The sequence below is a fragment of the Streptomyces sp. NPDC087787 genome, assembly GCF_044743035.1.
Classification (GTDB): Bacteria; Actinomycetota; Actinomycetes; order Streptomycetales; family Streptomycetaceae; genus Streptomyces.
In genome coordinates this window covers 348,127-404,664 of record NZ_JBIUVQ010000003.1, presented here as the reverse complement: position 1 = coordinate 404,664, position 56,538 = coordinate 348,127, and the positions used below count along the sequence as shown (strand labels likewise).

The 56,538-nt window shown below is 73.0% G+C and carries 50 protein-coding genes (2 of these 50 cut by a window edge); 24 read left to right on the top strand and 26 right to left on the bottom strand.

What is annotated here, in order from left to right; genetic code table 11:
• On the top strand, positions 1–204 hold the final stretch of the coding sequence (locus ACIOWN_RS07780; RefSeq protein ID WP_362349845.1) for a LysR substrate-binding domain-containing protein. 687 nt of this gene lie to the left of the window's left edge; 204 of the gene's 891 nt are visible here — the last part of the coding sequence; the start codon falls outside the window, past its left edge; its stop codon occupies positions 202–204.
• Positions 205–309: 105 nt separating this feature from the next.
• Here the strand turns inward: ACIOWN_RS07780 and ACIOWN_RS07775 are convergent, their stop codons facing one another.
• On the bottom strand, positions 310–786 hold the full coding sequence (locus tag ACIOWN_RS07775) for an Lrp/AsnC family transcriptional regulator (RefSeq protein ID WP_362349843.1): 477 nt from the start codon (positions 784–786) through the stop codon (positions 310–312).
• A 285-nt stretch (positions 787–1,071) separates the two neighbouring features.
• Here ACIOWN_RS07775 and ACIOWN_RS07770 point away from each other — a divergent pair, with 285 nt between their 5' ends.
• Positions 1,072–2,577, top strand: coding sequence for an FUSC family protein (locus ACIOWN_RS07770; protein ID WP_362349842.1), 1,506 nt, complete (start codon positions 1,072–1,074; stop codon positions 2,575–2,577).
• A gap of 116 nt (positions 2,578–2,693) precedes the next feature.
• The gene (locus ACIOWN_RS07765; protein ID WP_362349840.1) at positions 2,694–3,728 is read left to right on the top strand and encodes a lactonase family protein; all 1,035 of its coding nucleotides are present in this window, start codon (positions 2,694–2,696) and stop codon (positions 3,726–3,728) included.
• 195 nt (positions 3,729–3,923) lie between these two features.
• Here ACIOWN_RS07765 and ACIOWN_RS07760 read toward each other — a convergent pair whose 3' ends face one another.
• The gene (locus tag ACIOWN_RS07760) at positions 3,924–4,847 is read right to left on the bottom strand and encodes a hypothetical protein (RefSeq protein WP_362349838.1); all 924 of its coding nucleotides are present in this window, start codon (positions 4,845–4,847) and stop codon (positions 3,924–3,926) included.
• A gap of 184 nt (positions 4,848–5,031) precedes the next feature.
• A complete protein-coding gene (locus ACIOWN_RS07755; protein WP_362349836.1) occupies positions 5,032–6,030 on the bottom strand; it encodes a BadF/BadG/BcrA/BcrD ATPase family protein in 999 nt (332 codons plus the stop codon).
• Between the two features lie 148 nt (positions 6,031–6,178).
• Between ACIOWN_RS07755 and ACIOWN_RS07750 the strand changes: the two genes are divergently transcribed.
• The gene (locus ACIOWN_RS07750) at positions 6,179–6,856 is read left to right on the top strand and encodes a uracil-DNA glycosylase (protein WP_401981056.1); all 678 of its coding nucleotides are present in this window, start codon (positions 6,179–6,181) and stop codon (positions 6,854–6,856) included.
• A 181-nt stretch (positions 6,857–7,037) separates the two neighbouring features.
• A complete protein-coding gene (locus ACIOWN_RS07745; protein WP_362349832.1) occupies positions 7,038–7,586 on the top strand; it encodes a GNAT family protein in 549 nt (182 codons plus the stop codon).
• Between the two features lie 296 nt (positions 7,587–7,882).
• On the opposite strand, the gene ACIOWN_RS07740 is transcribed toward ACIOWN_RS07745, so the two are convergent.
• Entirely contained in the window at positions 7,883–8,968 is a 1,086-nt protein-coding gene (locus ACIOWN_RS07740) for an exo-alpha-sialidase (protein WP_362349830.1), read from the bottom strand.
• A 283-nt stretch (positions 8,969–9,251) separates the two neighbouring features.
• Here ACIOWN_RS07740 and ACIOWN_RS07735 point away from each other — a divergent pair, with 283 nt between their 5' ends.
• Positions 9,252–9,839, top strand: a complete 588-nt coding sequence (locus tag ACIOWN_RS07735; protein WP_362349828.1) for a hypothetical protein — start codon at positions 9,252–9,254, stop codon at positions 9,837–9,839.
• Positions 9,840–10,071: 232 nt separating this feature from the next.
• Here ACIOWN_RS07735 and ACIOWN_RS07730 read toward each other — a convergent pair whose 3' ends face one another.
• Positions 10,072–11,793, bottom strand: coding sequence for an acyl-CoA dehydrogenase family protein (locus ACIOWN_RS07730; protein ID WP_401981053.1), 1,722 nt, complete (start codon positions 11,791–11,793; stop codon positions 10,072–10,074).
• Between the two features lie 73 nt (positions 11,794–11,866).
• On the opposite strand from ACIOWN_RS07730, the gene ACIOWN_RS07725 reads away from it, so the two are divergent.
• Entirely contained in the window at positions 11,867–12,616 is a 750-nt protein-coding gene (locus ACIOWN_RS07725; RefSeq protein ID WP_401981050.1) for a PaaX family transcriptional regulator C-terminal domain-containing protein, read from the top strand.
• Between the two features lie 86 nt (positions 12,617–12,702).
• On the opposite strand, the gene ACIOWN_RS07720 is transcribed toward ACIOWN_RS07725, so the two are convergent.
• Both ACIOWN_RS07720 and ACIOWN_RS07715 read right to left on the bottom strand, forming a co-directional pair.
• Complete coding sequence (locus tag ACIOWN_RS07720; RefSeq protein ID WP_362349822.1) at positions 12,703–13,506, bottom strand: pectate lyase; 804 nt, start codon at positions 13,504–13,506, stop codon at positions 12,703–12,705.
• A 79-nt stretch (positions 13,507–13,585) separates the two neighbouring features.
• Positions 13,586–14,560: a polysaccharide lyase family 1 protein gene (locus ACIOWN_RS07715; protein WP_401981047.1), complete on the bottom strand. Its 975-nt coding sequence runs from the start codon at positions 14,558–14,560 to the stop codon at positions 13,586–13,588.
• Positions 14,561–14,988: 428 nt separating this feature from the next.
• Between ACIOWN_RS07715 and ACIOWN_RS07710 the strand changes: the two genes are divergently transcribed.
• The 3 genes from ACIOWN_RS07710 (at position 14,989) to ACIOWN_RS07700 (ending at position 21,773) form a co-directional block, all read left to right on the top strand.
• The gene (locus tag ACIOWN_RS07710) at positions 14,989–16,287 is read left to right on the top strand and encodes an SGNH/GDSL hydrolase family protein (protein WP_401981095.1); all 1,299 of its coding nucleotides are present in this window, start codon (positions 14,989–14,991) and stop codon (positions 16,285–16,287) included.
• 560 nt (positions 16,288–16,847) lie between these two features.
• A complete protein-coding gene (locus ACIOWN_RS07705) occupies positions 16,848–17,435 on the top strand; it encodes a hypothetical protein (RefSeq protein WP_401981045.1) in 588 nt (195 codons plus the stop codon).
• Positions 17,436–17,444: 9 nt separating this feature from the next.
• Positions 17,445–21,773, top strand: coding sequence for an HAD-IC family P-type ATPase (locus ACIOWN_RS07700; protein ID WP_401981043.1), 4,329 nt, complete (start codon positions 17,445–17,447; stop codon positions 21,771–21,773).
• Between the two features lie 246 nt (positions 21,774–22,019).
• On the opposite strand, the gene ACIOWN_RS07695 is transcribed toward ACIOWN_RS07700, so the two are convergent.
• The 5 genes from ACIOWN_RS07695 to ACIOWN_RS07675 form a co-directional block, all read right to left on the bottom strand.
• The gene (locus ACIOWN_RS07695) at positions 22,020–23,366 is read right to left on the bottom strand and encodes an FAD-dependent oxidoreductase (RefSeq protein ID WP_362349814.1); all 1,347 of its coding nucleotides are present in this window, start codon (positions 23,364–23,366) and stop codon (positions 22,020–22,022) included.
• Between the two features lie 145 nt (positions 23,367–23,511).
• Positions 23,512–24,189: a helix-turn-helix domain-containing protein gene (locus tag ACIOWN_RS07690; protein WP_362349812.1), complete on the bottom strand. Its 678-nt coding sequence runs from the start codon at positions 24,187–24,189 to the stop codon at positions 23,512–23,514.
• Positions 24,190–24,374: 185 nt separating this feature from the next.
• Positions 24,375–25,118, bottom strand: a complete 744-nt coding sequence (locus ACIOWN_RS07685; RefSeq protein ID WP_401981040.1) for an HAD family hydrolase — start codon at positions 25,116–25,118, stop codon at positions 24,375–24,377.
• A gap of 56 nt (positions 25,119–25,174) precedes the next feature.
• A complete protein-coding gene (locus ACIOWN_RS07680; protein WP_362349808.1) occupies positions 25,175–26,110 on the bottom strand; it encodes a M56 family metallopeptidase in 936 nt (311 codons plus the stop codon).
• Positions 26,111–26,246: 136 nt separating this feature from the next.
• Complete coding sequence (locus tag ACIOWN_RS07675) at positions 26,247–26,798, bottom strand: DUF5134 domain-containing protein (protein WP_362349807.1); 552 nt, start codon at positions 26,796–26,798, stop codon at positions 26,247–26,249.
• 194 nt (positions 26,799–26,992) lie between these two features.
• Here ACIOWN_RS07675 and ACIOWN_RS07670 point away from each other — a divergent pair, with 194 nt between their 5' ends.
• Positions 26,993–28,672, top strand: a complete 1,680-nt coding sequence (locus ACIOWN_RS07670; protein WP_401981038.1) for an FUSC family protein — start codon at positions 26,993–26,995, stop codon at positions 28,670–28,672.
• Positions 28,669–29,262 (top strand): MarR family transcriptional regulator, encoded by a 594-nt coding sequence (locus ACIOWN_RS07665; RefSeq protein ID WP_362349803.1) that lies wholly within the window; start codon positions 28,669–28,671, stop codon positions 29,260–29,262. The genes ACIOWN_RS07670 and ACIOWN_RS07665 overlap by 4 nt, the downstream gene beginning before the upstream one ends.
• Positions 29,263–29,280: 18 nt before the next feature.
• Here the strand turns inward: ACIOWN_RS07665 and ACIOWN_RS07660 are convergent, their stop codons facing one another.
• On the bottom strand, positions 29,281–30,045 hold the full coding sequence (locus ACIOWN_RS07660) for a VOC family protein (protein ID WP_362349801.1): 765 nt from the start codon (positions 30,043–30,045) through the stop codon (positions 29,281–29,283).
• 112 nt (positions 30,046–30,157) lie between these two features.
• On the bottom strand, positions 30,158–30,550 hold the full coding sequence (locus tag ACIOWN_RS07655; protein WP_401981034.1) for a VOC family protein: 393 nt from the start codon (positions 30,548–30,550) through the stop codon (positions 30,158–30,160).
• Between the two features lie 71 nt (positions 30,551–30,621).
• On the opposite strand from ACIOWN_RS07655, the gene ACIOWN_RS07650 reads away from it, so the two are divergent.
• A complete protein-coding gene (locus tag ACIOWN_RS07650; RefSeq protein ID WP_362349798.1) occupies positions 30,622–31,161 on the top strand; it encodes a GNAT family N-acetyltransferase in 540 nt (179 codons plus the stop codon).
• 20 nt (positions 31,162–31,181) lie between these two features.
• On the opposite strand, the gene ACIOWN_RS07645 is transcribed toward ACIOWN_RS07650, so the two are convergent.
• Complete coding sequence (locus ACIOWN_RS07645) at positions 31,182–31,865, bottom strand: glycerophosphodiester phosphodiesterase family protein (protein WP_362349796.1); 684 nt, start codon at positions 31,863–31,865, stop codon at positions 31,182–31,184.
• 437 nt (positions 31,866–32,302) lie between these two features.
• Here ACIOWN_RS07645 and ACIOWN_RS07640 point away from each other — a divergent pair, with 437 nt between their 5' ends.
• The 5 genes from ACIOWN_RS07640 (at position 32,303) to ACIOWN_RS07620 (ending at position 37,373) form a co-directional block, all read left to right on the top strand.
• A complete protein-coding gene (locus ACIOWN_RS07640) occupies positions 32,303–33,682 on the top strand; it encodes a DUF6421 family protein (protein ID WP_362349794.1) in 1,380 nt (459 codons plus the stop codon).
• A 413-nt stretch (positions 33,683–34,095) separates the two neighbouring features.
• Positions 34,096–34,854 carry an SDR family NAD(P)-dependent oxidoreductase gene (locus ACIOWN_RS07635; RefSeq protein ID WP_362349792.1) on the top strand — a complete coding sequence of 253 codons (759 nt, stop codon included), beginning with the start codon at positions 34,096–34,098 and terminating at the stop codon, positions 34,852–34,854.
• Positions 34,851–35,921 (top strand): low specificity L-threonine aldolase, encoded by a 1,071-nt coding sequence (locus ACIOWN_RS07630; RefSeq protein WP_362349791.1) that lies wholly within the window; start codon positions 34,851–34,853, stop codon positions 35,919–35,921. Before ACIOWN_RS07635 ends, ACIOWN_RS07630 begins: the two co-directional genes overlap by 4 nt.
• A gap of 100 nt (positions 35,922–36,021) precedes the next feature.
• Positions 36,022–36,615 (top strand): transglutaminase domain-containing protein, encoded by a 594-nt coding sequence (locus ACIOWN_RS07625; protein WP_362349790.1) that lies wholly within the window; start codon positions 36,022–36,024, stop codon positions 36,613–36,615.
• 17 nt (positions 36,616–36,632) lie between these two features.
• Positions 36,633–37,373, top strand: a complete 741-nt coding sequence (locus tag ACIOWN_RS07620; RefSeq protein ID WP_362349788.1) for a phenylalanine--tRNA ligase beta subunit-related protein — start codon at positions 36,633–36,635, stop codon at positions 37,371–37,373.
• Between the two features lie 158 nt (positions 37,374–37,531).
• Here the strand turns inward: ACIOWN_RS07620 and ACIOWN_RS07615 are convergent, their stop codons facing one another.
• From ACIOWN_RS07615 to ACIOWN_RS07570, 10 genes are all read right to left on the bottom strand, one after another.
• A complete protein-coding gene (locus ACIOWN_RS07615) occupies positions 37,532–38,572 on the bottom strand; it encodes a hypothetical protein (protein WP_362349787.1) in 1,041 nt (346 codons plus the stop codon).
• An 88-nt stretch (positions 38,573–38,660) separates the two neighbouring features.
• Entirely contained in the window at positions 38,661–39,599 is a 939-nt protein-coding gene (locus tag ACIOWN_RS07610) for a hypothetical protein (protein WP_362349785.1), read from the bottom strand.
• Positions 39,596–42,298: a PEP/pyruvate-binding domain-containing protein gene (locus tag ACIOWN_RS07605; RefSeq protein WP_401981028.1), complete on the bottom strand. Its 2,703-nt coding sequence runs from the start codon at positions 42,296–42,298 to the stop codon at positions 39,596–39,598. Before ACIOWN_RS07605 ends, ACIOWN_RS07610 begins: the two co-directional genes overlap by 4 nt.
• Positions 42,295–43,299, bottom strand: a complete 1,005-nt coding sequence (locus ACIOWN_RS07600; protein WP_401981027.1) for an NAD-dependent epimerase/dehydratase family protein — start codon at positions 43,297–43,299, stop codon at positions 42,295–42,297. The genes ACIOWN_RS07605 and ACIOWN_RS07600 overlap by 4 nt, the downstream gene beginning before the upstream one ends.
• A complete protein-coding gene (locus ACIOWN_RS07595; protein ID WP_401981024.1) occupies positions 43,296–43,943 on the bottom strand; it encodes a methyltransferase family protein in 648 nt (215 codons plus the stop codon). The genes ACIOWN_RS07600 and ACIOWN_RS07595 overlap by 4 nt, the downstream gene beginning before the upstream one ends.
• Entirely contained in the window at positions 43,940–44,815 is an 876-nt protein-coding gene (locus ACIOWN_RS07590) for an AfsA-related hotdog domain-containing protein (protein ID WP_401981022.1), read from the bottom strand. Before ACIOWN_RS07590 ends, ACIOWN_RS07595 begins: the two co-directional genes overlap by 4 nt.
• A 64-nt stretch (positions 44,816–44,879) precedes the next feature.
• Positions 44,880–46,100, bottom strand: a complete 1,221-nt coding sequence (locus tag ACIOWN_RS07585) for a cytochrome P450 (RefSeq protein WP_401981020.1) — start codon at positions 46,098–46,100, stop codon at positions 44,880–44,882.
• Between the two features lie 153 nt (positions 46,101–46,253).
• On the bottom strand, positions 46,254–47,513 hold the full coding sequence (locus ACIOWN_RS07580) for a sensor histidine kinase (RefSeq protein WP_401981018.1): 1,260 nt from the start codon (positions 47,511–47,513) through the stop codon (positions 46,254–46,256).
• A gap of 59 nt (positions 47,514–47,572) precedes the next feature.
• Positions 47,573–48,322: a two-component system response regulator CseB gene (cseB, locus tag ACIOWN_RS07575; protein WP_401981015.1), complete on the bottom strand. Its 750-nt coding sequence runs from the start codon at positions 48,320–48,322 to the stop codon at positions 47,573–47,575.
• 719 nt (positions 48,323–49,041) lie between these two features.
• Positions 49,042–49,770 carry a lysophospholipid acyltransferase family protein gene (locus ACIOWN_RS07570; protein WP_362349770.1) on the bottom strand — a complete coding sequence of 243 codons (729 nt, stop codon included), beginning with the start codon at positions 49,768–49,770 and terminating at the stop codon, positions 49,042–49,044.
• 263 nt (positions 49,771–50,033) lie between these two features.
• Between ACIOWN_RS07570 and ACIOWN_RS07565 the strand changes: the two genes are divergently transcribed.
• The 5 genes from ACIOWN_RS07565 (at position 50,034) to ACIOWN_RS07545 (ending at position 54,760) form a co-directional block, all read left to right on the top strand.
• Entirely contained in the window at positions 50,034–50,429 is a 396-nt protein-coding gene (locus ACIOWN_RS07565; RefSeq protein ID WP_398143517.1) for a TlpA family protein disulfide reductase, read from the top strand.
• 229 nt (positions 50,430–50,658) lie between these two features.
• Positions 50,659–51,177, top strand: a complete 519-nt coding sequence (locus ACIOWN_RS07560) for a flavin reductase family protein (RefSeq protein ID WP_362349766.1) — start codon at positions 50,659–50,661, stop codon at positions 51,175–51,177.
• A gap of 217 nt (positions 51,178–51,394) precedes the next feature.
• Positions 51,395–52,189 (top strand): electron transfer flavoprotein subunit beta/FixA family protein, encoded by a 795-nt coding sequence (locus tag ACIOWN_RS07555; protein WP_362349765.1) that lies wholly within the window; start codon positions 51,395–51,397, stop codon positions 52,187–52,189.
• A 57-nt stretch (positions 52,190–52,246) separates the two neighbouring features.
• Positions 52,247–53,209, top strand: coding sequence for an electron transfer flavoprotein subunit alpha/FixB family protein (locus ACIOWN_RS07550; protein WP_401981013.1), 963 nt, complete (start codon positions 52,247–52,249; stop codon positions 53,207–53,209).
• 246 nt (positions 53,210–53,455) lie between these two features.
• Positions 53,456–54,760 (top strand): DUF6986 family protein, encoded by a 1,305-nt coding sequence (locus ACIOWN_RS07545; protein WP_401981011.1) that lies wholly within the window; start codon positions 53,456–53,458, stop codon positions 54,758–54,760.
• A 139-nt stretch (positions 54,761–54,899) separates the two neighbouring features.
• Here ACIOWN_RS07545 and ACIOWN_RS07540 read toward each other — a convergent pair whose 3' ends face one another.
• A complete protein-coding gene (locus tag ACIOWN_RS07540; protein WP_401981008.1) occupies positions 54,900–55,970 on the bottom strand; it encodes a LacI family DNA-binding transcriptional regulator in 1,071 nt (356 codons plus the stop codon).
• A gap of 225 nt (positions 55,971–56,195) precedes the next feature.
• Here ACIOWN_RS07540 and ACIOWN_RS07535 point away from each other — a divergent pair, with 225 nt between their 5' ends.
• Positions 56,196–56,538: the start of an ROK family protein gene (locus ACIOWN_RS07535; protein ID WP_362349757.1), read on the top strand. It continues 611 nt past the right edge of the window; the window shows 343 of its 954 coding nt (coding positions 1–343); the start codon lies at positions 56,196–56,198; its stop codon lies off the right edge, out of view.

Genomic DNA, 56,538 nt, shown 5'->3' with positions numbered 1-56,538 from the left:
ACCAGCGGAAGGACCGGCGGAAAGACCGGCGGGAAGACTGGGGGAACGACCGGCGGAAAGGCGGGCGGCCGTACGGGCCAGGCCGCGGGCCGCTCCGGCAGGACGACCGGCCGTGCGGACGGCCCCGCGGCCCGCAACCGGCGCGGTGGCTCGGGTGGCTCGGGCAGGGGCGGCGGGCGCGGCAGGCCGGGCCGCGGAGCGTAGCCGCCCCCTGCGTCACCGGCCCGCGTGCCATCGCCCCCGGTGCCACAACCTCCCTGGTCAGTCACCCCACGGGGTCAGCCACACCCCCTGAGTCCCGCCCCCGCATCACGCCCGCACGCCGCGGCCGATCGACTCCACCAGCGGCAGCAGCCGGAACGGGACCCGCTCGCGCAACGCCACCTCCGTACGGGTGCGCACCACGCCCGGCAGGCTGATGAGCTTCTGGATGACGTCCTCCAGGTGGGCGTTGTCGCGCGCCACGACACGGGTGAGCAGGTCGCCTCCGCCAGTGATGGAGAACGCCTCGACGATCTCCGGTACGGCGGCCAGCGCCTCCCCGACATCGTCCAGATGGCCCTGGGTGACCTCGATGTGCACGAACGCCAGGACCGGGTGGCCGAGCGCGACGGGGGAGAGGGCGGGACCCGTACCGGTGATCACGCCGTCCCGTTCGAGGCGGTCGAGGCGGGCCTGGAGGGTGCCCCGTGCGACACCGAGGATGCGGGCGCACTCGCGCACGCTGGTGCGCGGCTGCTCCAGAAGCAGCCGCAGAACGCGGGTGTCGAGTTCGTCCACGGCCATGGCGACGGGGGTCTCCTCCCAGATCGTTGATCGATGCCGATTGTACCAATGGCTCGCCGGAACGCCCTCCGACTGGACCAGTCTCCGTGGTCCATTGGCCCGCGGCCAGCGCGTTGATCATGTGCCCGAATGCGCCAATGGCTCAGTGATGCCGGGTTCGTTTGAGCCAGGGGTGCCGGGGATGCTCTCATGGACATGTCGACGGCGCTGCGGATCCCCGCGGCGCCTTTCTCATGCCGGTGTCGCACCGGCGTTCCGGGTGTCTTCCACAGGGGGCGGTAAGCAGTGCTGAAGAGGGTGTTCGTGGCTCCGGACCCGGGGCGGACACGGCTGCGTTTCGCCGCCAGGGCCGTCCTCGGCATCGGCCTGGCGGTCGCCGTCTGCGGGCTGGCCGGACACTCGCTGCCGGGCGCCGTCACCGGCGGACTCGCCGCGCTGCTCGCCCTGTTCACCGTCACCGACCCCACGGTGCGAGGACAGCTCGTCACCACCGTGCTGCTGCCGGCCGCCGGCCTGCCCGTGCTCGCCGTCGCGGCCGCGCTCCACGACCACCCGACGGCACGCGACCTCGCCTTCCTCGCCGTGGTCGGCGCGGGCGTGTACGCGCGCCGCTGGGGGCCGCGCGGCCATAGCCTCGGCGTGTTCGCGTTCATGACCTTCTTCGTGGCGCAGTTCCTGCACACCAGGACCGGGCAACTGGCCGAGGTGTCCGCCGCCGTCCTGCTGTCCGTGCTCACCGCGGCGGTGGTGCGCTTCGGCGTGTGGTGCTACGAGCGCCGGCTGCCCGCCGCGGCCGCTCCCGCCGGCCTGGGCGGCCGCGGACTGGACCGGGTGTCCACGCGGCAGGCCGTGCAGGCGACCGCGGGCGCCTGCTTCGCGCTCGTCGTGGGCCAGCTGGTGTCCGGGGACCGCTGGTACTGGGCCGTCGGTGCCACCTGGTGGGTGTTCGTGAACACCGCCTCGCGCGGCGAGACCCTGGTCCGCGGCTTCCGCCGGGTCCTCGGCACGGTGCTGGGCATCGGCCTGGCCGCCCCGGTCGTCGTTCCGCTGCACGGGGCCCCGCTCCCCACCGCCGTCCTGGTCGCCGTCTGCGTCTTCGGCATCTTCTACACGGCCGCGGTGTCCTACACCTGGATGATGCTCTGGGTCACGGTGCTCGCCACTGCGCTCTACGGCCTGCTCGGCGTCCTCGTGCCCGGGCTGCTCGCCCTGCGGCTCGGGGAGACGGCCGTCGGCGCGCTCGGCGCCTGGCTCGCCGTGCTCTTCGTGCTGCCCGTCACCACCCACGCCGTCACGGACGCCTGGATCCAGCGGGCCCTGCGCTGTGTCCACGCGTGCACGGCCGAGGCCGCGGCCCGGCTCTCAGGGATCGTCGGCGCCGACCCGGCCCCTCGCGTCGCCGAACTGGAGCAGCTGCTCGGCCGGGTGCGGCTCTCCGTCGCCCCGCTCGTGCACCCGCTGAACCCGGTGCGCGGCCGCAGGCGGCGCGCCCGGCAGGTGCTCGCCCTGCTCGACGACTGCGCTCGCGAGATCCGCGGCCTCGTCGCCGTCGCCGCCGATCCTGAGGCCTCCCACGACGAGCGGCTCGCCGCCGCGTGCCGCCGCGTGGAGAGCGCGGTGGAGGCCCTCGTCGACGACGGCGCCCGCACCGTTCCGCAGGCCGCCCCCGTCCATCCCCGGCCGACGGCCGCGGAGGCCGCCCTCACCCATCTCCACGCCCTGGAACACGCCCTGGCGGAACTGGCCACGCCGCTGCGGGCGCCGTCGGGCTCGCCGATGGTGGGTGCGTGACACCGACGGCCTCGTGACGCCAACGGCACGAGGCGGGCCACACCGCGACTTGGTCTAGACCGAACGGGGGTGACTGCTACCGTCGCTCGGACGGGACGACCGAGAGGGGACCAGTGGTGGCACACGGCGGTAGGCGGCGGGCGTTCATCGGGTCGTTCACGGCGGCGGGAGGCCCAGGGGTCGTCACCGCGGCGGTGTCCGAGGACGGCGGGGCGCTGACCGTGCTCAGCAGCTTCGACGGCGTCCTCGACCCCTCGTACCTGGCCCTGTCCCGCGACGGCGGCACGCTCTACGCGGTGAGTGAGACGGCCGAGGGCGCCGTGGCGGCCTACCGCGTGAAGGGCGAGACGGTCGAGCTGACCGGACCGCCGGTGAGCGTCGGAGGCAGCGGCCCCACCCACCTGAGCCTGCTCGACGGGCACGTCCTGACGGCCAACTACGGTTCCGGCAGCGTCAGCACCGTTCCCGTCCGCGCCGACGGGCGCCTCGCCCCGGCCGCCTCGGACGTGCTGCGGCACACCGGCTCGGGCCCGCACGAGCGCCGCCAGCGCGGTCCGCACGCGCACCAGGTGCAGCCGGACCCGAGCGGCCGGTGGGCCGTCAGTGTGGACCTCGGCACCGACTCGGTCCGGGTGTGCACGCTGGCCGACGGGCGGCTCGCCGTGCACCGGGAGATCGCGCTGTGGCCAGGCTCCGGGCCCCGTCACATGGCGTTCCACCCGGACGGCGGGTACGCCTATGTCGTCAACGAACTGAGACCCACCGTCACGGTCTGCCGCTGGGGCCCCGCCGAGGGCTCGCTCAAGCCCCTGACCGAGAACCCGGTCCTGCCGGACGCCCCGGCCCACGACGCTTATCCCTCGGGCATCGTGGTGGCGCCGGACGGCCGGTTCCTGTGGACCGCGACGCGCGGCGAGGACGTCCTGTCCGTGTTCGCGGTCGAGGCGGACGGGGAGCGGCTGCGGCTGGTCGGGTGCGTACCGTGCGGCGGCCACTGGCCCCGGGCGCTGACCTTCTCCGACGGCTTCCTGTACGTCGCCAACGAGCGCTCCGGGGACGTGACCTGGTTCGCCGTGGACGAGGAGACGGGGCTGCCCGCGAGGGCCGGGAAGGTCGCGGTGGCGGCGGCGTCCTGCGTGGTCTTCGGCTGAACGCACGCACGCCCGCACGGTCGCCGGCACGACACGAGCAACCCGAACGACACGGGCGGCACCGACGACCCGAATGACACGGACGACCCTGACGGCCCGGCTGGTGGCGTGGTCGGCGCGTCGGCACGGCGAAGGACCCGCCCCTCGGATGGCGAGGAGCGGGCCCCAGGTCGTACGGGGTGAAGGCTGCGAGGGTCAGTGAGCCGGTGCGCCCTGCGGCTGCTGCGGGGCGATGCCCAGGGCCGTCGTGTAGGCGGCCAGGGCGAGCTTGCCGATCGCCGGGTACGGGCCGAGCGCCTCGGCGGCGGCACAGCCCGCCTCCTCGGCCGCGGCCTGGACCAGCTCGGCGTCGATCTCCGGGCCGATCAGGTACGGCGCCAGGGCGAGCTGCTGGGAGCCCGCGGTCCGCAGCTGCTCGGCGACGGAGGCGATCGAGCCGTCCTGGTCGAGGGCGGCCGCCATCACCGGCACGGCGAGGCGGGCGGCGAGCAGCATGCCGGTGATCCCGGCCGCCTGCACGGCCTCTTCGCCGCCGACCGAGGCCAGGATGATTCCGTCCGCCGCGGTCGCCACGGTGAACAGGCGGGCGCGGTCGGCGCGGGCCAGGCCCGCCTCCGACAGCCGGACGTGCAGCGCCTCGGCGAGCAGCGGGTGGGGGCCGAGCACATCGGTCAGCTCGGCGGCGACCCGGCTGTCCATGACGGCCTGACGGATCCGGCGCAGCAGCGCGTTGTCCGGACCGGCCAGCAGCGGCACCACGACCGCGACGGGGCCGTCGGGCTCCTTGACGTCCGCGCCGGCGGCGACGGCCTGCTCGTAACGGGCGGTCCGCTCCTCGGCCGCGCGGGTGAGCACGGACTGCACGGTCGGGTGGTCGGCGTCGTCACCGTCGAGGTAGCCGATCCGGGCGTCGAGGCCGGGCAGCTCGGAACGGGCGATGCTCACGACCTCCTCGGCGAGGCCCCGCGTGGCGTCGCCAGGGGTCCCCGGCACCGCGAGGACGAGAGCGGGTGCGCCCTCGGGCGCCGCCAGCGGCTCGGGGCGGCGGTGCCGTCCCGGCTGGCGGGGGCGCGGCATTCGTACTGGTAGGCCGGGCGCGGGCCCAGTGGGGGAGCTCATGGCGCCGCATGTTACTAACTTCTGAGGTTCCCCTGTTCGGGGAGGGTGCAGGTGAGCGGTATCCGTCCGGTTTTGTCTGATGGGTTACGTACCGATGCGTGGCGTGGTCCGGCTGTCCCGGGCCGGGTCCGGCAACTCACGCCGCCCATTGGGGCATTTGTCCGGCAGATGTGGACGTGGGGGATCAATCCCCTTGTGGGGGAGGCGTGTACAGCAACTTCTCATCAGCCGGAAGGGCGAGGACGTCCCTGGCCAGGTCGGTCGCGATGCGCACGCAGCCGTGCAGCGGATCGCCCTCGGCGCGCACCCGCCGTGCGTGCGGGAGCCGCTGGGAGAGTTCCCTCTCCAGCGGTACGAGGAGCGCGTCGCCCAGCTTGAACAGGCCGCCGGTCAGGGCGAGCAGCGGCTCTCCCGAGCGCGGGCAGACGGCCGCGGCGGACTCGGCCATGTGCCGGGCCGCCGCGCGCAGCACACCGGCCGCGACGGGGTCGTCGGCCGCGCAGGCCGCCACCTCGGGCGCGAAGGAGGCCAGGACGGCGGCCCGGTCGGAGCGCGGGTAGAGCCTGCCGGGCAGTTCCGCCATCGGCCCGAACGCCTCCTCGGCGCGGGCCAGCAGTGGCGCCGAGCCGCCGTCCCGCCCGTCGTGGGCGCGCAGCGCGGCCTCCAGGCCCGCGCGTCCGATCCACGCTCCGCTGCCGCAGTCGCCGAGCAGATGCCCCCAGCCGTCCGCCCGCCGCCAGCCCGTGAGATCGGTGCCGATCGCGATCAGACCGGTCCCGGCGGCGACGACCGCGCCGGGGCGGGGACCCAGGGCGCCGGTGTAGGCGGTGACCGCGTCGGCGACCAGCGCGACCCTGCGTACGCCGAGGTGCCGTGCCAGCGCTCCGGGCAGTTCGGCGCGCAGCGCGTCGCCCAGGGTGGCGAGCCCGGCTGCCCCCAGTACGGCCGTCTCCAGCCGCCCCACGCCGGCCTCGGTGACCAACGCCCTTGCCATGGGCACCAGTTGCTCCATGAGATGCCCGGGGTCGATGCCCCGCGCGCCGGTGCGCACCGGCTCACCGCACTCCCCGCGGGCCAGCGGTCCGCGCCCGGGCACACCGACGACGGCCCGGAGTCCGGAGCCGCCCGAGTCCACGGCGAGGAATCCGGCCGAGTGAGGGAGCGGTTTGGGCGCTGGAGGCACCGGGCTCCTTCCCCCTGGCGGCCGGCCGCGCGATCCGCCCGGCCGGCACGACGGCCTTGGTCGAGGAGGAACACTAGCGCCCGCGGAGGCCCGCGGGGGACGGTCCGAGGGCAGGCGTTGTCGGTGTGGGCCGCTAGAGTGACACGGCGTGGCACCACGACCGTTGCATGAACTAGTAGAGGCCGGCTGGGCGAAGGCCCTGGAACCGGTGGCCGGACGTATCGCGGGCATGGGCGACTTCCTGCGCGCCGAGGTCGCGGCCGGCCGGACGTATCTCCCGGCGGGAGCGAACGTCCTGCGGGCGTTCCAGCAACCCTTCGACGACGTACGGATTCTGATCGTGGGTCAGGATCCCTATCCCACGCCGGGAATGGCGATCGGCCTGAGCTTCGCGGTCTCGCCGGAGGTGCGGTCGCTCCCGGGCAGCCTGGAGAACATCTACCGGGAACTGAACTCGGATCTCGGCCTGCCCAGGCCCTCCAACGGTGATCTGACCCCGTGGACCCGGCAGGGCGTACTGCTGCTCAACAGGGCGCTCACCACGGCCCCGCGCAAGCCGGGCGCGCACCGGGGCAAGGGCTGGGAGGAGGTGACCGAGCAGGCCATCCGCGCTCTCGTCGCGCGGGAGCGGCCGCTGGTGTCGATCCTGTGGGGGCGGGACGCGCGCAATCTGCGTCCGCTGCTCGGCGAGTATCCGGCGATCGAGTCGGCGCACCCCTCGCCCATGTCCGCGGACCGGGGCTTCTTCGGCTCACGCCCGTTCAGCCGGGCCAACGAACTCCTCCAGCGCCAGGGGGCCGAGCCGGTGGACTGGCGGCTTCCCTAGGGGCTTTCGTTCGTGTCACCGGGCGGACCAGCAGTCGGCCGCCTCCTCGGCCTGGCGGGCCTTCGTACTGGCTCCGCACGGCGGCACCGGGCTGCGGAAGTCAACGGACGTCAAAAGTTCCTGGTCAAGCTGGACAAGGAAGTACCCGCCGGTCTCCTGAGTGATCGATTAGGGTTGCCCGATGTTCGAAGGAAAGCTGGTAAGACTGCGCGCGCTGGCCTCCGAAGACGCCGAGCACCATCTCCGGTGGCGCAATGACCCGGAGGTGGTGCGCTGGGCCGCGGGTGGTGACCCGTGTTTCGGTCCCGTCACAGCGGAAGCGATCGGGCTGGGCTTCGACACCATGCTGCGGCTGAGCCCGAGGGAGTCGGCTGTGTTCACGGTCGAGGACCTGGCGGGCGGGAAGGTGATAGGCATGGCCGACTACCGGGACCTCGACCCCTACGCCGGAGTGGCCACGCTGGGAGTCACCATCGGCGAGCGGGAGTTCTGGGGCCGCGGCCACGGCAGTGACGCGTTGCGGCTGCTCGTGGACCACCTGTTCGGCGCCTACTGCCTGAGCCGGTTGGAGCTGGACACCTGGAGCGGCAACGAGCGCGCCGTGCGTGCCTTCACCAGGCTGGGTTTCCGTGAGGAAGGCCGCCGCCGGTCGGCTGTGCTGGTGGAGGGGGAGCGCTACGACCGCGTGCTCTTCGGAATGCTGCGCGAAGAGTGGGCGAACCCCGCGTGACGCCGTAAGTTTCCTCCTTTCAGGGGCTGTTGGCGGGGGCAGGAACGAGGACGCCCAAGACGTTTTGTGACGAACAACCGGACAACCCCCGCGACTGCGTAAGGCCGCCGAGCCGCTCCGTCATGGCGGCGCGTGAGAGCAGGTGGCCCAGTCCTCCGGCTGCAGCTGTCACCGCCGCGGCGATCAGCAACGTCCCGACCGGACCGGGCCGGCAGGCCGCCATGAAGGCGACTGCTTCCGTCGCGAACACACCCTCACTCAGGCCCAGCAGCCCCCAACGGTGAGGTGGGGATCACTCAACCGATGACCGCCGCCCGCACGCAGAGCACGTCGGGCAGGTGCGAGGCCAGTTGCCGCCAGCTGTCGCCGTCGTTGGCCGACGCGTACACCTCGCCGTTGCGATTGCCGAAGTAGACGCCGGCCGGGTCCGCGTCGTCGGTGCACAGCGCGTCGCGCAGCACCGTGCCGTAATGGTCCTCCGAGGGCAGGCCCGCCGCGAGCGGCTCCCAGCTCCGGCCCGCGTCCGCGGTGCGGAACACGCGGCAGCGGCGGCCGGCGGGCACCCGGTCCGCGTCCGCGCTGATGGGGAAGACGTACGCGGTGCCGCCGCGGTGCGGGTGGGCGGCCGCGGTGAAGCCGAACGTCGACGGCAGGCCCTCGCCGATGTCCGTCCAGTGCGCGCCCTTGTCGTCGCTGCGGTACACCCCCCAGTGGTTCTGCAGGTACAGCCGGTCGAGATTCTCCGCGTCCTGCGTGACCTTGTGCACGCACTGGCCGAACTCCGGGTTCGGATCCGGCAGGAACACGGCGGAGACCCCGGAGTTGGACGGCGCCCAGCTCGCTCCGCCGTCGGCCGTGCGGAACACCCCGGCGGTCGACACGGCGACGGTGACCGCCCGCGGATCGCGCCGGTCCGTCACCACGGTGTGCAGGCCCTCACCGCCGCCGCCCGGCACCCACTTCGACCGTGTGGGGTGCTCCCACAGCGGGCGGACCAGCTCGAAGCTCTCGCCGCGGTCCTCGGAGCGGTACAGCGCCGCCGGTTCCGTGCCCGCGTAGACCACGTCGGGCTCGGCGGCGGCCGGATGCAGTTGCCACACCCGCTCCAGGGAGGCGCCGGTGTCCTTGGGGAACCGCACGGCGGGGCGGGCCGGTTCGGTCCAGGTGCGGCCGAGGTCGTCGGAGTGGAACACCGACGGGCCCCAGTGGGCGCTGTCCCCGCCGGCCAGCAGCCGCGGGACGGGGCCGCGGACGTCGATGGCGACGGAGTAGACAGCCTGGGCGTTGAAGTGGGGACTCTCGTCGAACTCCCAGACGCCGCCCCGTCGCCGCCCGATGAACAGGCCCTTTCGCGTGCCCACGGCGAGCAGTACCTCGGTCATGCCGATCACCTCCGCGAGGTCTTCGTCCGGACCTCTTTGTCCTGGACACCGGCCAGTCTGCACCCCACCACTGACAGTCCTCACCGCATCGGCGTCGTCGCAGGTCACAGCGGCATGGCTGGGATACGGAGCCCGGTCGCGCCCACCGACGGTGCCGGGGCGGCCGGGCCCCGGCACCCATGGGTGGGCCGGGGCGGGGAACTCGGCGTGAGCATCGGGGCGCCCTTCACCGTATGGGAGGGCGGTCCGGCAGGTCCGTGTGCTTGTGAGGAGGATGCCGTCGATGGCGTTCCGTGGTCCGAAGGCGCGGCTGTGGCGGTGGCGCCGCAATCCGCTCAAACGCCGCGCCGACACGGTGGAGGCCTGGGTCGTGCTCGGTACCTGGGTGCTAGGCGTTCTCGCCGGGGTGCTCGCCGGATGGACGGCGGCCCTGGGCGCGGAGCAGGCCACGGCCCAGGAACCCCTCGCGCGGACGGCCACGGTCGCGCGGGTCACCGAGCGGGCGCCCGGCACGTCCCCCGGAACCGGCGAGGACACCGGCACGAAACTGCGCGTGTGGGGAAAGGTGCGCTGGACCGCCCCGGACGGCACCGAGCGCACCGGCTGGGCGCGGGTGCGGCCCGGCAGCGCCGCCGGCACCCCCGTCACCGTGTGGATCGACTCCCGGGGGCGGCTGGTGACGGAGCCGGCCACGCCCGCCCAGGCGCGCGCGCGGGCCGTCATGGCCGGCGGCCTGGTGGGACTGGGCGCCGCCTCCGTCCCTCTCGTCATCGGCCACGTCGCGCGCGCCGGACTGGAACGCCGCCGCCTGGCCCAGTGGGACACCGAGTGGGCCCGCTTCGGCCCCCTGTGGAGCCGCAACGCCGGGTGACCGCCCTCGCCGGACGGCGCCGCGGACGGGCCGGGGAGAGCCGGAAGGCGCCGCCGCCGGGGCGGGCGTCGGAGACGGCGGGGTTCGGTGTCGTCGGGGTTCGGTGCCGGCACGAGCGGGCGCTGGGACCAGAGGGAACAGGTCCCCGGTACCCGGGACGCTGCGGCCGGAAGGAACAGGGTCCCCGGCAGCTGGGACGCGGTGACAGGAGACGGCACGCCGCCCGTGCCACCTACCCCGGAAGCGCCCGTTCCAGAATGGCGTCGACGTCCGCGCTGTCCGGCAGCGTGCCGAAGGAGTGGCCCCAGTCGCCGCCCAGACGGGTCGCGCAGAAGGCGTCGGCGACGGCGGGCGGGGCGTGCCGGACGAGCAGGGAAGCCTGCAAGGTCAGGGCCATGAGCTCGACCAGGCGGCGGGCGCCGGCCGGGGACGCCTCGCCCAGACCGGCCCTGAGCCGGTCCACGGCCGCGTCCAGGCGGGCGTCGGCGCCCCGGCCCAGGTCGAGTTCGGCGAACAGCGCCTCCGCGGTGCCGGGCTCCCGGCCGAGTGCCCGCAGGACGTCCAGGGCGTTGACGTTGCCCGAGCCCTCCCAGATCGACAGCAGCGGCGCCTCCCGGTAGTGCCGGGGCATCCCCGACTCCTCGACGTAACCGTTGCCGCCCAGGCACTCCAGAGCCTCCGCGGTGAAGGCGGGCCCCCGCTTGGTGACCCAGAACTTGCCGACCGCGGTCGCGATCCTCCGGAACGCGGCCTCGCCGCCCCCGCCGCCCGCGCCCGCCGTCCGGTCGGCCGCACCGGCCAGCCGCAGCGTGAGCGTCGTCGCCGCCTCCGACTCCAGCGCCAGGTCGGCCAGCACGTTCCGCATGAGTGGCTGGTCGATGAGCAGTGCGCCGAAGGCGCGGCGGTGCCGGACGTGGTGGCCCGCCTCGACCAGGGTCTTGCGCATGAGCGCCGCCGACATCATCACGCAGTCCAGGCGCGTGCAGTTGACCATCTCGATGATGGTCTTGACGCCCCGCCCCTCCGGCCCGACCAGCCAGGCCACCGTCCCGTCGAACTCCGGCTCGGAGGACGCGTTGGACCGGTTGCCGAGCTTGTCCTTGAGCCTCTGGATGCGGAAGGTGTTGCGGCTGCCGTCGGGCAGTACGCGCGGCACCAGGAAGCAGGACAGCCCGCCGGGAGCCTGGGCGAGCACCAGGAAGACGTCGCACATGGGCGCCGACGTGAACCACTTGTGCCCGCGCAGGGTGTAGACGCCGGGCTCAGCGGTCGGCGTGGCCGCCGTGGTGTTCGTCCGTACGTCCGAGCCGCCCTGCTTCTCGGTCATCCCCATGCCCGCCAGCAGGCCCTGCTTCTCGGCCGGCACCCGCAGTCCGGGCTCGTACACCCGGGCTGTCAGCGGCGGCTCGTACACGGCTGCCAGTTCCGGCTGGGCGCGCAGGGCGGGTACGGCGGCGTACGTCATCGACGTCGGACAGCCATGACCGGCGTCCGTGTGCCCCCAGACCAGACCACCGGCGCTGCGGGCCACATGCGCGCCGGGCCGGTCGTCCGCCCAGGGGGCGCCGGCCAGGCCCTCGGCGACCGCCGTCCGCATCAGGTGGTGCCAGGCGGGGTGGAAGTCGACCTCGTCGACCCGGTTGCCGTGACGGTCGTGGGTGCGCAGTACGGGCTCGTGCCGGTTGGCCTGCTCGGCCCACTCCTGAGCCTCGACGCTCCCGGCCAGCGCCCCGAGCCGCCGCAGGTCCGTCTCGGCCCACCCCGCGCCCTCCCGGCGCAGGCCCTCCAGCAGTGCCGCGTCGTCGGACGCGTCGTAGGGCGCCAGGTCAGGCGCCTGGTTGGTGACGGCGTGCGTGGCGCCCTGCCCGAGCGGCAGGGGCAGCGGTTCGGACGGCGCCCCTCCGTCGGACTGCGCCTGCTGCTCCTGCCGCTCCTGCGCGAGTGTCGAGGCCATAAGGTCTATGTTGCACTCTGGCTGCGGTCGCAGCAAGAGTGCAACACGTCGGAGGTCCGTACAGTACGGGACCATGAACGCCTTCCAGGGGCCCGCCGAGGCCGGGCTGCGGCCGCTGTCCGCGCGGTCGGTCGTCCTGAGCCTGCTCCTTGGCACGCACCCGCCCGAACTGCCGGTCAAGGACCTCGTGCGGGCGGTCGAGCCCTTCGGGATCGGCGGATCCACCCTGCGCGCGGCCCTGAGCCGGATGGTCGCCGCCGGGGACCTGCGACGGTCCGACACCGTCTACGGCCTCAGCGACCGGCTGCTGGCACGCCAGCGGCGCCAGGACGCGGCCGTGCACCCCGAGACACGCCCCTGGGACGGGGAGTGGGAGATGGTCGTCGTGACGGCGACCGGCCGCGAGCCCGCGGAACGCGCCGAGCTGCGGGCCCGGTTGACCACTCTCCGGCTCGCGGAACTCCGCGAGGGCGTCTGGCTGCGCCCCGCCAACCTGCTTCGCCCCTGGCCGGGTGAACTGTCCCCGGCCGTCCGGCGTTTCACCGCCCGGCCCGAGGAGCCCGCCGCCGATCTGGCCGCGCGCCTGTGGCCGGTCGGCGACTGGGCGGCGACGGCCCGCGCACTGCTCGCCCTGGTCGCGCGCACGGACCGGCCCGCCGACCGCTTCACCGTCCTCGCGGCCGTCGTACGGCACCTGCTGGCCGACCCCGTGCTGCCCGCGCCCCTGCTGCCCGCGCACTGGCCGGGCCCGGAACTGCGCACCGCCTACACCGACTGCCGACGGGAGTTGACCGAGGAGATGCTCGGACACGCGAGGCGGTGAACGCGGGGCGGCGGTGACGCGCGGCGGCGGTCGTACGCGGCGCCTCCGGGCACACCGCGCACGACCGCCCCCTCACCGTGTCGGGATCACTTGTAAGTGATGTCGGACGCCGTGTACTTGCAGTAGGTGCCGTCGGCGTCCGTGCCGCCCTTGGTCGGCTCGGCGCCGGTGTTGTTCCCCGTGTACTTCTGGCAGGGGATGATCTTCTTGCCGGAGTCCCCGACGATGGTGATCTTCTTCAGGGACACGCTGTCCCCGTAGTTGGTGTTGATGCCGGCGATCCGGCCGCCCTTGTAGGTGGCCTCGATCGTGTTGAGGTTGATGGTCCGCTTGTACTGCGTCTTGCAGTTGCCGCAACTGCGCACGAAGGTGCCGAAGTTCTGCACCGCGAAGTTCGACACGTTCAGCGTGCCGGCGCCGTTGAACTGGAAGACCTTGTCGGTGGCCTCCTTCGCGCCGCCGCCGGAGACGGTGTAGACGTTGGAGGACGAGGAGCCGAGGAACGTCGCGGCGTCCTCGCCGACGTCCTCCCACCAGACGTTCTGCAGCGTGCAACTGCCGAGGCAGTGGATGCCGTCGGCGGCGGGGGAGCCGATGATGACGTTCTTCAGGACGGCACCGGCGGCCAGTTCCAGGATCGGCTTCTGGTTCTCGTCCTGGCCTCCGGTGCCCAGGGCCCCGCTGCCGTACAGGCGCTTCATCCCGTAGTCCTTGGTGCCGGACACCGAGATGGTGGAGGTCACCGCCTGACTGCCGTTGGCGGTGGGCCAGGTGGCGGCGCTCGCCGAGGGCGCCCCTTGCGTCATGAGCATGGCAACCGAGAGTCCGAGTGCGGCCAAACCTCCGGTCACCGCGCGCCGTCGCGGGCGCGGTCGTGCTGCGGGTGTCATGTCCTTGTTCCTTTCGTGCGGTCGGGTGATGGCCGTGCGGTTGGGCGAGGCCGTGTCGTCGGGTTGTGGCGGGCGGTGGTCAGATCTTCCCGGTGCCCGCGCCCGCGGTCACCGAGGAGGCGACGGTGGATGCGGCCTCGGCCGAGTAGCTGTACGGCGGGCTGGTGAAGGTGCCGGTCTGCGACACCTCGGTCGTGGCGCCGCCGAGGTCGTTGCCCCGCAGGTTGGCGTAACCGTCCTGCTTGCTGTCCCGGTTGGTCGTGACGGCGACCGACGTGCTGCGGAAGACGTTGTTCTCGACCAGCATCTGGGCGCCCATGCGCGAGTGCACGGCGGTCTCGGCGCCCACGACGTAGTTGTCGTAGAAGTGCCCCGTGCCGAAACGCAGGCTCGGGATGCGGGAGTTGACGTTGTTGAACCAGTTGTGGTGGTACGTCACCCGCAGATGCCCGGTGTCCTCGCTCGCGTTGCTGTCGCTGTGGCCGACCAGCGAGCCCTTGTAGTGGTCCTTGAAGGTGTTCCAGGACACCGTGACGTAGTCGGAGGCGTGCGAGATGTCGACCAGGCCGTCGTAGTAGTCCTTGCCGTGGTCGCGGTCGGAGGACAGGGAGTTGTGGTCGATCCACACCTTGGTCGAGCCCTGGACGGTGATGGCGTCCGTCCCGACGGCCTTGCTGATCTGCAGGTTGCGGACGACGACGTTGCTGACGTTCTTCAGCCGCAGCCCGCCGCCGGTGAACCCGGACGACGAACCGACGCCCAGCACCGTGGTGTTGGAGCCGACGTCGACCTGACCGCTCAGGGAGATCAGACCGCTCACCTTGATCACCTTGGCGGTGTTGCCGGTCACGGCCGACTTGAAGGCGCTGAGCGTCGTGACGGTCACCGCCGAGGTGCTGCCGCCGCCGGTCGTGCCGGCGCCGAATCCGACCGGTGAGCTCTCGGCGGCCACGGCCTGCTGCGGCAGGGCGAGCACCGCGAGGGTGGCGGCCGCGGCGACGATCGCAGCCGGCGCCGACCTGGGTGCGCGGAGGCGTGAGGGGCGAGTACGCATACGGATGCTGTCCCTTCGAAGGACTGGGTGGGGGCGTATACGAGGGTGCGTCAGGTCGTATACGTGAATGCCGTGCAGCATCTGGAACGAATTACGCGTCAGGGTGGCCTGGAGGGCCTGTAGTAGCGCCCTTCGGTCATGCTGTTGAACGGAACGTAGAGTGCAAGCGCTTTCTAGTCAACGCCTCGCGCAGGTCACATCCAGCCACTCGCGGGCGGGGGTGGGGTGCGTCGAGGGCGGGGGTGTGGGAGCGCTTCCACGGTGGCCGTGTTCATGCCACCATGCACCAGCGGCAGTCCCGCCGCGGGCAGTCCGGCGCGCTTGGGCCGCCGTGGGTACCCCGTCCGATCGCACCCCCGCACAGCCAACGGAGGACGCACGTGACACCGCCCGGAACAACCCGCCGCTCACGTACGCGCCACGCCGACCTGATCGGCGCGTGCGTTCTGGTGCTGGCCCTCGTTCTCACCGTCTCGGCCGTCACCGCCCTGGTGCACCGTCCGGACCGGGTGACCGCCGCCGGCCGGCCGCAGGCCGCGACCGCACGGCACTGGGTGAACACCTGGACGGCGATGCCGCAGCTCACCGAGCCCGGCAACCTCCCGCCTGCGCCCTTCACCGGCGACCGCGCCGTCCTCGTCGACACCACCGTGCGTCAGACGCTGCACGTGTCCACCGGCGGCCACCGCATCCGGCTGCGCTTCTCCAACGCCTTCGGCGACACCCCGCTGCCCCTGACCGCCGTGACGGTGGCGCTGCCGCGCGACGGCGCGGCCGGTGTCAGCGCCGTCGAGCCGCGTACGACCCGGAAGGTGACGTTCTCCGGGCGGGCCTCGACGACCGTGCCCGTCGGGGCCCAGGCCGTCTCCGACCCGCTGGACCTCGACCTGCGCGCGGCTTCCAACCTCACCGTGACCACCTACCTGGCCGAGGGCCAGCCCTCCCTCGCCCTCACCTCGCACCCGGGCTCGCGCACGACGTCGTACTTCGTCCACGGCGACCACACCCGGGACGCGGACCTGTCCGGGGCGGCCCCGGCCGACCACTGGTATCTGATCAGCGGCGTCGAGGTGGAGGCGAAGGCCGCGACCGAGGCCGTGGCGGTACTCGGCGACTCGCTCACCGACGGGCGCGGCTCCACCACCAACGCCAACGACCGCTGGCCCGACCAGCTCTACGACCGGCTCCGCTCCCGCCCCGCCACCGCGGACCTCGCCGTCCTGAACCAGGCCGCCGGAGGCAACCGCGTCCTGAACGACGGCCTCGGCCCCAACGTCCTCGCCCGCCTGGACCGCGACATCCTCTCCACCAGCGGCGTCGCCTGGCTCATCGTCTTCGAGGGCGTCAACGACATCGGCACCGCCGACCCCACCGCGGCCGCCCAGCGGCAGGTCACCGAGGACCTGATCGCCGCGTACCAGCAGATCGTGGTGCGCGCCCATGCCCAGGGCATCCGTGTCTACGGCGCCACCCTGCTGCCGTTCGGCGGCAACGACCTCTACGACGACCCGGCGGGCCTGCGGGAGAAGTCACGCCAGGCGGTCAACGCCTGGATCCGGGCGAGCGGGCACTTCGACGCGCTGATCGACTTCGACCGCGCGGTCCGCGACTCCGCGCGGCCGAGCCGGCTGCGGCCCGACCTCCACGCCGGTGACTGGCTGCACCTCAACCCGCAGGGCTACGGGGCCCTCGCCGGGGCGATCCCCGCGACCCTGTTCCGCCACTGACGGCTCCGCCCCACGGGCTGCCGGGCGGCCGGCTCGTGGGGTGAGTGCCCGCCGGTCTTGCCGGTGCCGTCCTGCTGACGGAGCAGCAGGACCGCTCCACTGCCGGAGCACCACTGCCGGACCGCCCGGACCGCCGGGCGGTCGGCCTGTGTGACGGGTGCCTGCGGACCTTGCCGGCGCAGTTCCCCTCGGGTGGGTGTGTGCCGCCGCCGAACGTCGGCCTGCGGGGCAGCGCGGCTGGGGGCCCTTCGGCCGGGGGGTGTTCCGCGCGGCGGCCGCGCCCGTGGCGACAGCGGCGCCGGAGCCATGCCGGTGCCGTTCGCGGGAGCGGTTGGCCCCGGTCCGCCGCGGGCGGCGAGCCGCCTTCGGACCGGCCCCCCGCACCTGCTGAGGGGCAGGATGCCGCTCCGCGCGCGGCCGCGACGCGGCCCGTGGCGGACGGCGGATCCCGGTGGCGCGGAAGCGGGCCGTGACGTTGTCTGGGAGAGGCGGGGTGACCAGCACGGTCGTGGGCACCCGGTGGCCACGAGGAGTCGATCTCATCCCAGGCGAGGAGAGTCATGGCTGAGCAGAAGTCGTCGTCCGCCCTTGCGGCGCCGCTGCACGGTGCGGCCTCGGTGCTGCGGAGGGTGCCCGGCGCCGAGACGGTGGGCCGGGCCGCGCAGGGGGCGCTGGACAAGGTCGGCGCCGTCTCGCCGCGCGGGCGGCGGCTCGCGGTGTACACGGGGGCTGGGGTGCTCGGTGTCGCCGGAGTGGTGGAGTGGCCGGTGGCGCTCACCGGCGCGGCCGTGGCCTGGCTGACCCAGCCCCGCCCCGAACGGCCCGTCGGCGGCGAGGAACAGACACGGACGGAGGCACAGACACCGGAGCGGCCGTCGGCCACCGCCACGACCACCGCCACCGCGGCCCGCAAGCCCGCGAAGAAGCGCGGCACGGCTGCCCAGGAGGCCGCGCAGGACGCCGGTGCCGGCCCCGGGGAGCAGGCGTCCGCGCCGGACGCGGACATGGAAACCGACGTGGACACCGGGCCCGACGGGCCGGGGAAGGCCAAGACGTCCGCGGCCGGCCGGGGCAAGTCCTCGAAGGGGCAGGCGGCGGCCACCGGACCCCTCGGCCCGACGGCGCGGCCCGACCGCACCTCCCTCTGAGGGGGCGTCATGGTGTTCGGACTGCTGACCACCCCGTCGGCCGCCGCCCGGCTGGTCACCCGGGCGGCCGCGCCGGCGGTCGGGGCCGCCGCGGGCGCGGTGGCCGGAACGGCACGGGCGGGCGTACGCGGCGCCGACGCCGCCGCGCGGGTCGCGCGTGTCGCCCGCAACGCCCTGCCCGGCACGCCCGGCACGGACCGCCAGTGGCGGTCCGGAACGCGGGCGCACCTGTCGCTGCGCTCCCTGGACCCGCAGAAGGTGCTGCGCGCGGGCGGGAAGGCGCAACTGGCCCGGCAGATCGCCGCGAAACTGGCCGAGCGGCCCGACGTGCTCTTCGCCTGCTGGGACGAGGGCCTCGGGCGACTCGTCGTCACCGTGACGGAGGAGGAGGCCGCCGACGAGGTCGTGGACGGCGCGGCCGGCCTCGCGGCCCGCCACGGGCTCGTCCTGGACGGCGACGATCCGGAGGAGCTCACGCATCCGGGGGACCCGGCCGGGGTGCGGGCGGCCGCGGCCACGCTGGCCGCCGACGTGGTGGGCGTCGGCGTGGCACTGGCCTCCTACGCGTTGCGTCTGCCGCCCTCGCCGCGCATGGTGACCGCCGCGGTGACGCTGCTGAGGGAGAACCCGAGCTTCCGAGCCGGACTGAGCGCCCGGCTGGGCAGGTCCCGTATGGACTTCCTGCTCGCCTGCGCGAACGCCGCCGCCCATGGCACCGGCCAGACCCCCACCTCGCTGGTCCTGGACGGCGCGCTGCGCGCCGGCCAACTGGCCGACACGGTGGCCCGCACGGCCGCCTTCGACGCGCGGCACGACGAGCTGTGCGCATCCGGCCGCGTCAGCGTCGCCGCGGACGACACTCCCCGCCCGCCGCTGCGCGTCACACCGGCCCAGGAGTACGCCAATCACGCCTCTGCCGGCAGCGTGCTGGGCGCGGCGCTGACCATGCTGGTCAAGCGCAACGGGGCCGAGGCCGCCGAGGCGGTGCTCGCCGGTTCGCCCAAGGCCGCGCGCTACGGACCCGCGATCTTCCACGCCGTGCTCGGCACCCTGCTCGCCCGGACCGGCGTGCTGGTCCGGGTGCCGGAGCGGCTGCGGCAACTGGAGATGGTCGGCACCGTCGTCCTGCACTCCAGCGCGCTGCGCACCGAGGACGGGGAGGCCGACCCCTGGGCCGAACCGGTCCTGGACGCGGCACGCCGGGCCCGGCTGCGGGTGGTCCTGGTGGACGATCCCGCCCTGGAGGACCTCACCGGCCTCGCCGACGAGGTCGTGGACGCCCGGCGGCCGCTGGACGACGTGGTGTACGGGCTGCGTGGCGAGGAGGGCACGGTGCTCACCGTCGCCCGGATGCGCTCCGCCGACGATCACGACATCCTGGCCGGACTGCGCGGCAGCGACCTCTCCGTCGCCCTCGTGGACGGCGACGCCGCCGTCGTGTGGGGCGCGGACATACTCGCCCTGCACGGACTGCCCGATGTATGGCGGGTGCTGACGGCCGTCCCGGCGGCCCGGTCGACCGGCCACCGCGCCCAGACCCTGGCCCGGTCAGGCGCCGCGCTGTCCGGGCTGCTCGTGGCCATCGGCGAGTCCAAGGGCGGCCGCAGCCGCCGCGCCCTCCTGCCCGGGCTGCGGCACGCACCGGTCGACGCCGCCGCGGCCGTCGCCCTGCTGTCCGGGACACGCGCCGCCGTCGCCGTGGCGGCGGCGCACGCCCCGCACCCGCGGCCGCGCGTGCACTGGCACGAACTCGACGCCGGCGAGGCCCAGGAGCGGCTGAACCACGAGCTGGCCGGTCGCCGCACCCCGTACCAGTGGGCCGCCGCCCAGGTCCGCAGGACGGTCACCGGCGTCGTCCGGAACCCGGTCCTCGCGCCGGTCCGCTGGACGTACGAGCTGGGGGAGGCCGTGCGGGGCGAACTGCGGGACCCCCTCACCCCGGTCCTGGCCGTCGGCTCGGCGGCCTCGGCGATCCTCGGCTCCGTGGTGGACGCCCTCCTCGTGATCGGCGCGCTCGACCTGAACGCCCTGGTCGGCGGATTCCAGCGGCTGCGCGCCGAGCGTGCCCTGTCCGGCCTGATCGCCGAGCAGAAGCGGAAGGCGCGTGTCGCGCCCCCGGACTCCCCGGCCCCGGACGGCTCCACCGTGACCATCGACGCCGGGAAGCTCAAGCCGGGCGACGTGATCGAGCTGAAGGGAGACGAGGTCGTGCCCGCCGACGCCCGGCTGCTGTGGGAGGACGGCCTGGAGGTCGACGAGTCCGCGCTGACCGGGGAGTCGCTCCCGGTGGAGAAGCAGATCGCCCCGACCCCGCACGCCGCGGTCGCGGACCGCAGCTGCATGGTCTTCGAGGGCACGACCGTGGTGGCCGGGGAGGCCCGGGCCGTCGTGGTCGACACCGGTGACACCACCGAGGCCGCCCGCGCCGTGCACCTCGCCGCCCGTACGCCCCCGTCCGCGGGCGTGCAGGCCAGGCTCCAGGAGCTCACCCGCAAGGCACTGCCGCTGACGCTTGCGGGCGGAGCCGTGCTGACCGGTATCGCGCTGCTGCGCGGCACCTCCGTCCGAGAGGCGGTCAGCGGCGGTGTGGCCGTCGCCGTGGCCGCCGTCCCGGAGGGCCTGCCCCTGGTCGCCACCGTGGCCCAGCTGGCGGCGGCCCGGCGGCTCAGCCGTCACGGCGTCCTGGTGCGCACCCCGCGCACGCTGGAGGCGCTGGGCCGGATGGACACCATCTGCTTCGACAAGACCGGCACCCTCACCGAGAACCGGCTGCGCGTGGTGCGGGCGTCCGACGCCGACGGCGAGGTCCACGTGGTGGGCGACGAGGCCTCCGCGCGGACCCTGCGGTCCGCGGCGCGGGCCTGTCCGCGTCTCAACGGCGACTCGGACCGGCCGGTGCACGCCACCGACGAGGCCGTCCTCGACGCTGCCGGTCCCGACCCGGACTGGGTGGAGCTGGAGGATCTCGGCTTCGAGGCCGCCCGCGGATACGCGGCCGCCGTCGGCCGGGTCGCGGGCGGCCCCCGTCTGCTCGTGGTCAAGGGCGCCCCCGAGACGGTGCTGCCGGCCTGCCCCGACCTCCCCGCCCATGCCACCGACACCTCGCACGCGCTGGCCGGCGACGGACTGCGGGTGCTGGCCGTGGCGCAGCGGCCGCTCGACGACCGCGAGAGCGAGGAGGACGCGCTCGAACGGATGCTTGAGGGGCTGGAGTTCATCGGGCTGCTGGCGCTGTCGGACGTGCCGCGCGACACGTCCATGGCGCTCGTGAGCGGGCTGTACGAGGAGGGCGTTCGACCGGTCATGCTGACCGGCGACCACCCGCAGACCGCCCGGGCCATCGCCACCGAACTGGGCTGGCCCAAGGACACCACCGTGGTCACCGGGGACGAACTCGCCGCCGCGGACAGGTCGGCCCGCGCCCGGATGCTGCGTGACGCGGGTGTGGTCGCCCGGGTGGCGCCCGAGCAGAAGCTCCAGGTCGTGGAGGCGCTGAGGGACGCCGGCCGGGTGGTCGGCATGGTCGGCGACGGAGCCAACGACGCCGCGGCGATCCGGGCCGCCGACATCGGCGTGGGCATCAGCGCCCGCGGCTCGGCGGCGGCGCGCAACGCCGCCGACATCGTCCTGACCGACGACGACCTGACGGTCCTGATCGACGCGATCGGCGAGGGCCGCGCCCTGTGGCACAGCGTCGCCGACGCCATCGCCATCCTGATCGGCGGCAACGCGGGCGAGATCGGCTTCGGCCTGTTCGGCACGCTGCTGTCGGGCACCGCGCCGCTGTCCACCCGGCAGATGCTCATGGTGAACCTGTTCACGGACCTGTTCCCGGCGATGGCCGTGGCGGTGACCCCGAAGGAGGACGCCGAGCAGGCGCGGTCGGCGGCGCCGGAGGACGCGGCGGGCTCCGTCCTGGGCGAGGGGCTGATCCGGCAGATCCGCCACCGTGCCCTGACCACCTGCCTGGGCGCGGCGACGGCCTGGATGATCGGCCGCTGGACCCCCGGCACCGCCCGCCGTTCCAGCACCATGGCCCTGTGCGGCGTGGTCGGCACTCAGCTCGCCCAGACCCTGCTCGACCGCCGGGGCAGCACGCTGGTCCGGGTGACGTCCGTGGGTTCCGCGCTCGCCCTCGCCGCCCTGATCCAGACGCCCGGCGCCAGCCGGGCCCTGGGCTGCACCCCGCTCGGCCCGGTGGCCTGGACCGGCGTCGCCGCGGCGATCGCCCTGGCCCTGACCGGCCAGCGGTTCCTGCCCCAACTGGAGGAGACCGTCCTACGGCTGCTGCCGGAGAGCGGTTCCGCGGCCGTACGGGAGCTGATGGCCGGAGGATGAGGGCGGCGGCCCCGGTCCCGCCAGGGCGCCTGACGGGACCGGGGCGCCACGTCCGCTCACGGACGCGGGACCGGGGCGATGTCCGCTTTCACGGACGGGGGATTGCGACCGCGCCTGCTGACGGATTCCCGCGGGCGCGGGCGCGGGCCGGGTCCGGTGCCGCCGTCCTTCCGCGTCGCGGGGGCGCGGGTCGCCGCACGCGGGTCGCCGCAGTAACGCGTCACGGCGCGGGCAGGCTGCCAGAACCTAGGAGACGGCGGTGCCGGCCGCCGCCCGCAGGGACTCCCAGTCGGGCAGCTTGACCACGCTGCGCCCGAGGGAGACGCCGAGTTCCGCCTCGGCCCGCTCGATGGCCTGCCAGCCCGCCCACCGCACGGGCTCGGCACCCTCGGCACGCAGCACCGGGAAGCTGTCGTCCGGCACCGGCCTGCCCAGGAGCCCGGGCGCGTCCTGGAGCAGCGAGGCGACTGTCTCCTTCGCGCACGGCCGGTTGCTGCCGATGACGCCCGTAGGGCCCCGCTTGATCCAGCCGGCCACGTACTCGCCCGGCGCGACGGCGCCGTCCCGCAGCACGCGCCCGTTCCGGTGGGGCACCGTGCCGGTGCCCGCGTCGAACGGCAGTCCGTCCAGCGGCACCCCTCGGTAGCCCACCGACCGCAGCACCAGCTGGGCCTCGATGTCCTCGTACTGCCCGGTCCCGGTGACGCCGCCGCGTCCGTCCGGTGCCGTGCGCTCCAGCCGCACCGCGCCCACGCGGCCGTCGTCGGCGAGCAGTTCCACGGGGCGCAGGAAGAAACGCAGCCGGATCCGGCGGGTGCCGCCCCTCGGCGGCGTGGCGGCCCAGCCGCGCAGGACCTCGACGTTGCGCCGCTGGGCGGCGGGCAGCGCCGAGGGGTCCGCGCAGGCCGGGTCCAGCGCCAGCTCCCCCGGGTCGACGACGACGTCGGTGTCCGGCAGGGCGCCCAGCTCGCGCAGCTCCTTGGTCGTGAACCGGGCCTGCGACGGGCCGCGCCGGCCCACCATGTGGATCTCGGTGACCCGGCTCGCGGCGAGCGCGGTGAGCGCGCCGTCGGGCATGTCGGTGGGGCTCAGCTCGGCCGGGCCTCGCGCCAGGATGCGCGTGACGTCCACGGCGACGTTGCCCACGCCGACGACGACGGCCGACCGCGCGCCCCGGACGAAACCGCTGTCCGCGGAGTCGGGGTGGGCGCTGTACCAGGAGACGAACTCGGTCGCCGACCAGCTGCCCGGCAGGTCCTCGCCCGGGATGTGCATACGGCGGTCGGTGGCCGCGCCCACGCAGTACACCACCGCGTGGTACAGCTCGCGCAGCCGTGCGACGGGCAGTCCGCCGGGGCCGCCGACCTGGACGCCGCCGAGAAACCGGACCCGTTCGTGCTCAAGGACCGTGCGCAGGTTGTTCTGCAGGGACTTGATCTTCTCGTGGTCCGGTGCCACGCCGTAGCGCACGAGCCCGTACGGGCACGGCAGCCGGTCGAGGACGTCGACGTACACCGAGGGGTCCTGCTGGACCAGGCCCTGAGCGGTGTAGCACCCGCTCGGCCCCGAGCCGACGACGGCGACACGCAGCACGGCGGAACTCCTTACCCCGGGGGCTCACAGGCGGATCACAGGAGATCGCTGATGGCTCCAGCATGGCACCAACGGGCCCGCCGGGGGAGGGAGGCGGCACGGGACCGCCCGCGTGTCGCGGCCCGGACCGTACGCGGACCGCCGGCTACCGCTCCTGCGGGGGCGCCGGGATCCGGCCGGTCGCGAAGAAGCGGGACAGGTCCGTGTCGCAGGACCCGCCGGGCGGCTGCGCCCCGGGCGGCGTTCCCAGGTTCCAGTCGAGCCCGTAGCGCTCGAACAGCTCGGCCCGCAGTGCCGGTACCGGCATCGGTGCCCCGGGCACCAGCGCGGCGTAGACGGCGCCCATCAGCAGCGCGCGCAGCATCGGGTAGTCGGCGTCGACGTCCCGCGAACCGCGCCGGGCCACCGTGTCCCGCAGCAGCTCGGAGAGGCGCTGCTGCTCGGGGCACTGCACGAAGCCCTCCTCGTGCAGGATCCCGGCCATGTGCTGGCGCATCAGCACCGGCCGGTCCCGGGCCAGACCCAGGATCGCGTCGATGGCCCGCGCCAGCCGCTCCCGGCCGTCCTCGCTGTGCGGTTCCCGCTCCAGCGCCTCCTGGAGTGTGCGGTGCATCAGCCGGTGCACGGCGGACTGCACGAGCTGGCGCTTGCCGGGGAAGTAGTAGGAGACCAGTCCGCGTGCCGACCCCGCGCGGTCGGCGATGGCGCCGAGCGTCGTCGCGTCGTACCCGTGCTCGCCGACCAGCTCGACCGCCGCCTGCAGGAGCCGCTCCCGGGAACGCCGCCGCAACTCTTCATTGACCGAGGCGCTTCGCGGGGACATGCTGTGACTCCTGCGTTGACTGGCTGCCAGCCAACTATACTCAACGCGAGCGGACCGGCCCCGGGCAGGGGTCCGTCGTGCTGCCGTCCGTCTCGGGCGAAACGGGGGATCGTCCGAGGCGGACGGCTTCTTTTGTGCCAGGGGCCGTCGAGGGGGTGCCGCGGGGCCGCGAGCGTCGTGGTCGTTCAGTCCGTACGAGCCGTACGAGCCGTACGAGCCGTACGAGTGGTTCGGTCCGTCGGGCGGAGCAGGCCGAGGACGGGCAGCAGCGCGTCCGGCCGCCGCGCGACCGGCAGGTGGTCCACGAAGTGCACGCCGCAGCCCAGGGCGGCCGCGCCGCCGTCCGCCTGGCGGTTGTCGCCGACCATGAGCACGTCCTTCGGGTCGGCGTCGAGCGCCGCGCAGGCGAGGGCGAACAGGCGCGGGTCCGGCTTCTGGATGCTGTGCTCGTACGACAGCACATAGGCGTCCACGTACGCGTCGAGGCCGTGGGTGCGGAACACCGGGCGCAGGTCCCAGCCGATGTTGCTCACGACGCCCACGCCGATCCCGCGCTCGTGCAGCGTGCGCAGCACCTCGGCCGCGTCCGGGTAGGGGGCCCAGGCCGCCGGTGTCATGTGCCGGTCGTACAGCGCGTCGTGCAACGCGGGGTCGGGCAGCGGCACTTGGCGGGACAGGGCGATGTAGGCGGCCCGGTGCTCCTCGGCGCTGCGGTCCCGGTTCTCCCACAGCCCGGCCGCCTCGTCGGGCACGCGTAGCGGGGACGCCCCGCCCGGCAGTGCCCCGGCCTCCTCCAGCGCTCGTGCCGCACGGGCCAGCTCCTGCTCCCCGAGGGTGAGCTCCGCCGCGTCGAGGGCGGCTCTCAGCCAGGATTCGCAGGACTCGACGCGGAAGAGGGTCCCGGAGAAGTCGAAGAGCACGGCAGTCATGCGCCGATCATGCCCAACTCCAGGTGCCCCGGCCACTGGGCCTCGGGGGACTGTTCCTAGCCCAGTGCCCTCAAGCCGGGTGTCACCGCCACCAGGACCGGTATCACCGGCACGAGCGAGGCGACCGCCGTCAGGCGCAGCCGGCGGGCGGCAGGAAGGCGGTTCGGGGGAGTGAGGAGGCGGTGCACGCGCTGAGGGATGTGCGCCTGGGTGGCCGGGCAGGGGCCGAACACACCGCGGTGCTCGTTGAGTTGCACCAGGGCGAGGGCGGTCGTCAGACGGCCGAAGCGGCGTGAGGCCATGTCGTCGGCGGCGAGTTCGACCAGGCGGTGCATCTCGTCGCGGAACGCGGCGAACACCGGCACCTGGGGAAAGCCGCCGGCGAGCGCGCCGGAACAGTGCAGCAGCCAGTCGTGCCGGGCCCGCGCGTGCCCCTGCTCGTGCGCGAGGACGGCGTCCAGCTGCCGTCCGCTCAGCCGGCGCAACGCGGCCGTGGTGATGACCAGTTGGGGCGACGGGCCGGGCAGCCACCAGGCGTCCGGCCGCTCGCCCTCCAGCACCACGAGCCGGTCGGAGCCGGGTTCCTCGCCGGGCAGCAGCGGGGCGCGCACGAGGAGTTCGGCGCGTCGCAGCCGGCGTCGCGCCCTGGCCCGCACCACCTCGCGCAGCAGCATCGCCGCACTCCACGCCCCGCCGCACGCGAGCGCCACCGCGGTCGTCGGCGCCCAGGCAGCGGCCGTGCCGAGCGCGTAGGCCTCCACCACCGAACGCGGAGCCGGGGCGAACAGATGGCCGCGCACCGCCTGCCAGGCGGCGGCCGCGCTGAGCGTCATCGACAGCGCGCAGCACAGCAGGACCGCGGCGACCACGCACTGCCACACCCACAGCGCGAGCACCGGTTCACGGTCCGGCCAGTCGGCCCGGGCGAGCAGCCGGGGGGCGGCGACGGCGGTCAGGGCACCGAGCAGCAGCAGGACCGCGGGGACCATCATGCGGGCCACTTTATGAGCGGCCGAGAGCCCGGGGGCACGGCTCCGCGGCGAAGTGACGCAGACCACGGCACCGTGGTGCCGGTCCCCAGGAGGCGGCCTGAGCCAGGAACCCCCTCCTCTTCACGGAGGGGAGCAGTCACATGGTCAGCAGCATCGCCACCATCGCTATCCCCATCGACAGCCGGCACGCACGGGCCAGCTCCGGTCGGTCGCCCCACGCCGTCCCGCCGGGCGTGCCGCCGCCGGTCGCCGCCCCGGCGGGGACCAGCCGGACGCCGGACAGCAGGACGTATCCGGCGAAGTACAGCAGCAGCGCGCCGGTGAGCGGTGGGACTCCCGACCCGCCGTGGTGGTGGGAGCCGGGCGAGACGGCCATCACCACGGACATGTAGACCATGGCCACCGTGCCCACCAGGTGGTGCCGATGGTGCGGGCTCGTCCGGGCCGACCGCAGCGCGAGCAGGGCGGTCGCGCCGAAGAGCGCCCCGTAGGCCGACCAGGCCCACGCCGGTGGTGTGAACACCGCCGCCGGGACGGCCATGGCCGCCATGCCGAAGCCCATGAACGCCTCACCGCCCGCGGCACGGCGCTGCTCCTCGACGCTGCTGCGCATCCGCAGCAGGCAGTACGCCCCGGTCGCCGCGCACAGCGCGACCAGCAGCCAGCTGGGCGAAGCCGATCCGTGCACCCCCCACCTCCCGTTCGACGGATCGCGGCCGCCGCCGGACGGCCGGTCGGTCAAGCGATGCCCGCAGCGCGCGGTGCGCACACGAGCGCAAGGAGGTATACGGGGCGCGTTCGGGGAAGCACAGCACGTCATGAGCGTCCAGCGGCCATCCGCCGATATGCTTTACAAGTAAAACACCTGCTAAGGTTGTCGATATGAGCAGTGTGCCCCCCACCCCCCTGAACCGGATCGCCCGGCATCTTCCGCTCACCGGCGTACTGCGGCTCGGCCGCCCCTCGGACATCTGGTTCAAGCCCGCCCTGAGCGTCGTCGTCTCGGTCGCCCTGCCGACTCTCACCCTGCTCGTCCTCGGCCGGCTCGACCTCGCCATGTACACGATGGCGGGCTCACTGTGCGCCCTGTACGCCCACAACCGCCCCTACGCCGCCCGGGCCCGCGCCCTGGCCTGGGTGGTCGTCGGCATGATCGGCGGCCTCGCCGTCGCCCTGGTCACCGCCTCGCTCACCGCCGACCCGTTCGTCCTCGTCACCGTCGGCGCCCTGATGGCCGCCGTGCAGAAGGCGCTGTGCGACGCCACCCGCATCGGACCGCCCGGCAACGTCGTCCTCACCTTCATCAGCTCCGCCTCCCTGTTCGCCCCGCAGACCCTCGGGCAGGTCCCCGCCCACCTGGCGCTGGCCCTCGCCGCGGCGGCCTGGGCCTGGCTGGTCGGCATGGCACCCGGACTGCTGCGCCCGCACGGCCCGGAGCGCCGCGCCACCGCGCAGGCGCTGAACGCGGCCGCCGCCCACGCCGCCACCGCCGGAACCGGCGACGGCCACGCCCGCACCCGCGCCGCCGCGGCCGCCGCCGTCCACGCCGCCTGGCGGACGCTGCTGTCCACCGGCGCCCGCACCGCTCCCCGCCGCGCCCTGGAACGGCTCGTCGTACGCGCCGAGGTCGCCCTCGCCGCCCCCGCGGACGCGGACCCCGAGCGGCTGCGCGCCTGGGCCCGCCAACTGCGCGGGACCGGTCCCGTCCCCGAGGCCGGCGAGACCGCTGCGGCCACCGACGAACTGCTCGGCGTGGACGCCGAGACCACCGCCCCGCACCGGCCCTGGTGGACCCTGCTCGGCCCGCTGACCCCGATCGTGGTGCGCACCGCGCTGGGCTGCGCCCTCGCCGGCTACGCCTCCCTCGCGCTCGGCATCGGCCGCCCCTACTGGGCCCTGGTCACCGCCGCCTCCCTGTACCAGGCCAACATGACCCTGACCTGGAAGCGGAGCATCCAGCGAGTCGTCGGCAACCTCGTCGGCGTCCTCGTCTTCGCCGCCGTCGCCCCGCTCGCGCACGCGAGCGACCTGGCCCTCGTCCTGCTCTGCATGGCCTTCAACTTCGGCGCCGAGGCGCTGATGGGCCGCAACTACTGGCTCGGCAGCATCTGCGTGACCCCGCTGGCACTGCTCGTCGTCGAGTTCGCCGGGTACCACGAGCCGGGCCGGCTGATCACCGAGCGGGCCGTGGACACCGTCGTCGGCGCGCTGGTCGGCTTCGTCGCCGCCGTCGCCGTCACCAACCGCCGGGCCGGCGACCGCATCGGGCACGCGCTGGCCGCCGTCGACCGGGCCCGCGAACGGGCCGCCCGCCTGCTCGCCGAGGAGCGGCCCGCGCCCGCCGCCCTGGAGTCCGCCCGCCGGAGCCTGGCCGCCACGCTGGTCGATCTGCGCGCCACCGCCGACGCCGCGTCCGGCGAGTGGTGGCAACGCGCCCTGCCCGAGGAGCGGGTCGTGCTCACCGAGCAGTCCGCACACCGTACGCTCGCCGCGACGATACGACGCCAGGGCCCGCACGCCCCGGCGGGCACGGGCGAGACGACGGAGGACGTACGGCCATGACGGCGAGGAACGGAGGGCCGGCCCACGGGGAGGCGGCGACCGGGGGCGCGGCGCACGAGCGGACCCGCCCCGCGGAGACCGGGCCGGGCGACGACACCGTCGCGGGCGTGGTCCGCCAGTGGCGGGCCGTCCACCCCGACCTGGACACCGCGCCGATGGAGATCATCGGCCGGATCAACCGCTGCGCCGCCCTCCTCCAGCAGGCCGAGGACGCGCCCCTGCGCCGGGCGGGGCTCAGCCGGCCCGAGTTCGACCTGCTCGGGGCGCTGCGGCGGACCGGGGACGAGCTCACCCCGAGCGAACTGACCCGCGAGACGTTCTCCTCGGGAGCCGCCGTCACGAAACGCCTCAAGCAGCTCACCGAGCGCGGCCTGGTGGAGCGCCGCGGCGACACCCGCGACCGCCGGGTCGCCCATGTCCGCCTCACGGACGCCGGACGCGACCTCGTCGACGGCATCCTGCCGGAACAGCTCGCCTACGAACGGGCCGTCCTGTCCGGCCTGGCCAGTCGGGAACGTGACGGGCTCGCCTCGCTCCTCGGCGAGCTGCTCGGCCGCCTTGAGGGCCGCCCGGGCGCCCTGCGTCTCTGAGCCGCCGTCCGCTCCGCGTCAGCTCTCCCGGGCGGACTGATAGACGCCGAAGGTCGCGCCCTGGGGGTCCCGCAGCACCGCGATGTGGGGCCCGTCCGCGAGCGCGGTGGGCTCCAGCAGGGCCTTGGCGCCGGCCCGCACCGCGACGTCCGTGCTCGCCTCGACGTCCTCGACCGCGAAGTACGGCAGCCAGTGCGGCGGCACATCGGCCGGGAAACGGTCGTGCATCGCCGTCACGCCGCCGAAGTCCTCGCCGTGCAGACCCCACTGCGTGTACCACTCCGAGGCGTTGACGCTCCAGCCGAACACGCTCGTGTAGAAGTCCCTGGCCCGCTTGGGGTTGCGGGTGACCAGTTCCACCCAGCCGAGCGAGCCGGGCCGGTTGAACACCCCGGCACCGGTGAACTCCCGCGGCTCCCACATCTGGAAGGCCGCGCCCGACGGGTCCAGGGCCACGGTGAAGCGGCCCTCCTCGTAGATGTCGCGCGGGCCGTGGATCACCGTCCCGCCGGCCTCCACCACCTTGTTCGCCGTGGCGTCCGCGTCCGCTACGGCGAACGAGATGTTCCACGCGACCGGCTGCGACGTCTGGTACAGGGGTGTGATCGCGGCGACCGGCGCGTCCCCCAGGTGAGCGAGGGTGTAGTCACCCGAGACCAGCCGGGGATCGCGGCGCATGCGCCAGCCGAAGACCTCCGTGTAGAACCGCGTGGACGCATCCAGGTCGCTGGTGCCCAGCTCCGCCCAGCAGGGTCCGCCGACCACAGGCTTGTCGAACTCCATGGCTTTCCTCCGGGAAGCTCGTTCCCACCCACCAGCACGCTAGCTCCGGCCGCCGACGCGGGCCAGTGGGAGCCGCCCGGCCCGCCCGCGCCGGCCCGCGCCCCGGACCGGCTCAGATCCCCGGCCGGTACCGCAGCGGATGCCCGGCCGGCACCTCGACGAGGACGATGGGCGTGCCGTCCGGATCGGCGATCCACATCTCGATCAGGCCCCACGGCTCGCGCACCGGCTCCCGCGTGATCTCCACGCCCTTCGCGCGCAGCTCCTGGTGGGCCGCCGCCACGTCCTCGACCTGGAGCCACAGCCGCAGGGAGGGGGACGGCGGGTCGTGGGAGCGCCCGGAGAGCTCCAGGAAACCGCCACCGAGGAAGTAGACGGTGCCGCGCTCCGGCCCCGTGCCGAACTCGCGGTGGACGGCGAGGCCCAGTTGCTCGCCGTAGAAGGCACGGGAGCGTTCGGGGTCCGCGGGCCGGACCAGTGTCCGACTGCTGAGTACGTGCACCATGCCTCCCGAGGCTAGTGGCAGGATGGCGCTCGCCCGCCTCCCGACAGCGCCCGAACCGAAAGGCACGCCCCATGACGACCGCCGCCGGTGGACTGACCTTCCGCGACGCCCGCGACACCGATGTCGACACGCTGGTGCGCCTGATCGAGTCGGCGTACCGCGGGGACTCCAGCCGGGCCGGCTGGACCACCGAGGCGGACATCCTCCAGGGACAGCGCACCGACCCCGAGGGCGTGCTGGAGGTGATCAAGTCGCCCGGCAGCCGGCTGCTGACGGTGGAGCGGGACGGCAGCGTGGTCGCCTGCTGCCAGCTCGAGCACAAGGGGGACCACGCCTACTTCGGCATGTTCGCGGTCAGTCCCACGCTGCAGGGCGCGGGCCTGGGCAAGGTGGTCATCGCGGAGGCCGAGCGCCGGGCCCGGCAGGAGTGGGGCGCCAGGGAGATGCACATGACCGTGATCTCCGTACGCGAGGACTTGATCGCCTGGTACGAGCGCCGCGGCTACCGCCGTACGGGAAAGACGTCCCCCTTCCCGTACGGCGACGAGCGCTTCGGCGTTCCGCAGCGCGACGACCTGGAGTTCGAGCTGCTCGTCAAGGAACTCGGCTAGCCGGAGGTCCGTGCCGGAGGTCAGGCGGTGAAGCGGCCGGTGAGCTTGATCTCCGGGTAGTCGGTGGTCGCCCCGTCCAGTTCCAGGGCGCGGACCAGGCGCAGGTGGTCCAGGGTGTTGACGACCCAGCCGATGATCCTCAGGTCCGCCTCGCGCGCCTGCTCGACGATCTCCAGGGTGAGCCGGCGGATGTTGAGGCAGACGGTCGCGGCGCCGGCGGCGGTGGCGCGTTCGACGACGTCGGCGCCGTAGCGGCTGGCCACGAGCGCGGTGCGCACCCCCGGCACCAGCCGGGCGATCTCGGTGATCGCCTCGTCGTGGAACGAGGACACCTCGACCCGGGAGACCAGGTCACGCTCGTGCAGGACCCCGGCCAGCGCGCGGGCCGCGGCCACGTCCTTGATCTCGGCCTGGAGCGGCGTCCGCACCGCGTCGAGTACCTCCTCGAAGACCGGGATGCGCTCGCCGCGGCCGGCGTCCAGGGAGCGCAGCTCGGCGAGCGTCTTGTCGGCGATCGCGCCGCTGCCGTCGGTGGTGCGGTCCACCTCGTCGTCGTGCATGACGACGAGGGCGCCGTCCTTGCTCAGGTGCAGATCGAGTTCGATGACGTCCAGACCGGCCTGCTGGGCGGCGACGAAGGAACGGAGGGTGTTCTCGGGCTCGACACCCATGACTCCGCGGTGACCGATGGTAAGGAAGTTCAAGGTTCAACTCGCTTCCGTCGACGGCGGCTCGGCGCGGCGCGAAGCGGACGGACCTCGTCGTCCGCGCGGTAGTGCCGCAGCCTAATGGCCCACACGCGGGTTGGACCCCCGCGTACACGGCGCAGTGGGGTGACGGCCCGCAGGAACGGGGCCGTATCCGCCACGACGGTCACTCCCGCGTGGGCGAGTCGTCCGCACATTGACCGCCGGGCCGTGCGGCCCTCGCGCGGTCGCCCGGGGCCGGAAACCGCTCTCGGGTCGACGTGGCGTCTGTCACTCGACCAGGCCACCGGGTCTGGCCCCGTCCGGGTGTACGGCAGGAAAATAGCCGGTGACCATGGCTGTGCGCAGAATTATTTCCCGAGGGGCCCCTTGCTGGGAGAAACCCTGTATGTATACCGTCTCCTTACGCGAGGTTGTCCCGTGGAGGATGAGTCATGACGGAAATTCTTGTGCAGGTGGGTGCGGAGGAGAAGGTTCCTCCGGTGGCCAGGGTGGTTGAGCACCCGGCGTGGCCCGTGCTCAAGGATGCCGTGGAGCGAATCCGGCCATGGCAGTCGAAGGACGGCTCGATCGACTTCACGGCCGAGGGCGCCCCCGGGCGCGCGGACGCCGACGCCGCCGTACGCCGGGTGACCGACGCCGTCGAGGAGCTGTCCCCGCTGCTGCCGCACGACGCCGCCTACCACGAGGCGCTCGTGCGCGACCTGCGCCGCTGGGCCGAGGGCGGCTTCGAGGTGCCGGACTTCCTGGACTCGCTGCTGGCCTTCCAGCCCGCCGCGAACCGCGCGGACGGCCTCCAGCACCTGGTCGTCTTCCCCATGTACACGCAGAACGGCAACCCGGACCGCAATCTGGAGGCGGTCGTCCTGCGCATGGTCTGGCCGGACTGGCTGGCCGAACTGGAGCGCACCCGCTACGACAACCCGCTGTTCTGCGGCATCACCTTCGAGGACTTCACGGGCGGCTACGACACCAACTCCGCCGTCCTCTTCCCGGAGACCATCGCCGTGCGCGAGGCGCCGGAACGGTTCTCCTGGGGCGGCATCTTCTGCGACCGCGAGGCCGCCCGCTTCCGCCGGGTCACCGCCGCCGCCGTCGACCTGCTGAGCCTCGAACTGCCCGAGGACATCGCCGCCATGGTCCTCGACCAGAAGCGCTGCGAGGAGGCCTTCGTGCTGTGGGACATGGTCCACGACCGCACCCACAGCCACGGCGACCTGCCCTTCGACCCGTTCATGATCAAGCAGCGCCAGCCGTTCTGGATGTACGGCCTGGAGGAGCTGCGCTGCGACCTGACCGCCTTCAAGGAGGCCGTGAAGCTCCAGGCCGACGGTGTCGCGCAGGCCCGGGACGTGCAGTACGCGGTGCTGTTCGACCGCATGTTCCGCTTCCCGGTCACCGGCGAGCGCGTACGCAACTACGACGGCCTCGGCGGTCAGCTGCTCTTCGCCTATCTCCACAAGCACGACGTGGTGCGCTGGACCGACAACAAGCTCAGCATCGACTGGGAGCGCGCCCCGCAGGTCACCAACCAGCTGTGCGGCGAGATCGAGAAGCTCTACCGCGACGGCATCGACCGCCCCAAGCTGGTCCACTGGTTCGCCGGCTACGAGCTGGTCTCCACCTACCTCGCCCCGCACCCGGGCTCCAAGTGGGCGAAGGGCCCCGACGCCCTCGACCTGACCCAGCCCCCGCGCAAGCTCGTGGACGACGTCCTCCCGGACGAGTTCCCGCTCAGCATGTTCTTCGAGGCCCTGTCCAAGAAGCTGAAGAACGTGATCGCCTCCACGAAGGGGATCGTCGCGGCAGCCTGAGTCTCCAGGAATCGGCCCCCGCCGCACGGTGGGGGCCGATTCCTGGCGGATTCGGCGCGCGAGCCGGGTCGGCAGGGGGCGCCGTCCCGCTCGACGGCTCCGGCGAGCAGTGAGGGCAGGGCGAAGGCATTCTGGCAGGGGGGCGCGAGCCCGGGCCGGACGAGTGGGTGTGCTCCGAGGGCATGCGCGCCGACGCCCTGGGCAAGATCGCCCCGTACGAGGGGGCCGGGGCTGGTGGATAGGCTCTGCCCTGCAAAGATTTACGGCATGAGTGACGTTTTGGTGGAGGAAGAAGTGAAAACTGAAGGACACAGGCGCATTACTTCCACCACGGGCGTCGCGGGGGACAGCGCCGAGCGGGCCGCCGCGTGAGCGGCCGCGAGACTGAGAACACTGCGCAGGAGGCGAGGAACATGGCGGGGAACGGGGCTCTCAGCGGTGCGGTGATCGCGGTGGCCGGCGCGGGCGGGCCGGCCGGCCGGGCGGCACTGCTCAGGCTCGCCGAGGCGGGGGCGACCGTCGTCGGCGCGGACAACGACCCGGAGCGGCTCTCGCAGGCCGTGGACGCCGCCCGGTACGGCTCCGGCGGCGCCAGTGTCACCGGGGACACCGTCGACCTGCTCGACCTCCAGTCCACCCGTGACTGGGCCGCGCACGTCGAGAAGGACTTCGGCCGGGTCGACGGTCTGGTCCACCTCGTGGGCGGCTGGCGCGGCAGCGAGACCTTCACCAAGACCGTCCTGGACGACTGGGACTTCCTGGAGCTGCTGCTCATCCGCACCGTGCAGCACACCTCGCTGGCCTTCCACGAGGCGCTTCAGCGCAGCGAGCGCGGCCGGTACGTCCTGATCAGCGCGGCCGGCGCCAGCAAGCCCACCGCGGGCAACGCGGCCTACTCCGCCGCCAAGGCCGCCGCCGAGGCGTGGACGCTGGCCATGGCCGACTACTTCCGCAAGGCGGGAAAGGCCGAGGGCGCCGAAGGGCCGACGTCCGCGGCTGCGATCCTGGTGGTGAAGGCGTTGGTGCACGACGCGATGCGCGCCGACCGGCCCAACGCGAAGTTCGCGGGTTTCACGGACGTCAAGGACCTGGCCGAGGCCATCGTCGACGTGTGGAGCAAGCCCGCCGCGGAAGTGAACGGAAAGCGTCTGTGGCTCACCGAGAAGCCGTGAACCCTCCCCGGACCGACGCGCGTCGCCATCACGACCCCCAGGTCCGCGGGTTCGCCAGCGACAACTACGCCGGGGTCCACCCGGAGGTGCTCGCCGCCCTGGCCATGGCCAACGGCGGGCACCAGGTCGCGTACGGCGAGGACGACTACACGGAGAACCTCCAGCGGATCGTCCGCAGCCACTTCGGCGCCACGGCGGAGGCGTTTCCGGTGTTCAACGGGACCGGCGCCAACGTCGTGGCGCTCCAGGCGGTCACCGACCGCTGGGGTGCGGTGATCTGCGCGGAGAGCGCGCACATCAACGTCGACGAGGGCGGCGCCCCCGAGCGCATGGGCGGCCTGAAACTGCTCACCGTGCCCACGACCGACGGGAAGCTCACCCCCGAGCTGATCGACCGCCAGGCGTTCGGCTGGGAGGACGAGCACCGGGCGATGCCGCAGGCCGTCTCGATCACCCAGAGCACCGAACTCGGCACCCTCTACACGCCCGACGAGATCCGCGCCATCTGCGAGCACGCGCACGCCCGGGGCATGAAGGTGCACCTGGACGGCTCCCGCATCGCCAACGCGGCCGCCTCGCTGGACGTGCCGATGCGGACGTTCACCAACGCGGTCGGCGTCGACATCCTCTCCCTGGGCGGGACGAAGAACGGGGCGATGTTCGGCGAGGCGGTCGTCGTCCTCAACCAGGACGCCGTCCGTCAGATGAAGCACATCCGCAAGATGAGCATGCAGCTCGCCTCCAAGATGCGTTTCGTGTCGGTGCAGTTGGAGGCGCTGCTCGCCAAGGACCTGTGGCTGCGCAACGCCCGGCACGCCAACGGGATGGCGCAGCGGCTCGCGGAGGGCGTGCGCGCCGTGCACGGGGTGGAGGTCCTCTACCCGGTCCAGGCCAACGGGGTCTTCGCCAAGCTCCCGCACGACGTGAGCGAGCGTCTGCAGAAGCGGTTCCGCTTCTACTTCTGGGACGAGACGGAGGGCGTCGTGCGCTGGATGTGCGCCTTCGACACCACCGAGGACGACGTGGACGCGTTCGTGGCCGCGCTGAAGGAGGAGATGGCGCGCTAGCGCCCCCGGTCGGATCGGCCAGAGATCCGATCTGCATGGTTATGCGATCGCTCGAAAAGTCATTGACGGTCGAGTGGTCGCATTCCTATGCTCTGCGGGCATGGAGCTGATCCAGAACACCCCCGACCTGTCTGCCTATTTGGCCGCCGACGAGGTGGTCGATCATGAGCACCCGATGGTCCGCGAAACGGCTGCCCGGCTCGCGGAGGGGGTGGCGGACTCGTATGCCTATGCGCGGTCCGCGTACGAATTCGTGCGCGACGGCATCCCCCACTCGCAGGACGCGGGCGACCCGCGCGTCACCTGGCGCGCCTCCGACGTCCTCCGCGTGCGCACCGGCATCTGCTACGCCAAGGCCCATGCCCTGGCGGCGCTGTTGCGGGCCGAGGGCATTCCGACGGCGCTGTGCTACCAGCGGCTGACGCGCGATGACGACGGCGGGCATGTGGTGCACGGACTGGTCGCCGTCCGGTTCGACGGAGCCTGGCACCGGCAGGACCCGCGCGGCAACAAGCCGGGTGTCGACGCCCGGTTCTCCCTCGCCGGTGAGCGTCTGGCCTTCGTGCCGGACCGCAAGTCCAACGAGCTGGACTACCCGGTGCTGTACGCTGAACCGCACCCGGCCGTGCTGGCCGCCCTCAGGGCCGCTCCGGACCGGCCGCGGCTGTGGAAGACACTCCCGGCCGCACTCTGACCGCGAGGCGGGAGAACATGGCACTGACGCTCACCGTGTCCGACGAGGTACGCGCACTCGCGCCCGGCTTCACCCACGTGGCCGTCGAGGCCCGCGGGCTGGTCGGCGGACCGAGCACCGAAGGCTCCTCGGCGCTCCTCGACGACGCCGCACGCCGTCTGGCGGCCCGTCTGGACGGACGCGCCCCGCACGAGGACGCGCACATGGCCGCCTGGCGCGAGACGTACACGGCGTTCGGCTCCAAGCCCTCCCGCACCCGCAACTCGGCCGAGGCGCTGGCCAGGCGGGCGCTGACCGGCGCCGGCCTGCCCCGCATCAACCTGCTCGTGGACCTCTACAACGCCATCAGCGTCGCCCACCTCATCCCCGTCGGCGGCGAGGACCTCGACCTGATCGAGGGCGGGATGCGCCTCGTGCGTGCCAGTGGCGAGGAGGACTTCGTCACCGTCGCGGGCGGCGAGGAGACCGTCGAACACCCGGACGCGGGCGAGGTGGTGTGGTGCGACGGGGCCGGCGTGACCTGCCGCCGCTGGAACTGGCGCCAGGGCCCGCGCACCCGCCTCACCGAGCAGACTGCGTCGGGCATCTTCCTGCTGGAGAGCCTGGCCCCGATGCCGGTCGCCGAGGTCGAGGCGGCGGCGGCCGAACTCGCCGAACTGCTGGAGAAGTTCAGCCCGGGCGCCGAGGTCACCGTACGGCCGCCGGCAAGCTGGACGGCGTCACCGGCGTCGGTCCCGGAGACGAGGGGTTCGTCCTGACGGACCTGACCCGGCTCGGTGGCGCGACGGGCGGCATCGGGACGGTCACCCGCGCCCTGGACCGGCTCGGGACCGGCGCCGGGCACACCCTGCTCGTCGCAGGGGGAAGATCGTGCCGGTACACCTCGGCCTCGGCGGATTCCGCGCTGCGAGGACGGTCAACTCTCCCTTTGCGCCGCCTCCATGGCCGCCACCTGGGACACGAAGAACGGCCGGTACTCCTCCGACCAGGCCAGGAAGTGGGTCGCCGTGGCCGGGCCGCCCGGCAGGTTCCGGGCCGCGTCGACCGCCGCCAGCAGGGCGTCCGTGGTCGTCTTCCGGTGGTACCGGTCGAGCAGCCACCGCCGCCCTTCGGCACGCAGGCCGTCCTCCGGCCGCCGGACGAGTTCCAGGGCGCGGTCGGCCAGCAGACCCGTACGCAGGTCGGGTACGCGCCAGGCCGAGGGCGCGTCGAAGAGTTCCTCGCCGCCGCCCAACGGATAGCCGGCGACCAGACAGCCGCTCGCCAGCGCTTCGGCGACGGGCAGGCCGAATCCCTCTCCCTCCGGTGAGCCGAGCGCGACGAAGACCGACGTGTCGGCGAGGACCTCAGCAACCTGTTCGTGGCTCAATCCCCGGATCGGGCGCAACTCGACGCCTTCGCCGCGCGGATCGGCGCGGAGCAGCCGCTCCAGCAGCAGTGACTCGGCGGGGCGGTTGCGCGGCATCCACGCGATGCTCGTCACCCGCCGCTCGGCGGGGCGGAACAGCTCGCCGTCGATGGGGTTCGGGATCAGCAGGGGTGTGGGCAGATACGGATGAGCGCGGCTGAGGACGTCGACGCTCTCCCGGGAGATCGTCCAGATGCCGGGATCAGGGGCGAACCCCGGATACCGGTCCACCGCGCCGCTGGTGAGGAAGGTGAGGAAGTGCCCCTGGTTGAAGACGACCTTGCGGGCGCCGGGCGCCGGGTCGTGTCCGGGCAGGACCGAGATCTCCGGGACGACCAGGAGGTCGTCGGCCGTCAGGTCGATCTCCATGCCCGACAGGGTCGGTACGCCGCTGTCGTCGAACCAGGCGTACCGGAATCCCGGTGTCGGCGACCACCGGTAGGCGTCCACCCCGGCCTCCGCGAGCAGCTTCACATGCGCCGACAGAATGCGCGCGCCGCCCAGCGGGATGGGGTACTCGAAGTCGGCGTAAACGACACGTCCGTTCATGACACACCACACCTTGCGTCGGAGGGAAAGCAGGGGGAAGCAGGGGGAAGCAGGGGGAAGCAGGGAGAGGGGAAGGAGGGAGCCCGGTTCAGCCGAACCAGGGCGGCGCCCCGTCCGTCAGCGCGGGCTGCACCGCCCCGGTCGCGAGGAACGCCAGATACGCGGCGAACGCCGGCCCGCCGGCGGTATGCCGCACCTCTCCGCGCCTGCGGAAGCCGACGACGCCCCAGGCGACGAGAGCGAGTGGTACCGCCAGCACCGCGAGAGCGGCAGACGGTACCCCGTCCGCGTCCGGCCCCAGGGCCACCACCGCGCGCAGGGCACAGGCGGTGACCATGAGACCCGCGGCCACACCGAGGCTCCACGGGGCGCCGATCGCCGTCGAGTAGAGCTTCTCGCCGGGCAGGGCGAACCGCGTCCGAACCGTCTTGCGCGCGATCTCCCAGTGCAGATAGGCCAGGAGGAAGGACAGGGCCACGAGCGCGGTCGGCAGCGGCGGCGTCCCTGCAGCACCGGACCCGGCCGACAGCGCCACGTAGCAGATGAGTCCGGTCTTCAGCTGGATCGTGACGGCGATGTTCCCCCAGACGCTCTCGCGGAAGCGCTCGGACGTGCTCTCCAGCACGAGCAGGAACACGCTGTAGGCCATGATCGCCAAGCCCGTCACGACGGCCGCCGGACCGACGACGGCGCTCAGCGCCACGGCGACCGCCGCCGCCCCCGCCAGATGGACACGGATCGTCGCGGCATCCGTCTCGCCGGTCACGAGGGGACGGTCGGGATGGAACTGCCGGTCGTAGTCGAGATCCTTGACCTCGTCGACCGCGCGCATGAAGAACAGGATCACGAACAGGGCCAGTGCGGCGCACACCTGCTCCGCGACACCGGGACCCACCGCCGCCCCGGCGGGACGCAGCGGCGCGAGCGCGCCCAGCACGCCCGCCGGCCACAGCACGACGTACGCCAGGTAGCGCAGGGCGGGGAAGCGCCGGGAGAAGAACCGCCAGAAGGCGCGCAGCGGCCTCACCTGGGGGCCTCGTCCAGGATCACGACGCGGCCGGTGCCTCCGTCGACCTCGATGAGGCTTCCTTCGGGGATCTTCCGGGTCGCGTCCGGCACCCCCACGATCGTCGGTATGCCGAACTTCCTGCCGGTGATGGCGGTGTGCGACAGCAGGCTGCCGCGTTCGACGACGATCCCCTTCGAGGCGAGCATGAGGTAGAGCCAGCCGGGATCGGTCTCCCGGGTGATGAGGATGCTGTCGGCGGGGAACTCCCCGTCCAGGGCCGGGTCCGACAGGACACGCGCGTATCCGCGGACCTTTCCCGGGCAGGAGCCGAGACCGCGCAGCCCGTCGACGCCCTCCGTGCCGTCCGGCGACACGTCCTTTTGCTGCGGCACCGACGTCGCCACCACGTCGCCGGTGGCGAACTCGCGCACCGGCCGCAGCGTCCGGGACTTCTCCAGGTCGCGCCTTCTGATCGCGACCAGTCCCGCCAGATCGCGGGTGGAGCCCGTACCGTCCACGAAGCCGAAGAGCTCGTCGAGATCGAGGAAGAACACGTCCTCCGGGTCGCCGAGCACGTCGCGGCGGTGCAACTCCACGCCCAGGGCGCGGATGACCTGCTTGCTGTAGCCGAACAGCTCACTGCGCATGTACCGGCCGGCCTCCCGGTAGTACAGGGTCGTACGCAGCCGGTCGAACAGACCGAGCAGCATGCGGCGCCGCAGCCGGGCACGAGGCAGTTTGGAGCACAGCAGCGCCTCGCCCGCCAGGCGCGTCCCGCGTTCCACCTCCTCCATGTCCGCGACGGTCAGGTCGCTCGCGGCGTACTGCTGGACGAGCCGGATCAGCTCCCACGGGGTGTCGCGGAGGTTGGACTTCTCCAGCTTCAGTTCCGCGATGCCGCGGTCGCCGTACCGCTCGATGTGCCGGCGCACCTCCTCGGTGAACTCGCCGGGCAGCTTCCCCGCATCCAGACGGTCCCAGATCGCGCGTGGCCGGCCGGCCAGGAACAGGTCGTGCAGTTCCGCGTCGGCGCGCACCCGCTCGGCCAGCCGTACCGCGCTCAGCGCGATCTCCGCGCCCTTGAGCTGCCGGCCGCCGCACAGCAACTGGCTGAAGAGGGTCTCCTGTTCGTCGACGCCCCAGCGGTCCATGGCCAGTTCGACGGCTTTGTGGAACAGCACCATGAACTGGTAATTGACGAGGGTGATGCCCCAGAGCCGTCCCGCCGTGCGCCAGGTGCGCCGGTAGTCGGCGACGAGCTTGAGCGGATGCTCGCTCGCGGTCGACCCGGTCCGCACCTCCCGCAGCAGCGCGCTCCACCGCTCCTGGAAGTCCTCGAAGTCGCGGGGCAGGGTCCAGTACGCACGCGCCACCCGGCCCCATCCGGTGACCAGCCGGACCGCCCGGCGACCGCGGGCGCGAAAGCCGGTGGGCCCCTTGGACGTGTGGTGGTAGAACGTGTCGAGTTCGGCGACAAGGCGTTCCCAGTCGCGCCGGACGCTGTCGAACATCGGCACGGCGGACAGCATCCTGATGAAGGCGTTGATGCTGTGGTAGATGCGGTTGTCGAGAAAGCCGAGCAGCCGGGTCATCGTCTCGTGCAGCTCGTGCAGTTCGCTCTCGGGGACCCCGCTGCGGCGCAGATAGTCGTGGTTCAGCAACCAGTAGAAGCGGCGCGCCACCGAGTACGTCATCGGGGTCGTCGTGTCCGGGAAACTCTCGGACACATTGGCGCTGCTCCAGATCCGGTGCCGGTCGGCCTCGATGGTCACGGGCCGCGACTGCACCACGTGCACGAGACCGTCCTCGGTGAGGGTCGCCTCGATGTCCTGCGGCTCACCGAAGATCTTCTCGATGTCGCGGCCGAGCCCGGCCAGCGACCTGGCCTCCTCGTCGCTCAGCACGGGAACGGCGACGCGTTCGCTCGCCACGGCGGTCTCGACGGTTCCGTGTCCCCGCTCGCGGTCGAGGGTCACCATGGTCGTCTTGCGGGCCACGAGGCTCTCGACGTTCCCGGTGCGCGAGTGCACGAAGTAGTGGTCGACCGGAGCCTTCTCCTGGACGACGCCCTCGCCGATGCCCCAGCTTGCGCTGATCACCGTGTTGCGGGCGTAGCTGGTGGGGTCGCAGGTGAACAGGACGAGCGAGCGCTCACCGAAGACCATGCGCTGGACGCCGACGGCGACGGACAGCCCGGAGAAGGGCAGACGCTGACGGTGCCGGTAGAGCAGTCCCTCCGGACTGAACGCCGATGCCCAGCAGTTGAGCACCGCCTCCTTCACCCCGGACGGCGGGACGTACAGGAAGCTGTCGCTCATGCCCGCGAACGGGTTCCGCGCCGAGTCCTCGCCCTGGCCCCGGGCACCGATGACCGAGGCCCGCACCGCCAGCAGCGGGCCGTCGGGGAAATCGGCGGCCAGCCGGCGTTCGAGGGCCCGCTCCACCTCGGGGCCGAGTCCGGCCTCGGCGATGACCTCACGGATGCGGGCGCTGGTGGCGCACACCCGGTCCCAGTCGTCCAGGTCGGTGGTGCGCACCAGGGAGTCGATGGCTTCCGCGACCGGTGCCACCGCGCGGTGGTAGGCCGCGCCGGTGAGGCAGAACAGTCCCGGGACCCGGACACCGCGCTCCTGGAGCGTCTTCAGCCGGGCGAACTTCCAGCCGACGCTGTCCGGCGTCATGCCGTCGCCGAGCGTCTCGATGAGTGTCTCTTTCATGAGTTTTCCTGTTCGGGTTCGTACGCCCGGTAGGAGCGCACCACCGCTTCCGGTGATTTCGCGGTCAGAGCGGTTCCGATCTCGCCCTCCAGGAGGCCGACGTCGGCCCAGTGGGACCGGGTGACCAGGTCGAGTCGCTCCGCGAGCCGGGACGCCCCCTGCCCGGGGAGCACGGAACTCAGGGCCCGCACCGGGGCGGCCGGCAGCCAGCGGACGGGGACGGGGCCGGGGCCCGGCGAGGCCGCCAGGAGGTCGAACAGGTCCCGAAGGGCCACGGGTCTGCGGTAGGCGACGTTCACCGCCGTACGTACCGGCGTGCCGCACGCGGCACGCTCCAGCACCCGGCGCGCGAGCTGCGCGATCACCGAGCCGTAGTCGTCAACGTCGATCACGCTGAAGCGGGTCCGGTCCGCGGGCACCCGCAGGGGCAGCCGCCGAAGCCTGCCGATGCCGGGCAGGAACGAGGTGTCGTCCCGGCCCGTGATGAACCGCGGCCGCAGCAGATAGGCGGTTCCGCCGCGCCGCCGCATGGACGCGGCGACCTCTCGCTCGGCGCCCAGCCGGGCGCGGCCCAGAGCCGTCGACGGCCGGACGGGCGCCGTCTCCGCCACCTTGATCTGGGCGCCCCTGCCGTAGACGGACATGGAGCTGCCGAGCAGCACACCCTTCAGCGAGGCGGGGGCCGCGCCGAGCAGAGCGCGGGTGCCCGCCACATTCACGGCGTGCAGTACGTCCTGGTCGCGGCTGCGGTTCTCGTTGGCGAGATGGATCAGGACGTCGGTGCGGGGCGGCGGGAAGCCGACGGGCAGCCGCCCCGGGATCTCGCCCGGCACGTAGGTGACGAACGGCAGTCGCCGCGGCGGCGGTTGCCGCACCAGCGCCGTGACCGGCCAGGGCGACGCCATCCCCGACAGATGCCGCAGAAACGCGCCGCCCACGTAACCGGTGGCTCCGGTCAGCGCGATCCTGGGCGGTCGGCACGCGAGCGGCGCCCGCGTCACCACAGGAACGGCACGAGCCGTTTGCGGCCCGCCATGAAGTCGCGGTAGCCGGCGACGGTCGACATCACCTTCTCCTCGACGCGGATCCTGTGCACGACCGCGGGGACGAACAGCAGCAGCAACAGCGCGACGCTCAACGGATTCAGGAAGTGCGCCACCAGGCCGATGTGCGCGAGGATCATCCCCGCGTAGGCCGGATGTCTGAGCAGCCGGTACGGTCCCGAGGTGGCGACGCGGTGCTGGGCGTCCTTGCGCACCCGGTGCGAGTAGAAGGCGCCGAGCGTCCGGATCGACACGAGTCGCAGCGCGATTCCGGCCAGCAGGAGCAGCAGCGGGCCGGCTGCCAGCAGCGGCGCCGTGTCCGGCAGCGGACCGTAGAGCGCGGCCAGGACGGTCGCGAACCGTGACAGGCCGTAGACGATCTCCGTGCCGTGGTCGTCCTCGGTGTCCCGCATGCCGGCGGTGCGGAAGGTGATGCGCGCCTCCAGCAGGACCCAGCACAGATAGACGCCGATCATCAGCGCCGGCATGGGGAAGGTGGGGCTCGCGGTGGCCCGCGCCGCCCGGACGAGAGCCCCGGCGCCGGCCAGGAACCCGGTGAAGAAGAAGAGCGCGGGGAATTTCTCGGTGATCCACCGCCTCATGCCGTCCCCTCCGCCGCCTTCGACGCGGCCTCGCGCATCCGCCGGTACGCCGCCGGGGGTACGGCGCGGGCCCTGAGGTGCATATGGCCGACCTGTGTTCCGTCGACCTGGACGCCGATGTCGATCCCGCCGCGGGCGCGGCCCTTCAACGGGCTTACGCGGCAGACCAGTTCGGGGGCGCGGGGCCAGGTCGCGGTGCCGGAGAGGGTCAGGCGGATCGACATGAGGATGTACTGCCAGTCCGTGGGGATGTCCCACGCGGTGTGGGAGGTGATGGTCGCCGTCTGCCGGATCGCCTCCACCAGCACGGTCGCGGGATGCACATCGGGCCATCGATCGGCGGGTGGACCGATCATGTCGGTGGTGTAGCTGTGCTCGCCGGTCTGCCGCAGCGGCCCGATCAGGACGTTGTCCGAGGACCTCTTGTGGACCAGCTCCGCGGGCGCGCGCCGCGGGCGGCCGTGTCCTGGCGTTCGTCCCGGCGCTTCGGTGAAGAGCTCCCGCCGAGGAGCGGGCTCCAGCCGCAGCGATCCCGTGCAGACGCTCGCCTCGTCCTGGCGTACGTCCAGCGTGAACGCGCGCCCGCCCGGCCGGTCCGCCCCGAGATGGAGGAAGGCGTCGGAACCGCGCTCGCACAGGCCGTTGAACGTCAGATCGAGGGCCCGGACCCGCATGGGACCCGCGGCGTGCCGACCGGCGCGGGCGGCGTCCTCCGCCCGGTGCAGGGCGGTGTCCACGAGCAGCATTCCCGGTATGTGATCGAGGGGGTGGTCGAAGAAGAACGTATGGGTGTCGTCCGTGCTGATCCTGGCGACGTCGCCGGTCGGGCCACGGGCCGTGTCGTGCGCCGCATTCGCCGTGTCGGTACTCATGGACTGCTCCGGGGTGCTCGGGGTGCTCGGGACGGGGAGACGAGGGAGCGGTACGGAGGCGGGGTCACCCCGTCCATCGCACCGGGAGCCGGCGCACGCCGCGGACGAGCATCCCCGGTACGTACACGAGGGGTTCGGAGGTGTCGAGTCGCAGATCGGGGCAGCGCTCCAGCAGGGCCCGGACCGCGACACCGGCTTCGAGCCGGGCCAGCGGGGCGCCCAGGCAGTAGTGGATGCCATGGCCGAAGGAGAGGTGTCCGCGCGTGGTGCGGGTGATGTCGAAGCGTTCGGCGTCCTCGAAACGTTCGCCGTCACGCCCGGCCGCGGCGAGCGATACCAGCACCGGATCGCCCCGCTCGAAGCGGGCGCCGCAGAAGTCCATGGCCTCGGTGGCGAACCGGTAGGTCGAGTTCTCCGTCGGGCTGTCGTAGCGCAGTGTCTCCTCGACCGCGTTGCCGGTGAGGGAGAAGTCGGCCCGCAGCAGCGCGAGCTGGTCCGGGTGGCGGAGCAGCGCCAGCACGGTGTTCGAGATCAGGCCGACGGTGGTCTCGTGCCCGGCCGCGAGCAGCAGGAAGGCCATGCCGACGACCTCTTCCGGGCTCAGCCTGTCTCCCTCCTTGTCGGTAGTGCGCAGCAGGGCACTGAGCAGGTCGTCATCCGGTTCGGCGCGCTTGTGCTCGATGAGGCCGGTGAGATACGCGTTGACCGCCCGCACGGCCTCGACGGTCGCCTCGGGAGAGGAGGAGGCCACGATCTCGTTGGACCACCGCCGGAACGACTGCCGGTCCAGGTCCGGCACGCCGAGCAGCTCGCAGATCACCGTCATGGAGAGCGGGAAGGCGAGCGCGGCGACCAGTTCGGCCCGCCCGTCCCGGGCCTCGGTCATCGAGTCCAGGAGCTCCGCGGTCAGCGTGTGTACCCGGGGGGCCAGCGCCTCGATCCGCCGCGCGGTGAACTCGCGGGTCACCAGGGCGCGCAGGCGCGTGTGGGTGGGCGGATCGCTCTCCACCATGTTCTCGTTGATCGGAAGCGCGTCGGCCGGCCAGACCCCTTGGGAGCGCCAGTCCTTGCTGAAGCGGGCGTCGGCGAGGATGCGCCGGCCCTCCTCGTTGCGGACGACCAGCCAGAAGTCCCGCTCCTGGCCGGGCACACGGACCCGGTGCACCGGTCCTTTCGCGCGCAGCTCCGCGTAGACGGGATAGGGGTTCTCGACGAATCGCGCGCCGTATGCGGCGAGGTCGACCACGGTCTCTTCGCGCGCGCCATGAGCGGTCTTCGCGTCCATTGCGGCAGTCCTTCCCCGGAACGTCGTCAGTTCAGGTGCGGGTGCCATCCTGTGAAGCGAATGTGTCGTCCTGAGGTAGGACAGACGTCGGGGCCGGCTCGGCTGTGCCGCGACGGCGCGTCAGCGGTACGTCCGTACGACGTCGACGGTGTGTCAGTCCGGTAGCGGCTCCGCAGCCGGACCGCGGGGAAGCCGTACGAGGGCCACGGCGCCCCCGCCGTCCGGGGCGTTGCCGAACGTCAGAGTGGCCCCGACGACATGCGCCTGCCCGAGCGCGATGGTCAGCCCGAGTCCATGTCCCTTACCGCGTTCACGGGCGCCCGTCCTGAACCGCTGAGGGCCGCCGTCCAGCAGCCCGGTGGGGAAGCCGGGCCCCCTGTCCCGTACGGTCACGCTGTGCACACCGGTGTCGGCGTCCACACCCACCGTGACCGTCACGGGCGGGTGGCCGTGCCGGTGCGCGTTGACGACGAGATTGGCGACGATGCGCTCCAGCCTGCGGGGATCGGTCCACACCCGTATGTCCGCCGGGTCCGCGGCGCCACCGACGAGCACCGTCGCCGGAACCGCGACCCGCTCCACGGCCTCCTCCAGCAGCGGCACCAGCGCGCAGTGCTGCAAGTCCGCGCGCTCCACGCCCGCGTCGAGCCGGGAGATCTCCAGCAGATCCTCCACCAGCGCGCACAGCGCGCGCACCCGGTCCCGCACATAGAGTTCCGCCTCACCGTCCGGGAGGAGTTCGGCGGCGGTGACCAACCCCATGAGCGGCGTGCGCAGTTCATGGGCGACATCCGCGGTGAAGCGCTGCTCGCTCCGCAATCGCGCCTGGAGCGAGGCCGCCATCGAGTCGACCGCACCGGAGATCTCGGCGATCTCGTCGAACGGGCGGGGCATCGCGGAGATCCGGGCGTCCAGATCACCGGCCGCTATCCGCCGGGCGGTGCCCGCGGCCGTACGCAGCCTGCGACTCATCTCCCCGGCGACGAGCCAGACGGGCGGCAGCACGACGACGACCGTCAACAGGCCCGCCCGCAGAATGGACGTGTTGAAGGCCTCCAGGTTGCCGAACGTGGTGCTCAACGAGTGCCGCACCGACAGGGTCCGCGTGCCGGCGGGGCGCGCGGCCCACATCGCGGGACCGTCGGGACCGTCCGCGTACTGAGTGCCCTGACGCCCCTGGCGCACCAGCACCCGCAGCTCCCCGGGCACCTCGGCCGCGTCCAGTTCGGCCCCGGTCCCGTCGACCAGACCCGTACGCGCGTAGGACACGGCGGCCCGGTCGAGCGTGAGCATGGCGATCGAGCGGGACTGCTCCAACTCGAAGGCGCGCGAGGCGCGATCGACCAGTACCTCAAGGACGACGACGGTCACACAGGTCGCCGCGGCCACCAGTCCCGCGATGCGCCACCGCAAGGACCGCGAGGGATACCAGGACCGGGCCGTCACGGAGGACGGCGGACGCCAAGGCACCGTCAGCGCCGCAGCTTGTACCCGAAGCCGCGTACGGTCTCGATCCGTTCGGCGTCGATCTTGGCACGCAGCCGCTTCACATGCAGGTCGACCACGCGCGTGTCACCGTCCCAGGCGTGGTCCCACACCTTTCTCAGCAGCGTCCTGCGCTCCAGCACGATGCCCGGTGACTCGGCGAACGCGAGCAGCAGTCTCAGTTCCGTGGGGGTCAGCGCCACGATCTCGCCCGCGCGCCGCACCTCCATTCCGGAGGTGTCGATGGTCAGGTTGCCGAAGGTGAGGACGGACCGGGCGTCCGCCCCGCTCTCGTCGCGAGCGGGCTCCCCGCGTGCGGGCTCCCCGAGCGGGGACGCGAAGGAGGCGCGGCGCAGCAGCGACCGTATGCGCGCGACGAGCACCGCGCTCTCGCACGGCTTGACCACATAGTCGTCCGCGCCCGCCTCCAGCCCGGAGATCATGTCCAGGTCGTCGCCGCGCGCCGTCACCACGAGGATCGGCGCGAGGCTGAACTCCCTTATTCTCCGGCACAGTCCGATACCGTCGAGCTCCGGAAGCATGAGGTCGAGCAGCAGCAGATCCGGGTGCGCGCTCCGGAAGAGCTCGAGACCGGTGAGGCCGTCGGCCGCGGTGGAGATGGTGAAGCCGTAGCGCTGGAGCGCGATGCGGAGTGTGTCCCGGATCACCGCGTCGTCCTCCACGAACAGGATGTGCGGACCGGCGGGCTCGTCGAGGAGGGCGGGGGTTGCGGTCATGGCGATGTCCTCGCTGTTCCGGTGAGGGACGGCAGGCCGCCGGCGAAGGGCGGAAGGGGCCCGGGCGCTCTGGACCGGAGGAGAAGGGCATCGGCACGGGACGGGCACCGCTCCGGCGGGCCGGCGGGAGGACGTTCGAGGATCGCCCCGTCCGGTTCCGGCGGGAACATGCCCGTCGGCTGCGGCAGGCCGGTCGGCGGCGGCGGATCCGCCGCCGCGCCCGCGTCCCGTACGCCGGTGTCGGACGCGTATCCGGCCACGGCCGCGCTCAGCACGATCGCCGCGACGGCCGTGATGGCCGTGATGGAAACGGCCCGGCCCAGGCACGGCAGCGACCGGCGGCGGCCGTCGCCTCTTCGAGGCCGCGCCGCGCCCGCGCGTGTGTGCACCAAGTGTGAGGAGCGCATTGAGCGGAGCCTAGCGGCGGCCGGCACCTCGGCCCCGGGGCCGAATAGCACAACCGGGATTAGGGGAAGCCGCAGTCATTCGGACCGGTGGTGAGCACATCGCGGCCGAGCGGTCCTGTCCTGCGACGGCCCGCAGAGGGGCCCCGACCGTATTGCGGCTGACGCCTGGACGGCAGGGCGGTCCGCTGTGCGTCGGTGTTCGTCTCGATCCGGGTCCGCAGGGTGACGGGCAGATCACGAGGACCGGTGTCGGTGAGCCGGCGGAGGAAGGTCCGGTCCGGCGCCCGTCCCGTCGGCGCTCCGGTCGCGGGGTCAGTGCGCCCCGGCCGTGCGGAGCTGTTCCGGGGTCGGGGCCGTGCCGCCGAGGTGGGCGGGCATCCACCAGGTGTCGTCGGCGGACCGGGGGCGGACCGGGTAGGCGCGCTGGGCGGCCTCAAGGAGCTCCTGGACGCGCTCGCGCAGCCGGCGGGTGAGGGCGCCCGCGTACAGCTCGCGGGAGGCCTCCATGGCCTCGCCCACCCGGATCGTGATCGGGATGTGGCTGCGCTTGAAGTTGCGCGGGTGACCCTTGGTCCACAGCCGCTGCGTGCCCCAGACGGCCATCGGGACCAGGGGGACGCCCGCCTCCTGGGCGAGGCGGGCCGCGCCCGACTTGAAGGCCTTCAGCGTGAACGACTGCGAGATCGTGGCCTCCGGGAACACCCCGACCACCTCACCGGACCTCAGCGAGTCCAGCGCGTGTGCGTACGCCGCCTCGCCGTTGGCGCGGTCCACCGGGATGTGCTTCATGCCGCGCATCAGGGGGCCGGAGATCCGGTGCCGGAAGACCGACTCCTTCGCCATGAAACGCACCAGGCGCTTCTGCGGGAGCGCCGCGAGCCCGTTGAAGACGAAGTCCAGATAGCTGATGTGATTGCTCACCAGCACGGCGCCGCCCGTGCCGGGAATGTTCTCCGACCCCTGGCAGTCGATCTTGAGGTCCCACGCCTTGAACATCGTGCGGGCGAGACCGATGACGGGGCGGTAGACGAGCTCTGCCATGAGCGGGACGGACCCTTCTCTCTGCCAGGGAAGGGCTCCCGGCGGAAGTTACGCTGCCGTAGGTTTACGGCCTGTCGCAGATCGTGCCCCAAGAACGGCGCGGGAGCCAGCCCACGTGCCCGTCCAACGCGAGATCCTCGTCACGTCACCCCTCGGATTCCGCCCGACGGCCCATCGTGGGCCCGCGGCACAGGCCTTGGAACCCCGTCGGGAACCCGTCCCGGGCGCCCGGGAATCTCCGTGCCCCCGGGCGCGCTGTACCGGTGGGCGCGGACGCTGGGGGGCGTCCGCGAAAGTATGGCAGGGCGCGGCGGAAGAACGGGAGTACAAGGGTGCCGGGACGGGACGAGGGCAGACGGCTCGGGTCGGCCGAACTCGGTGAGGACCTCGGCACGCGGGCCACGCTGGTGCAGTTCTCCAGCGCGTTCTGCGCTCCCTGCCGGGCGACCCGGCGGATCCTCGGCGAGGTGGCCGGCCTGGTCCCCGGGGTGGCGCACGTCGAGGTCGACGCGGAGGCCCGGCTCGACCTCGTGCGCGCGCTCGGGATCCTCAGGACGCCGACCGTGCTCGTGCTCGACGCGGACGGCCGGGTGGTGCGGCGGGCGGCCGGGCAGCCCCGCAAGGCGGACGTCATCGCGGCCCTGGGGGAGGCGTTGTGAGGTCGCCGTCCGGGGTGGTGAGGCCTCTGACCGCGGCGGCGGGAGGGCTCGTGGAGCCCGGGGCGTACTTGACTGTGCACGCCAACTATCGTGAGCCTGACCGCATGCCCTCGGAACTCCTCCTTCTCGGGCGGCCCCGCGTCGACCCAGCCCGCCCCACGAGCGCGCGCCGTCCGCACTGTTGAGCAGCCGCGGATCCCGCTCGTCCGACCAGCAGAAGGACGGCTCCATGACGGCCATGTCCGACCTGGGTGCCTCCGGCACCGTCCAGTTCGCCTCCCCACAGCTGCTGCGCTCCGTCTTCCGGCGGCACGCGGCGGGCGTCGCGGTGATCACCGCCCGGGGCGACGCCGGTCCGGTCGGCTTCACCGCCACGTCCCTCACCTCCGTCTCCGCGGAGCCGCCGATGCTCTCCTTCGGCATCGGAACCGGCGGTTCCAGCTGGCCGGCCATCGCCGCGACCGACCATGTCGGCGTCCACATACTCGGTGAGCACCAGGAGGAACTGGCCGCCACCTTCGCGCGCAGCGGCGCCGACCGCTTCGGCGCGCCGACGGCGTGGCGCGAGGGTCCCAAGGGGGTGCCCGTCCTCGACGGTGTGCTCGCCTGGCTGGTGTGCCGTGTCGTCACGCGGGTGCCGGCCGGGGACCACCGGATCGTGCTGGCCGAGGTCGTCCTGGGCGATCCCGCGGGCGCCGGTCGTCCGCTTCTCTACCACCGGGGCCGCTTCAGCGCGCTGCGTGATTGATCACCTCACCCCTCTCCTGCGAAGCCGTCGGGTTCCGGTTACGCTGCGTTGCGAAGGTCACAGTTCAAAGCGCTTGCTCAGCGGGCATGAACTGGGTGTACTGACGAGTAATATTCCGCTCGGAGCGCGTGGTCGCCCTGACCGGGATCGGCCGCTTCAGGCGCCTATGCTGCCTAGGAAGGCAGCCCAGAGAAGACGATGCAGTAGGAGAGCCGGCGTGAGCTTGAGGATCGTTGTCACTGTGAAGTACGTGCCCGACGCCACTGGCGACCGGCACTTCGCCGATGACCTGACCGTCGACCGGGACGACGTGGACGGTCTGCTCTCCGAGCTGGACGAGTACGCGGTCGAGCAGGCGCTGCGGATCGCGGAGAACTACGACGGGGACGACGACGCCGAGGTGACCGTTCTGACGGTGGGTCCGGAGGACGCCAAGGACGCGCTGCGCAAGGCGCTGTCGATGGGCGCCGACAAGGCGGTCCACGTCGAGGACGACGACCTGCACGGCACGGACGCCATCGGTACTTCGCTGGTGCTGGCCAAGGCGATCGAGAAGGCCGGCTACGACCTGGTGATCTCCGGCATGGCCTCCACCGACGGCTCCATGGGCGTGGTCCCGGCGCTGCTCGCCGAGCGTCTGGGTGTCCCCCAGGTGACGCTGCTGTCGGAGGTGTCGGTCGAGGACGGCACGGTGAAGGGCCGCCGGGACGGGGACGCGGCCTCGGAGCAGCTCGAGGCGTCGCTGCCCGCGGTGGTGTCCGTCACCGACCAGTCGGGCGAGGCCCGTTACCCGTCCTTCAAGGGCATCATGGCGGCCAAGAAGAAGCCGGTTCAGTCGTGGGACCTGTCCGACCTGGACATCGACGAGGACGAGGTCGGCCTGGAGGGTGCCTGGACGGCCGTGGACTCCGTGACGGAGCGTCCGGCCCGCACCGCGGGCACGATCGTCAAGGACGAGGGCGAGGGCGGCAAGCAGCTCGCCGCCTTCCTCGCGGGCCAGAAGTTCATCTGAGCCCGCTGGTTCCGCTGACCGCCCCTCACACTTCGCAAGCAGGAGAGAAGAAGTCCCATGGCTGAAGTCCTCGTGTACGTCGACCACGCAGGCGGTGCCGTCCGCAAGCCGACCCTGGAGCTGCTGACCCTGGCCCGCCGCATCGGCGAGCCGGTCGCCGTCGCCCTCGGCGCGGGTGCCGCCGACACCGCCGCGACGCTCGCCGAGCACGGCGCCGTGCGGGTCCTCACCCACGACGCGCCCGAGTACGCCGACTACCTGGTCGTGCCCAAGGTGGACGCCCTGCAGGCCGCCGTAGAGGCCGTCTCGCCGGCCGCCGTGCTGGTGCCGTCCTCCACCGAGGGCAAGGAGATCGCCGCGCGTCTGGCGCTGCGCATCGGTTCGGGCATCATCACCGACGCCGTCGACCTGGAGGTCGGCGACGAGGGCCCGGTGGCCACCCAGTCGGTGTTCGCCGCCTCGTACAGCACCAAGGCCCGTGTCTCCAAGGGCACCGCGGTCATCACCGTCAAGCCCAACAGCGCCGCCGTGGAGGCCGCCCCGGCCGCCGGTGCGGTCGAGGCGCTGAGCGTGACGTTCTCGGCCCAGGCGACCGGCACGAAGATCACCGGCCGGACGCCGCGTGAGTCGACGGGCCGCCCCGAGCTGACCGAGGCCGCCATCGTGGTCTCCGGCGGCCGTGGCGTGAACGGCGCGGAGAACTTCGCGGTCATCGAGGCGCTCGCCGACTCCCTCGGCGCGGCCGTGGGTGCCTCGCGTGCCGCCGTCGACGCCGGCTGGTACCCGCACACCAGCCAGGTCGGCCAGACCGGCAAGTCCGTGTCCCCGCAGCTCTACATCGCCAACGGCATCTCCGGCGCGATCCAGCACCGTGCCGGTATGCAGACCTCGAAGACGATCGTCGCGGTCAACAAGGACCCCGAGGCCCCGATCTTCGACCTGGTCGACTACGGCGTCGTCGGCGACCTGTTCGAGGTCGTCCCGCAGCTCACCGAGGAGATCAAGACCCGCAAGGGCTGATCCTCCGGCGTACGACCGAGGCCCCCGTGCCCCGCCCTCTCCGGGCGGGACGCGGGGGCCTCGGCTCGTCCTGGCACAACCCCGCTCGGCCCCGGCGGGTGATCCCGTCCTCCCGCGCGCCAGGATGAGATGAGAGGCGTGGGCGGTCGTGCGGAAGGAAGACGGTGTTGACCCACGGGAAGATCCGCGGATAACTTCGTAGTGCGGATTATGGATTCCGGTAAGCGGAAAATGGGAGGGTGCGGGATGGGCCAGGGCCAGCAGGAGAACGTGGCGACGAGCCTCGCGGGCGCCGTCAGCGAGGAGATCAACGCCTCCCTCGCGCCGGTCGACGCCGAACTGGAGCGCCTTTACCCGGGCGATCCCGGCACCCGCCAGCCCGTGCACACCGTCTACGTGCCCGGCGACGTCTTCGAGGCCGGCACCATCCGCTCCTGGGGCGACCGGGCGCTCGCCGCGCTCGACGAACACGCCCCGGACGCGGCCTCCTTCGCCGCCGTCCTCGGCCTGAGCGACGAACTGGCCGTCCCCGTGTACGACCGCGTCCGCGCCAAGCTGGAGCGGGAGCCGATCGAGGACCTGCGGATCGACTTCGAGGACGGGTACGGCCCCCGGCCCGACGCGGAGGAGGACGAGGCGGCCGCCCGCGCGGCCGGGCTGGTCGCCGAGGCGTACCGGAACGGGACGGCGGCCCCGTACATGGGCATCCGCATGAAGTGCTTCGAGGCGGCGGTCCGCGACCGGAGCATCCGCACCCTCGACATCTTCCTCACCGGCCTGATGGAGGCCGGGGGCTTGCCCGGCGGGCTGGTCCTGACCCTGCCGAAGGTGACCTATCCCGAGCAGGTCACCGCCATGGCCCGGCTGCTGGAGGCCTTCGAGAAGGCCCATGGGCTGGCACCCGGACGCCTCGGCTTCGAGATCCAGATCGAGACCAGCCAGTCCATCCTCGCCGCCGACGGCACCGTCACGGTCGCCCGGATGATCCAGGCCGCCGAGGGTCGTGCCACCGGACTGCACTACGGCACCTTCGACTACAGCGCCTGCCTCGGTGTCTCCGCCGCCTACCAGGCCAGCGACCACCCGGCCGCCGACTACGCCAAGGCCGTGATGCAGGTCGCCGCCGCGGGCACGGGCGTGCGCGTCTCGGACGGCTCCACCAACGTCCTGCCGGTCGGCCCGGCCGAGAAGGTGCACGACGCCTGGCGGCTGCACTTCGGCCTCACCCGCCGTGCCCTGGCCCGCGCCTACTACCAGGGCTGGGACATGCACCCCGGCCACATCCCCACGCGGTACGCGGCCGTGTTCGCCTTCTACCGCGAGGGCTTCGAGCAGGCGGCGGCCCGTCTCGCCCGCTACGTCAGCCGAGCCGGCGGCGACGTCATGGACGAGCCCGCCACCGCCAAGGCGCTCAGCGGCTACCTGCTGCGCGGCCTGGACTGCGGCGCCCTCGACTCCGCCGAGGTCGCCGAGCGCACCGGCCTGACCCGCGCCGGCCTCGAGTCCTTCGCGGCCCCTCGCCGCGGCGACCTGACCGCGTCGGCGCAGTAGCCGGACGGCACGGCACACGGGCGGGGGCGTGACCCCGGGGCTCCGTACCCGTGGTCACGCCCCTGTGCTTCCGGCTCGCGCCACGGCCGCGTGCCGGACCCGGCCCGCGTGGCGCGGGACGCCCGCCGGGCGTTGGGCGTCAGGCCGGCGGGGGCAGTTCGCCCGAGCCTCGGGTGATCAGGCGGGTCGGGAGTTCGATGCGCTCCGGGGCGAGGAGAGAGCCGTCCAGCTGGCGGAAGAGGCGCTCGGCGGCGGTTCGGCCGAGGGCCGCCGAGTCCTGGGCGACGACGGTGACTCCCGGCTGGAGCAGATCGGCCAGTTCGATGTCGTCGAAGCCGACGAGGGCGACCCGCCGCGCCTGCTCGGCCAGTACGCGGATCACGGTGACGGTCACCCGGTTGTTGCCCGCGAAGACCGCGGTGACCGGGTCGGGCCCGGACAGCATGGTCTCCGTGGCCCGGCGCACCCGCTCCGGGTCCGTGACGCCCAGCGACATCCAGGAGTCCTCGACCGGTATGCCCGCGTCCTCCATCGCCGCCCGGTAGCCGCGCAGGCGCTCGGCGGCCGTGTGGATACGGGGCATGTCGCCGATGAACCCGATCCGGCGGTGGCCGTGGGCGATCAGGTGGGCGACACCGTCGCGGGCGCCGCCGTAGTTGTCCGACAGCACGACGTCGGCGTCGATGTTCCCGGCCGGGCGGTCCACGAACACGGTCGCGACGCCCGCCTTGAGCTCGGGCTCCAGATAGCGGTGGTCGTCACCGGCCGGGATCACCACCAGCCCGTCCACCCGCCGTGCGCACAGCGCCAGCGCGAGTTCCTGTTCGCGCTCCGGGTCCTCCGCGCTGGATCCGTTGATGAGGAGGGCGCCGTGCGCGCGGGCGACCTCCTCCACCGAGCGGCTCAGCGGCCCGTAGAACGGGTCGGCGAGGTCTTCCAGGATCAGCCCCACGCTCGCCGTACGGCCCTTGCGCAGCACCCGCGCGCTGTCGTTGCGGCGGAAGCCCAGGGCCGCGATGGCGTCCTGCACGCGCCGCTCCGTGTCCGGGGTGACCCCGGGCTCGCCGTTGACCACGCGGGAGACGGTCTTCAGGCCGACGCCCGCGCGTGCCGCCACGTCCTTCATGGTCGGACGGCTTCCGTAGCGGTTCCCGGACGCGCGGTCCGGGCGGTCTGCGGGGCGGTCTGCTCGACGGGCGGTCTCGGGCACGGTGCGGCGTCCTGTCCTGTCGTCCACGGGGACGAATCGCGTCCACGGGGATGCGTCGGTCCATGGGTTCGTATGAGGATGTGGCGTCGAGCATAGAACCTGGACAACGTTGTCATACGCACGAGAGACTGTCCATCGAACACTCCGGCCCGCGCCGCCCCACGGCGATACCGGACCGCGCCCACCTCTTGGTTTTCTCATGGTTGACGGGGAGATCTGACTCTGATGCACACCGACCTCGTGGCCGCGCTGGACATCGGCGGCACCAAGATCGCCGGAGCGCTGGTGGACGGCCGCGGCGGCATCCTGGTGCGCGCGCAGCGGCCGACGCCCGCGCAGGAGGACGGCGACACCGTGATGCGGGCCGTGGAGGAGGTGCTCGGCGAGCTGGGCGCCTCGCCGCTGTGGGGGCGTGCCACGGCCCTGGGTATCGGCAGCGCGGGCCCGGTCGACGCCTCCGCGGGCACGGTCAGCCCCGTCAACGTGCCCGGCTGGCGGGACTACCCGCTGGTCGAGCGGGCCCGCGCCGCCACCGGCGGCCTGCACGTGGAGCTGATCGGCGACGGCG

Bases quoted from the DNA above. Each gene is read 5' to 3' on its own strand.
- ACIOWN_RS07775 (WP_362349843.1), bottom strand. From the start codon at position 786: ATGGCCGTGGACGAACTCGACACCCGCGTTCTGCGGCTGCTTCTGGAG.
- ACIOWN_RS07760 (WP_362349838.1), bottom strand. From the start codon at position 4,847: ATGAGCTCCCCCACTGGGCCCGCGCCCGGCCTACCAGTACGAATGCCG.
- ACIOWN_RS07745 (WP_362349832.1), top strand. From the start codon at position 7,038: ATGTTCGAAGGAAAGCTGGTAAGACTGCGCGCGCTGGCCTCCGAAGAC.
- ACIOWN_RS07740 (WP_362349830.1), bottom strand. From the start codon at position 8,968: ATGACCGAGGTACTGCTCGCCGTGGGCACGCGAAAGGGCCTGTTCATC.
- ACIOWN_RS07735 (WP_362349828.1), top strand. From the start codon at position 9,252: ATGGCGTTCCGTGGTCCGAAGGCGCGGCTGTGGCGGTGGCGCCGCAAT.
- ACIOWN_RS07730 (WP_401981053.1), bottom strand. From the start codon at position 11,793: ATGGCCTCGACACTCGCGCAGGAGCGGCAGGAGCAGCAGGCGCAGTCC.
- ACIOWN_RS07725 (WP_401981050.1), top strand. From the start codon at position 11,867: ATGAACGCCTTCCAGGGGCCCGCCGAGGCCGGGCTGCGGCCGCTGTCC.
- ACIOWN_RS07720 (WP_362349822.1), bottom strand. From the start codon at position 13,506: ATGACACCCGCAGCACGACCGCGCCCGCGACGGCGCGCGGTGACCGGA.
- ACIOWN_RS07715 (WP_401981047.1), bottom strand. From the start codon at position 14,560: ATGCGTACTCGCCCCTCACGCCTCCGCGCACCCAGGTCGGCGCCGGCT.
- ACIOWN_RS07705 (WP_401981045.1), top strand. From the start codon at position 16,848: ATGGCTGAGCAGAAGTCGTCGTCCGCCCTTGCGGCGCCGCTGCACGGT.
- ACIOWN_RS07700 (WP_401981043.1), top strand. From the start codon at position 17,445: ATGGTGTTCGGACTGCTGACCACCCCGTCGGCCGCCGCCCGGCTGGTC.
- ACIOWN_RS07690 (WP_362349812.1), bottom strand. From the start codon at position 24,189: ATGTCCCCGCGAAGCGCCTCGGTCAATGAAGAGTTGCGGCGGCGTTCC.
- ACIOWN_RS07685 (WP_401981040.1), bottom strand. From the start codon at position 25,118: ATGACTGCCGTGCTCTTCGACTTCTCCGGGACCCTCTTCCGCGTCGAG.
- ACIOWN_RS07680 (WP_362349808.1), bottom strand. From the start codon at position 26,110: ATGATGGTCCCCGCGGTCCTGCTGCTGCTCGGTGCCCTGACCGCCGTC.
- ACIOWN_RS07670 (WP_401981038.1), top strand. From the start codon at position 26,993: ATGAGCAGTGTGCCCCCCACCCCCCTGAACCGGATCGCCCGGCATCTT.
- ACIOWN_RS07665 (WP_362349803.1), top strand. From the start codon at position 28,669: ATGACGGCGAGGAACGGAGGGCCGGCCCACGGGGAGGCGGCGACCGGG.
- ACIOWN_RS07660 (WP_362349801.1), bottom strand. From the start codon at position 30,045: ATGGAGTTCGACAAGCCTGTGGTCGGCGGACCCTGCTGGGCGGAGCTG.
- ACIOWN_RS07655 (WP_401981034.1), bottom strand. From the start codon at position 30,550: ATGGTGCACGTACTCAGCAGTCGGACACTGGTCCGGCCCGCGGACCCC.
- ACIOWN_RS07650 (WP_362349798.1), top strand. From the start codon at position 30,622: ATGACGACCGCCGCCGGTGGACTGACCTTCCGCGACGCCCGCGACACC.
- ACIOWN_RS07640 (WP_362349794.1), top strand. From the start codon at position 32,303: ATGACGGAAATTCTTGTGCAGGTGGGTGCGGAGGAGAAGGTTCCTCCG.
- ACIOWN_RS07635 (WP_362349792.1), top strand. From the start codon at position 34,096: ATGGCGGGGAACGGGGCTCTCAGCGGTGCGGTGATCGCGGTGGCCGGC.
- ACIOWN_RS07625 (WP_362349790.1), top strand. From the start codon at position 36,022: ATGGAGCTGATCCAGAACACCCCCGACCTGTCTGCCTATTTGGCCGCC.
- ACIOWN_RS07620 (WP_362349788.1), top strand. From the start codon at position 36,633: ATGGCACTGACGCTCACCGTGTCCGACGAGGTACGCGCACTCGCGCCC.
- ACIOWN_RS07615 (WP_362349787.1), bottom strand. From the start codon at position 38,572: ATGAACGGACGTGTCGTTTACGCCGACTTCGAGTACCCCATCCCGCTG.
- ACIOWN_RS07605 (WP_401981028.1), bottom strand. From the start codon at position 42,298: ATGAAAGAGACACTCATCGAGACGCTCGGCGACGGCATGACGCCGGAC.
- ACIOWN_RS07595 (WP_401981024.1), bottom strand. From the start codon at position 43,943: ATGAGGCGGTGGATCACCGAGAAATTCCCCGCGCTCTTCTTCTTCACC.
- ACIOWN_RS07590 (WP_401981022.1), bottom strand. From the start codon at position 44,815: ATGAGTACCGACACGGCGAATGCGGCGCACGACACGGCCCGTGGCCCG.
- ACIOWN_RS07585 (WP_401981020.1), bottom strand. From the start codon at position 46,100: ATGGACGCGAAGACCGCTCATGGCGCGCGCGAAGAGACCGTGGTCGAC.
- cseB (WP_401981015.1), bottom strand. From the start codon at position 48,322: ATGACCGCAACCCCCGCCCTCCTCGACGAGCCCGCCGGTCCGCACATC.
- ACIOWN_RS07570 (WP_362349770.1), bottom strand. From the start codon at position 49,770: ATGGCAGAGCTCGTCTACCGCCCCGTCATCGGTCTCGCCCGCACGATG.
- ACIOWN_RS07560 (WP_362349766.1), top strand. From the start codon at position 50,659: ATGACGGCCATGTCCGACCTGGGTGCCTCCGGCACCGTCCAGTTCGCC.
- ACIOWN_RS07550 (WP_401981013.1), top strand. From the start codon at position 52,247: ATGGCTGAAGTCCTCGTGTACGTCGACCACGCAGGCGGTGCCGTCCGC.
- ACIOWN_RS07545 (WP_401981011.1), top strand. From the start codon at position 53,456: ATGGGCCAGGGCCAGCAGGAGAACGTGGCGACGAGCCTCGCGGGCGCC.